The organism is Streptomyces sp. NPDC060064 (assembly GCF_042736455.1).
Lineage (GTDB): Bacteria > Actinomycetota > Actinomycetes > Streptomycetales > Streptomycetaceae > Streptomyces.
Map to the genome: position 1 here is coordinate 294,410 of NZ_JBHWWF010000002.1, position 57,671 is coordinate 352,080.

The following is a 57,671-nucleotide window of genomic DNA, read 5'->3' on the forward strand; positions in this document are numbered from 1 at the left end:
CCGGGGGGGCGTTCCCCCCTGGCTGGGTGTGTCCGGGGGTCTCTGTTTGGGGGGCGTTGGTGGTGGCCTTTTGGGGGCCCCGCCCATTCGACCGCGCCCTGGTTCACGGCCCGCATGATCGACGTCGCCGTCTGGTGGCTGTGGCCGGGCACCAGGGCGAGAAACGCGCCCAGGGCCCGCGCGTGCAGCGGGGTATAGGTGCGGTAACCGTGGGGTGTGCGACCGGCGGCCGGAAGGATGCCGGCCTCCTCGTAGTTCCTGATGGCCTGCGTGGACAGACCGTGCCCGCGCGCCAGGTCGATCGGCCTGAGCTGCCCGCCGTTTTGAAGGTTTCGTCCCACGGTACTGAGGATATCGCGGAAAAGTTTCAACCGAAGGTTCAACGATACCGTTGAAGGCATGGCTACTGACATCAAGGACACCGCCCATACCGTCGAGGCCGCCGCCGTCATGAACCTTCTTCCGGCCCGGCCGCGGCTGCTCGCCCTGGGCGAGCCCACCCACGGCGAGGACGCTCTGCTCGACCTGCGCAACGAGCTCTTCCGGCAGCTTGTCGAGCAGGAGGGCTACCGGACGATCGCGATCGAGAGCGACTGCATGATGGGCCTGGTCGTCGACGACTACGTCACCTCGGGCACGGGCACCCTCGACGAAGTCATGAAGCAGGGAATCAGCCACGGCTGGGGCACCTCCGCGGCCAACCGCGAGCTCGTGCGCTGGATGCGCGCCCACAACGTCCGTGCCGACAACGACGGCCGGCCCGCGTCCGGGTGGCTCCGCTTCGCCGGTTTCGACGGCCCGCTGGAGATCACCCACGCGGCGAGCCCCCGGCAGGCCCTCACCGCACTCCACGGCTACCTCGCGGCCCGGGTGGACGCGGACCTGCTCCCCTGCACCGCGGACACACTCGACCGCCTGCTCGGCACCGACGACCGGTGGACCAATCCCGCCGCGATGATGGACCCGTCCCAGTCCACGGGGCAGTCGGCCGAGGCCGGCCAACTGCGGCTGCTCGCCGACGATCTGGTGGCTCTGCTCGACCAGCAGACGCCGCACCTGCTCGTGACGACCTCGCGGCACGACTGGGACCGGGCGCGCCTGTACGGGCGCACCGCGACCGGCCTGCTGCGCTACCACCACTGCATGGCCGACACCTCACCGGCCCGCATGACCCGGCTGGTGGGCGTCCGGGACCAGATGATGGCCCACAACCTCCTCGCCGTCGCCGAACGGGGCCCGGCGCTGGTCCACGCCCAGAACGCCCATCTCCAACGGGCCAAGAGCTCGATGCGGATGGGCGGGATGCCGCTGGAGTGGTGGAGCGCCGGTGCGCTGGTGAGCGCGCAGCTCGGCGAGGAGTACGCCTTCGTGGCCACGGCCCTCGGCACGATCCGGCACCAGGGAGTGGACACGCCGCCGCCGGACACCGTCGAAGGACTCCTGTACGCGCTCCCGGAGGACCGCTGCGTCGTCGACGCCCCGCGGCTGGCCACCGTCTTCGGCGACACGCGGCCCGCGCCCCGCGTATCCCCCTGGTTCGGCTACGCCCCGCTCGACCCGGCCCACCTGGCGGACAGCGACGGCATCGTGTTCGTCAAGGACGTCCCGCAGAGCTAGGGCCACCATCAGCAGTCCGGCCTGTCGGGGCGCCTCGGAGGCGCGGGCGGCGTCCCGGCCGTCAACGGCGAATACGACCGCTCAGCGCCGGGCGCCCCCGGGTGCCGGCAGGCTGGTGACCTCCGCGATGGTGTCCGGTGACGGCTTGAAGTACCGCTTCACGTTTCCGGCTTGCGTGCCTCGACCTGGCCATGAGCATCAGCAGGCTCGCTCGGGCCTCCCCGAGGTGGGTCAGGCCGGAGTGCCTCCACTCGTGCGGGTCCCAGCCGATGCCCTGCCCGGCGGACGCTGATCCAGCAGCGCGGGGGCCTGCCCGTACGACAGCCGGACCGGCCCGCTGTCCGGGCACACATCGCGCGGCGAGACGACCTTGCCGGGGCCAGGGCGGCGGTGGGTGACGAACACCGGGCCGCGGCGGCGAGCCGGGCACTCTCGGCCGGCCCGCCGCCGCGAGGCAGGCCCCAGCGGCTGCTACCGCGCGACCGGCAAGGTCACGCTGCTGACCCCGGTCCGTACCGTCATCCGGGTCCCGGCCGGGTAGCGGAGCGTGTAGTCGTAGTCCGTCGAGATCAGCACCACGCCCAGCCGGTGCCCCTTCTTGAAGACGTAGTCCTGCGGCTGCATTCCCCACTCCAGCCGGTACTCGCGTCCCTCCACCACCTTGTCCTGGCGTGCGATGGAGTCGCGGTTGCGGGCGTCCAGCCAGCCGCGCGACACGATCTTGAAATCGGCGGTCTCGCTACGGTGCTTCGTCCGGTACGCGCAGCCCGTGTCGCCTGGGATCCCCTCGCCGTAACAGACCTCCTGCGACGTGTCCGTGAGCGTCCCGGCCGTAGCGCGGGTGTCGGTGCCGTAGTCGACGAGCAGCGCCGTCACATAGGGCGATGTGCCGGCCAGCGAGGCGCGCACTGACACCTCGGGCACGCCGTTGACCCGCACGTCCCTCGCCAGTGGGCCGGTGGCGTACGCGAGACGGTTCGCGTTCTTCCCGTCCGGATCGGTGACGAGTTGCTCCGCCGTGACCGTACGGCCCGCGTCCGACAACGACTGCTTCACCGGCCAACTCGGCAGCGGCGACAGGCCGTCCGCATTCAGCTGCAGGGTCACATCACGCGTGCCGCGCGCCGGCCAGTCGGACTGTTGGCGCCAGCTGAAGTCCGCCTGCTCGACGTCGACCGGCGGCGCGTCCAGCGCACCGTTGTCCAGGCCGTAGAGCCAGTAGTCGAACCACTGGTGCACCTGGCTCAGCCACTCCTCCATCCGCAGCGGCATCGGGTTGATGTGACCTCCTTGGTGCAGCCACAACTTGCGTGGCACATGGTTCTTCTTCAGTGCCTCCCACAGCTGCCCGGCGTTCTTGGTCTTCACATTCCAGTCGTTGAGGCCGTGCACGACGAAGACCCCGGCTTTGATCCTCCCGATGTCCTTGAGGTAGTCACGCTCTTGCCAGAACGGGCTCCAGTCACCGGTCACCCGGTCCTGTTCCGCCGTCAGCCGGTCCAGGACCGGCTTGCAGATTTCGCGGTCGGCGCGGCTGTACACGTACTTGGCGAGTACATCGGTGTCCTCTCCCTGGTAGCCGCCCGGCGCCACGACGCCGCCGTTGGCCCGGTAGTAGTCGTACCAGGAGGAGATCCCGGAGATCGGAACGATCGCCTTCAAACCCTCAACGCCGGTGGTCGCCACGGCCGTTGGCAGAGTGCCGTTGTACGAGATGCCCATCATCGCCGCATTGCCCGTCGACCAGGCCGCGCCGACCGGCTGTCCATTCAGGTCCCAGCCCTTCGCGCGGCCGTTCAGCCAGTCGACGGCAGCCTTCGCGCCGAGCGTCTCGTTGCGCCCGCCGGAGGTCGGGCAGCCGGTCGAGCCGCCGGTGCCGACGCTGTCGAGCTGCGCGACCGCGTAGCCGCGCGGCAGGAAGTAGTTGTCGTAGTACCCGCCCCAGGGCACCGAGGGTCCGGTCAGCGCCGGCCGGTTCCGGTGCGGCCGCAGCGCAGCGGCGACCGGCAGCCCGTCCTCGTCGAGATCGACACCGTGATTGGGTACGTCGTTGCCGCCCGCCCAGTACGGGCTCGCCTCGATGATCGTGGCGACCTTGAGCCCCGCATCGGTCTCCTTGGGCCGCAGGATCCGCATCCGGACGGTGTCGCGCCTGCCGTCACCGTCGCTGTCCGTCGCCGTCTCGATGTCCACCTGCTGTAACACCGCGTCGGCGCGGGAGAAGACGGGCTGCGTCCGGTTGTCGACGATCCTCAGAGCCGGATCGTCCGCCTGCGCGACGGGGGCGGGCAGCGCCGCCAGCAACGAGGCGGCGATGGCCGTGACGCCCAGCCTCCGTACCGCACGGACAACAGTGGGTCTCGCCATCGTGCCTCCAGGGCCCGGGAAGTGACGATCACGCGGGAAGCGCGCGCACATTCCACCGCGTGCGCGCGCCCGGCGCCAGACCCCCTCCCGTCACACGCGGCCCGAGTGTCGCGCGGCACGCGCGGTCCTGGTTTACAGATCGCAGGCGATGCTGCGCAGTGTCCGTCCACCGGGGAAGCTGACGCCGACGGCCTCGTGGGTCATCCCGGAGACTCCTCCTGCTGGGGGCCGTGCGCGTGGTGCGAGGCGGAGCCGCCGGTGAGGGTGGTGCTGACGTTGCCCTCCTCGCCCGGCTCGACGACCAGGAACTGGCCCATCATGCCCTGGTCTTCGTGCCGCAGGACATGGCAGTGGTACATGTACGGCGTCTTGTCGTCGGTGAGGGTGTCGAACCGGACCGCGAGCTTGATCGTGCCCGTGACCGGCAGGAATGCGGTGTCCTTGGGGCCCCGCATATGGGCGGGCGGTTCCCCGCCGTTCACCTCGAGTACGTTGAACGTGGCGCCGTGCAGGTGGAAGGCGTGCAGCCAGCCGTCGCCGCGCTCGATCTCCCAGATCTCGGTGGCTCCGGCCGTCACCACTTCGTCGACCCGGTTCATGTCCATGGTCTTGCCGTTGATCTGGATACCGACGAACGTGAACTTCCTCTTCTTGGCGGAGCCGGGGACCTCGATCGCCGCCGGGGCACCGGCGATCTGCGTGGGCAGCTCGGGGGAGTCCTTCAGGGTGGCGGCGGCGCGCAGCGCGATGATGTCGAAGGAGTCGTCCCCGCCCACGAAGCGCCTGTCGGGGAAGCCGATGCCCAGGTCCGGCTTGAAGCTGTGCAGCACGGCCTCCTCGCCGGGCTTGAACTCGACGACGATCTCGGCCCGTTCGCCGGGGGCGAGCCGAAGCCGGGTGAGCGCCTGCGGGCGTTTGAGTACGCCGTTGTCGGTGGCGACGAGATGGAAGCTCCGGTCGCCGGGGAAACCGAGCTGGTAGATCCGCGCATTGGAGCCGTTGAGCAGCCGGAGGCGTACGCGGCGTGTGGTGACCTCGAAGTACGGATCGTAGGTGCCGTTGACCAGGATGGTGTCCCCGAGCACGCCCATGTTGTCGACGGCGGCGATGTCGTCGCTGAGGCTGGTCTCGCTGAAGTCGAGCGATCCGTCGTCGTGGAAGTTCTTGTCCTGGATCACCAGGGGTATGTCGTCGATTCCGTACGCGGACGGCAGGCCGTTACGGTCCGACTCCTCGTCGTCAAGGATGATCATCCCGGCGACCCCGCGGTACACGTGCGAGCCGGTGGAGCCGTGCGGGTGCGGGTGGTACCAGAGGGTGGAGGCGGGCTGCCGCACGGTCCACTACGGCCGCCAGGTCGCGTCGGCGTTGATCGTCTGGTGCGGGCCGCCGTCCGTCGAGGCGGGCAGATGCATGCCGTGCCAATGCAGGGTGGTGGGCTCGGGCAGGTTGTTGCGTACGTTCATGGTCACCTTGTCGCCGCGGCGGGCGCGCAAGGTGGGGGCGAGGTAACTGCCGTTCGCTCCCCAGGTGTCGGTCTTCTTCCCGGGGAGGAGTTCGGTGCGGCCCGGGGCGAGTGTGAGGTCGTACCGCTTGCTCCCGTCGCCGGACGGGGACGGGTCGAGGAGCGGAGGGATTTTCAGCCGGCGTGTGAAGTCGAGCGTGCCGGCATTGCTGAGTTCGTGTCTGTTGTACGCCACAAGCCAGTTGGTGGCCCAGCCCGCGCCGGCCAGCAGTGCCGCACCCCCCACGCTCAGCAACAGGCGACGACGACCGAAGCGTGCAGTGGACATGGTGAGCATTCCCCCGTACGGACAGCGTGGTGTGCAGGTCGGTGGAGCTCATGGGCAGGCCGGTGGAGCCGGGGCGGCCCACTTGCCGCCCGCCATGGCGATCAGGAGTCTGCACCAGGCCGGTCGGGGCGTCCTCGTGCGCCGCCTGCTGCTCGGCGCTCACTGCTGGGCAGCGGGCACGAGCCCGGGGGCGACCCTGAACGAGATGTTCTCCATGAGCGGTTTGGACTTGGTGTTCTGGAAGGCGGCGATACGCCACTGGCCGTCTGCCTCACGGACCATGGTGTACGTCTGGACCTTGCTGAGCTTCTTCGGCTGCTTGCCCCTGTAGGTGTCGCCGCGGCCGGTGACCACGGCGGTGTCGGGCCCGAAGAAGCGGATGTCCAGGATCTCGTCGGCGAGCCGGGTGCCCTTGACGAAGCCGGAGAACAGGGTGCGGTGGCTTTCGGTGATGTCGCTGCGGCCCCGGTAGTGGGTGCCGAGGAAGGTGGTGTAGGTCGCGTCGGCGGTGAACAACTCGCCGTAGGCGTCGGCGTCGTGCAGGCGCCAGGCCTCGACGAGGGCGGCGATGACGGTGGAGATCGCGTGCCGGCCGTGGGTGGTGTCCATCAGATACTCCAGGTGGTTGCGCTCCGCTGATGATTGCACGACTGCAATATATGCGTGCATGCATGTGTATGCAACGGGGTTCCATGGACATGGGTGAATCTGCAGGTGGGCGGGGTGACCAGGGCCCCGCGAACCCTGGTGGCGGCAGGGTGAGGCTCACGCACGGCGGCCGATTACCGTGGTGGCATGACCACGAACAGCCGACCGGGCGACTGTCTGAGGGCCCGTCGCGACCTCGTGCGGCCCCAGGACATCCACGCGGCCGCCGCAGGCGCGAGCCCGGCCGAAGTCCAGCCGCAGGACGACGCGCGCGTTCTCCCGGACCCGGCCGGCCGGCCCTTCCGCCTGTTCATCCAGGGGTGACCGGAATGGGCAGCCGGGCAGTCAGAGAGGTCGTACTGATCAGGCGGGCAACCGCCCGGGACGCGAAGCGGCTTACGCGGCTGGTGCGTAACTCCCGTGCGTACGAGGGCCCGTACGCGCCGATGATCGCCGGATACCGGGTGGGACCCGACTACATCGAGACCCACCGGGTATTCCTCGCCGTCGGCGATGACGAGAGAGTGCTCGGCTTCTACGCCCTCGTACTGTCGCCGCCGGAACTCGACCTGATGTTCGTCGCCGATGCCGCACAGGGACTGGGGATCGGCAGGCAGCTGATCGAGCACATGGTCGGCGAAGCGCGCAGCGCCGGGCTCTCCAGTGTCCGTATCGTCTCGCATCCGCCGGCGGAGGGCTTCTATCGCAGTGTGGGAGCGAACCGGATCGGCACGGTGAGCGCGAATCCACCCGCGGTGATGTGGGACCGGCCTGAAATGGTCCTGCCGATCTCCTGACCGGCGCCTGCGGGAACTGCCGTCCGCGGCACGCCCGGTGGGGTCACGCGCACGGCTGCCCGTACACGGCCACTGCCTCTTTCGGCTGCGAGCCGGGTGGGTGGAAGGCGACGTGAAGCCGCCAAGGACTTCCGACGTATGAACTGCCGGTCTCCGGGCGCGGTACGTACCGGCCGGCCCCAGTCGTGCCTGAGCGGCTATCAGCTCTCGGTCGACCGACCGACTTTCGTTCTTTCAGGTGATCACGGCCTGTCACCGCATCTGATGGAGGCGGGGCTGGCCACGATGCCAGCATGATCAACGGGATGTGCCATGTCGCGCTGAAGCGCCGCGCCTCAGTTCTGCTGCCCCTGGCGGCGGCCCTGCTCGCCGCACAGCCTGCGGCCGACGCCGCTGCTGTTGACGCCGCTGCTGTTGACGCCGGCGGGTACCCGTCCTCGGTGGCCGAGCGGCGCGTGTCGGTGTATCTGGACAGCATCCGTGACCGGTCGGAGGAGCTGGCTTCGTTCTTCCGTGCACTGCCCAAGGGTGGCGATCTGCACAGCCATCTGTCCGGTGCGGTATCGACCGAGCTGCTGATGGACCTGGCCGTGGCGGATGGTCTGTGTATCGAGAACGTCACTCAGCGGGCTCTGCCCCCGCCGTGCCCGGCAAACAGTCGGCCCGCCGCCGAGATGGGTACCGATGCGGGATTCCGGCAGCAGGTCCTGCGCGCCTGGTCGATGCAGGACTTCACGCCGGGCGAGGAGTCCGGGCACGACCATTTCTTCGCCACCTTCGGCAAGTTCGGCGAGGCGACCTGGCGGCATCCCGGGAAGCTGCTGGCCGAGGTGTCCAACACGGTGGCCAAGCAGAACCAGTTCTACCAAGAGCTGATGATCACTCCGAACAGTCAGGGCGCCAGGGAGCTCGCCGACCGGGTCGGCTACGACGCAAACCTGTCGCGGCTGCACGAGAAGCTGCTGGCCGACGGCGCCATGGACCGGGTCGTGCGGCAGGCGCAGACCGAAGCCGATCAGGGCCTCGCGGAGTTCCGTGCCACCGCCCACTGCGACAGTGCGAAGCCGGATCCGGGCTGCGCGGTGCCGTTCCGATTCATCTCCCAGGTCTCGCGGAACAGCGCTCCCGAGCGGGTTTTCACGCAGATGGTGCTGGCCATGGAACTGGCCGAACGCGACCCGCGGTTCGCCGCGGTGAACCTGGTGCAGCCGGAGGACGGGGCCGTATCGCTGCGGGACTACAGCCTGCACATGCGCATGCTCGGCCATCTGCACCGTGTCTATCCCCGGGCGCACATCACCCTGCACGCAGGTGAACTGGCGCCCGGTCTGGTCAAGCCCGAAGACCTGCGCTTCCATATCGCCGAGGCGGTGAACGTCGCCCATGCGGAGCGCATCGGCCACGGTGTCGACGTCCGGCACGAGGACAGGGCCGACGAACTGCTGCAGACGATGGCCGCCCGTCGTGTCGCCGTGGAGGTCCCGCTCAGCAGCAACGACCAGATCCTCGGGGTCTCGGGTCCCGAACATCCCTTCCCGCTCTACCGGCAGCGCGGCGTCCCGGTCGTGCTGGCCACGGATGACGCGGGCGTCTCCCGGATCACCATCAGCGACGAGTACCTCCGCGCGGCCCGCTCGTACGACCTGTCCTACAGGGAACTGAAGGACCTGGCGCGCGCCTCGCTCGACTACGCGTTCCTGCCGGGCCGCAGCCTGTGGCGCACCCCGGACGGCTACCGCCCCGTGCGCGAGTGCGTCGCGGATCGTCCCGGGCTGCGCGCACCGGGACCGCGCTGTGCGGCGTTCCTCGCGGCGAACGCGAAGGCAGCGGTGGAATGGCGGCAGGAGGCGGCGTTCAAGGCCTTCGAGCGCCGGATTCTCGCGCCCGTCCGCAACTAAGTATTCCCGCCGGGCTTGGCAGCCACATTGACGCTGGAGTGTTTGATGCGCACATGCCTACCGGTCTTCACCATTGCGTTGGCTGCGGCAGCACTGATGGCATTGTCGGGGTGCGACCGCACCCCGGTCGAGACGAGCGCCGCAGCCGCCCGCGCCCCTACGCCGGCGGCCAAGGAGTTTTCCGGTCAGGTCGATGTAGGCGGCGGTCGCAATATCTATCTGCACTGCAAGGGAAGCGGAAGCCCCACGGTCATTCTGGAATCCGGAATCCACGACTCGTCGGACACCTGGAACGTGACCGATACACGGCCGCCCGTGCCGAAGTCCCCGGCCGTCTTCCCCGGTGTCGCAATGTTCACCCGTGTTTGTGAATACGACCGGCCCGGAACCATCCGGTACACGGAGCCCCCCACACTCACCGACCGCAGCACGCCCGTGACCGGGGCGCGCTCCTTGACTGGCATGGTCAGTGATCTCAACAAGCTGCTGACCGCGGCGAAAGTCCCCGGCCCGTACCTGCTCGTCGGTCATTCCTTCGGAGGAATGGTTACGCGGTTGTACGCCCAGAGCCATCCGAAGCAGACAGCCGGACTTGTCTTCGTCGACGCGTTCGGAACGAACATGAAGCCGTTCTTTGGCAAGGACTGGACTGCCTACCTGGAGTTGCTCAACCATCCAGGTACAGCCTTCGACGCAAAACGTGGCTTCGAGACCATTGACGTCGACGGCGCAATTGAAGCAGTTACCGGAGCGCAACCGATTCCGGATGTACCCCTCGCGGTTCTCAGCAAGGCGAAGCCCTTCGCTGTTCCGCCCCGCACCCCGAAGTCTCTCCTGACAAGTCTTGAGCGGGCCTGGCCGAAAGTTCAGCAGGCTCTGGTGGATCTGGGGCCGCAGACCCCTCATTTCCTGGCCACGGGAAGCGATCACTATGTGCAGATCCATGATCCTGACCTGACGATCAGCGCGATCAGGCTTGTCGTCGGCCGCGTCAAGAGCGGGTCGTAAGATCAGCATCCGTCCATGGCCTGATGATCTTGTCGGCGGGTGGTTTTTCCCTGCTGGGCCTGACGGCCGCGAAAGGCAGAGCTCTCGTGTGGGCGCCCGCGGCACTGCGGTCACTGTCGGGTGAGTCACTCGCTGTACCACGCGAGGGTGGCGTCCAGTGCCTCGCTGAGCGGTGTGTGGTGCAATCCGAAGGTCTCCTCGAAGGCCGACGAGTCCACGATCTGGGGCTCGGTGTGCTGGTAGAACATCTCGGCGTACTCGGCCATGAACACCTCGTCGAAGGGGCCGAAGGGGCGGGCCTCGTCGAGGATCATTGCACTCAAGGGCCGCTCGACGCGCTCTTCGATCATGGCGTGGATCTGGCGGGTGGTGAGGGCGGGCGCGGTGGGCAGGTGCCAGACGCGGCCGTCGCCTTCCGGGCGTTCGCCCAGTGTGGCCAGGCCCGCGGCGACGTCATCGATGTACGTGTAGCTGTGGGGCAGATCGATGTCGCCCAGGCCCAGGATCTCGCCGCTGGTCAGCGCTCCGGGGAAGACGGCGCCGCCGAGGGTGGAGTTGACCACGCCGGGGCCCACGAAGTCGGCGGAGCGGCCCAGGACCGTACGGGCGCGGCCGGCGCGGTGGGCGGCGAGGTACTTCTCGTCGAGATCGGCGCGCATACGGCCCTTGCGGGTCGTCGCCTTCCACGGAGTGTCCTCGGTCATCACCGCGCCGCCGGTCTCGCCGTACGGGTAGAGGGTGTCGAGCACGACCAGCCGCGCGCCGCCGGCTTCCACCGCGCCCAGGACAGCTTCCTGGATGCGGGGCATCACCTCGACCTGCAGGTGATAGCCGACATTGACGCAGTGGTAGACGACGGCGGCACCGGCGACGGCGGCCCTGGCTCCCTCGGCGGTGCTGACGTCGGCGGCGTACCGCTCCACACCCGTGACTGCCGGTCCGTCGGCCTTGCGGTCGACGAGGCGAACCGCGTGACCGCGGCGCACCAGCTCCTGGGCGAGTGCGGTGCCCGCAGGCCCTGAGCCGAGTACTGCGTGGAGGTCGTATGCAGCAGCAGACATGGCGTCTTCCGTCTCTTCTGTAGGTTATGGACACTTGCTCTAGTTAGAGACTGTAACTCTAATGACGGGCTCTAGCAAGGTGGTGTGTCGAGGCAGTCGGAAGGCTTGCGCCGTCACTGGGGAGAGGAAAGCCGCCGGTGGCCTACGGCGCCCGGAGCCTGAAGGGGCCGTTACCGCGGGCGGGTGTGCGCCGACGGGCGTGCACGGGCGGGCGTGCGCGGAAATCGCGGAAGGAGAGGCAGCGCGGCGTCCCGGTCGTGCCGCGCCGCGGCCTGTGGCGCACTGCCGGACGGCTACCGCCCGGCAGTGCGAGTGCGAGTGCGTCGCGGATCGTCCTGGGCTGCGCGAACCGGCCCCGACTGTGCGGGGTTTTGGTTGCGGTGAGGGCCCGTCGGGTGGTCGACGGACCCTCATTTCCGGCCGGGCGTCATAGCGCCACGGGAGGCACTCGGCGAACTTCTCGTGAGTGAACTGATCCTGGGGCTCCGCGTGCGCGCGGGCGACAGGATTCGAGGGCAGGGGTGGCGGCGACCTGCCGTTGACGGCCGCGGCCGGGCCCAGCACCGGACAACCGGCGCCGCGGTCCTGAGAGTGCGGGCCGGACCGTATCCCGACAGCCCGGGCCGGCGGCTGGGGGCAGCGGTTGGGGCTATTCGGCGTCCGGGCCCTGCGCTCGCACCTGCTGAACGTGTTCGAGGGAGTCGCGCAGGTCGCTCAGCCACGTGTCCGCGTTGCGCTGCACCAGGCGGACGCACCAGGAGAGGGCTTCACTGCGGCTTCGGGCGACGCCGCCGGCGATCAGGGTGTCGAGCGTCTGACGCTCGGGCTGGCGCAGTCGCGTCATCACCGGCGCGGACACCGTGGTGTACATGGCGCGCTTGCCACCGCACTCCACGCCCCACGAGACCTTGCGCCCGAACCGGTGCTCGGCCTCGCGCGCGACCCCGATGCGTTCATCGCGGGTGCGTTCCCGGAACTCCGAGATGCGCCCGTCCAGGGAAGCCTCGCGTTCCACCTCGGATGCCTCCGCGGCGAGGTCGGGCTCGGGGATCCGGCCGATGACCGTGATCTCCTCACGGTCCACGGTGACGTCCAGGAGTTCGGCGAAGAGTCCTTCCGGCAGCCGCCCGGCGAACCAACCGCGCAGCGCCTGTTCCTGCTCGTTTGTAATCATGTAATTCAGATTACGCCGCTGCGTCCTTGAGGGAAGAGGGTCAGCCCACGGCGTAACGAAGGTCCCGCCTCCGGTGTCCAGCGGCGGCAGACCAAGATCTCGCGCGTCGCCGGAGCCCGGTCTAGAGTTGCGTATATCAGAGCAAAACGGCAGATACTCCCTGCCCGCATCTCTGGGAGGGCAGGAGCGCGATGGAGCCGAGGGCCGTGGTCGCCACCCCGCCCACCGCGTCCAACGAATGCACCCCGTACGCATCGACCCAGGTTCCGCACATCGCGCGGGTGACGCTGTCGATGGTGACCGGAATCCCCGAGCACAGATTGCGGGTGATCGCCCCGGACGTCGGCGGAGGCTTCGGCTCCAAGCTCTCTCCGAAGGTTGGGAGCGTGGCGACCCGGCGCTGCTCGCGGCTCAGATGCGGCGGCTGCACCGACTGGCGCACCGGGTGGTGTGGGCCAACTCGCTCAAGGCACGCCCGGGATACGCGCCGCTCGCGGCCGGTATGGCGGCGGCGCTGCCCAGCGTCGACGCGTTCGTCGAGGGGCACAGCCTGGGTGCTCTGGAGCGCCTGGCAGCAGTGGTGAGAGGTGCGTGCCATGCGTGAGATCCTCCCTGCGCTCAGCCGCTGGTACGAGGCCGGAACGCCCTTCGGGCTCGCCACCGTTGTCGCGGTCAGCCGCAGTGCGCCGCGCGGCCCCGGTGCGGCAATGGCGGTGGGGCCGGACGACGAAGTCGTGGGCAGCGTCTCCGGCGGCTGTGTGGAGGGGGCCGTTTTCGAACTTGCCAAGGAGGTCGTGGAGTCCGGTCAGGCACGGCTGCAGGCCTTCGGCTACAGCGACGAGGACGCGTTCGCCGTCGGGCTCACCTGTGGCGGTGAGATCACGCTCCTCGTACGCTCCGTGTCGGCCGCCGTCGACACCTCGTTCGGCGAGGTCGCAGCGTCCGTCGCCGAGCACCGCCCGGTGGTGGTCGCAACGGTGATCGACGGTCCTGCCCAGCGCGGCGCCACGCTCGCCGTGTGGCCCGAGTCGGTGTCCGGCTCGCTGGGATCGAGCGGCCTCGACGCGGCGGTCACCGCCGACGCGCGCGGAGAGCTGGCGCAAGGAGCGACGGGCCGGCGGCACTACGGCCCGCACGGCGAGCGGCGCGAGGACGACGTCACCGTGTTCCTGCAGTCCTTCGCGCCGCCACCGAGGATGCTGGTCTTCGGCGCGATCGACTTCGCCGCCGCGGTGGCCCGGATCGGCGCGTTCCTCGGCTACCGGGTCACGGTGTGCGACGCGCGCCCGGTCTTCGCCGACCCCCGCCGATTCCCGGACGGGGTGGAGGTGGTGGTCGACTGGCCGCACCGGTATCTGCGCGACACGGATGTCGACGGGCGGACCGTGATCTGTGTGCTCACCCACGACCCGAAGTTCGACGTTCCACTGCTCGAGGTCGCTCTGGACTCGCCGGCCGCCTACATCGGCGTGATGGGCAGCCGTCGCACGCACGAGGACCGACTGGCGCGGTTGCGGGAGAGGGGACTCGTCGAGATGGAGCTGGCGCGGCTGCGCTCGCCCATCGGCCTCGACCTCGGCGCCCGTACGCCCGCGGAAGTGGCCGTCTCGATCGCGGCGGAGATCGTTGCTCTGCGCTGGGGCGGCAGCGGCAGCCCGCTGGCGGAGACAGCCGGAGCTATCCACCGTCCGCGTCTGAGGCCGGTGTGAGGAGGAGACCATGGAACTGCAGAACTCGTTCACCGTCCCTGTCCCCCTCGACGCGGCGTGGCGGGTGCTCCTCGACATCGAGCGGGTCGCCCCGTGCATGCCGGGTGCCACCGTGGACAGCGTCGACGGCGAGACCGTCAACGGAGCAGCCGTGAAGGTGAGGGTCGGCCCGATCACCGTGACCTACCGCGGCACCGCGACCTTCCAGGAGAAGGACGAGTCGGCACACCGGATCGTCCTTGCCGCTCAAGGCAAGGAAGTCCGGGGCCAGGGCACGGCACGGGCCACCACCACCGGAACGCTGGCCGATCGTGACGGGGGGACGGCGGTCAATGTCGTCACCGATCTGACGATCACCGGACGGCCCGCGCAGTTCGGCCGCGGAGTCCCGGTACGGGCCTCCGCACCGGTCAGCGGGCGCAGCCGCAGTGTGTACGCGTACTCCTGGTCGGGCTGCACCTGGTACTGGGGCAGCACGGTGTGGAAGGTTTCGCTGACCCCGCTGACCCCGCTGACGGCCTGGTTCAGGTGCAGCGTGTTGCCCTTCGGGTTCTTCCGCAGGGCGAACGGATAGGCGGCCCGGTCGATGCCGGTGTACGGAGTCACTCCGCGGAGAGTTCTGCGTCCCCGAGACCAGCAGGCCTCCTGTGCCGTCGGACGAAGGTGTCGTAGCGGTCCGAAGCGTCAGGGCCAGGCCGATGCGGGGAAGGTAGGGCACCGTTCGGGCTTTGCCCTGGGCGTCGACGCGGTGGTCGATGCGTATCTCTCCGGTGCCCGTGACCGTGTAGCGCAGGGTCTGTGTGAAGGAGGAGCCCTTGACGCCGGGGGCGGCGGCCGTGCTGGGGACGGTGACGGTGACCGCCCCGTCCCGTTCGGCGACCGTGACCTTCCCCGGCGCGGTGTTGAGCCGGTCCAGTCCGGCCTCGCGCCAGGGGCCCTCCTCCGAGCCGATCTCATTGCTGACCGGCGGCCGCCAGGCGTCCAACTCCGGTCCCGTGCCCAGCAGTTCGCGCCCTGCTGCCTTCATGGAGATCAGCTCACCGCTTGTGCGGTCGAAGAGGTAGGAGAAGCCCTTCCCGGTGATCGTGATCCGGGTGCCGGTCTCGCTCTCGCTGATGTCGAACTCGGCGGGTGCGCAGCCGCCTTGGTCGTATCCCGCGTACGCGCCGTTGACCCAGACCAGATAGCCGCTGGTGACACCCTCGAACCGCAGGAACGTCCGGCGCTTCTGCCAGCTGCCCGGCAACTCGAAGTTACGGACGTACGCCCCGGTCGGGTTGACGTCGTGCGGGACCTTAGGCGGGTCGTCCGGATACATCTCGGTGGGGATGTTGCGGAAGACGGGGTGGTCGAGACCGTCTGTCTGCCAGGTGTGCGGGACCTCGACGCTCTTCCAGCCGCTCCCGGCCGTGTCGTACCCGGGCGGGAAGAAGCCCGTGGGGACATCCTCGGGACGCTGGGACATGTGCAGCTTCCAGGTTCCGTCGAGCGAGGCGGTCCACGGGCTGTCGGAGCCGCCTTCGAGCGCGCTCGCCGTGTTTGCGTACGGAGTCAACTCGGCGTGCGCCGGCTCCTGTCCGATTCCGGTCGCTTCCGGATCCTCGAGCAGTCGGTAGACGTCGGCGGGAGGGTCCGCGGCACCGGCTGCCGCGGCAGTCGCGGACGGCACGGGCGCGGAGAGCGCCCCGGCGAGGGCCAGCACGGCCAGTCCTCGGAACGTACGGCGGAGTCGGAGCATCAAGGGGACCACCCTCCCGGTGAGGTGTAAATCGCTTCAGAACCAACAGGACCGCACATCAGCGAACGCGAACACATGCGCCTAGAGGTCCGATGCGACAACTTCACGCCCGGGAGAGAGCGGCGAAATGACTGTGCCGACGCGTGGCGATGGTCGCCGACCGGCACCTGGCGGGGCGTGTAGCGTCCTTCACTACTTCTGGTTCGGGGTGGGTGGTGGAGGGTTGCATGGCAACGTATGTGCTCATCCCCGGTGCTGACGGCCGTGCTTGGTACTGGCATCGCCTTGTGCCGGAGTTGCGTCGGCGGGGACACGACGTGGTGGCTGTCGACCTGCCTCGGGAAAGTTCCGCCGGGCTCGCCGAACACGCGGACGCTGTGGTGCGGGCGATCGGCGACCGAGCCGGCGTGGTGCTCGTGGCGCAGTCACTCGCCGGGTTCACCGCGCCTCTGGTCTGCGAACGGGTGGCGGTCGACCAGCTGATTCTCGTCAATGCCATGGTGCCGGCCTACGGCGAGACGGCAGGGCAGTGGTGGGAGAACACGGGCCAGGCCGCCGCGCGTTCGGCGTACGCGGTTGGGCAAGGACGCGGGCCGGCCCCCGAGTTCGATGTGCTGATCGACTTCTTCCACGACGTTCCGCAGGAAGTGACCGAGGAGGCGATGGCTCAGGGAGACTCCGAGCCGTCCGCGGCCCTGTTCACCCAGCCGTGGCCGCTGCGGGAGTGGCCGCATGTGCCGACACGGTTTGTGCAGGGCCGCGAGGACCGGTTCTTCCCGATCGAGTTCCAGCGCCGGATCGTCGGGGAACGGCTCGGCATCGCCGTCGAGGACATGCCCGGGGGACACCTCAGCGCGCTCAGTCGGCCGGCGGAACTCGCCGACATGATCTGTCGCTCATGAACCGTCGGGCGCACAACGGTTGCCGCTCTGCTCGGGCGTCTCTCAGGGAGCGTCCGCACCTCGCCCTGGCTCGTCGGGGGCGACGAGCGACTGGGTGAGCGGGATCCGGGAGAGCGTGAAGACTCCCGTGGCGATCATGAGGACGCCGAGCAGCTGCGGCAGCAGCCACCAGCCGGAGCGGACATGTTCCTCGTAGATGATGATGCCGAGGGCCATGCTCACCGTCGCGTCGCCGAGGGTGATCGCAGGCTGGGAGGCGACCAGGGGGCCGGCCTGCATCGCGTTCTCCAGCAGGAAGAGCGCCCCCGCGCCCACCGCCGCGAAGGCATAGGTCTGCCAGGCGGTGAAGAAGGCCGCGACCCCCTCGTCGTCCAGGATGTGCATCGCCGCCTTCATCAGCGCCGCGGTCACCGCGTAACTGATGGCGGTGGCCGTGCCCAGACAGGCCGCGCGCGCACGGCCCTCGGGGCGTCTGAGCGCCGCCAGGGCGAGCACGACAACCGCTCCGATGCACACCGCGAGCGCGGGGACCCAGCGGTCCAGCGGTACATGGGTGCGGTTGCCCGTGGGTGACGAGGCGGCAAGGGCGACGCCGAGACCCGCCACCACACAGGTCACGGCGACCCAGCCGACGCGGGGGAGGTGCCGGCGCAGCAGGAGTGAGGCGACGATCAGGGTGAGCGGCAGTTCGAGGACGAAGAGGGGCTGGACCACCGTCAGCGGCCCCGTCGCCAGGGCCACCGCCTGGCAGACGGCGGCGGCGATGACGGCGAGGATGCCGGCCAGCCAGACGGGGCGCCGCAGCAGATCGAGCATCAGCCTCGCGCGGAAGCCGTCGGAGCGTGGCACGCTGAGGGCCGCCCGGCGCTGCAGCACGGTGGCGACGGCGTTGCTGAGCGCCGCGCCGAGCGCGAAGGAGACCGGCAGCAGGGTGTGCACCGTGGTCGGCCTCCGGTGGTCAGCGGTCGTCGAGGTTCAGACCGGAGACGGGCTGTGAGAAGAGCCGTCGTGCGTTGGCGTCGAGGGCGGCGAGGCCCTCGACCAGCTGCGCCGCGACCCGCCGGCCGCCGTCCGTCCCGTCACCTGATCGCCCGTCACCCGGAGCGTCGTCCGGCGCCTCGGCCGACCGTCCGTCACCCGGTGCATCGGCGGGCTCCCGCGGTGGAGCGAACTCCCAGACGTGGAACGCCTTTCCGGTAAATGTGTCGCTCACCGGCGATCCGTCGAGCCGGTGTCGCAGAAAGAATTCCAGCCGGGTGTGGGCGCGCCAGCGGCCGTCGGGCAGCCGCTCGGGCCGGGACATCTGCTCCACGGTGTGGGATTCGTCGAAGAACTCGGCACGCGCGTCGAGGAAGTCCCGCAGTCCCTGCTCGCCCTGCCGGATCAGGCCGTCGACGAAGCCCGTACGGAAGTCGTCGGTGAGCACTGCCTCCCGCATCCGCTCCGCCGGCGCATGGGCCTGCAGCAGAGCGAAGTACCGCTCGATCGTGTCCCGGATCAGCGGGGCAGCGCGGTCGGAAGACATGCGACCTCCCACATTCCGGCTCGGTCCGGCGGCCCGTACCGCCGCCGGACCGAGCCCGTGCACTTCCTGCCATGGTGGCCCCGGACCGCCTTCCCCCGCGATCGGGACCGGCCGGGCTGCGGACCGGCGACCGTGCGCCGACAATGGGACAAGGGCGCCCGCCCGACCCACTCGCGACGTCGCGACGGAGTCGGCTGAGAGGAACGTGCGCATGCGCGCAAAGTCGTCATCGGCCGTGCGGGAAGGGGCCTTCACCGCGGTGGCGGTCGCGCTGTTCTGCATTCAGGTCGACTTCTTCGCGCTGAACCTGGCCATCCCCGGAATCGCGGACGAGTTCGGCGTATCGCCTTCGGCCGCCCAGTGGACGCTCTCCGCGTACATGCTCGCTCTCGGCTGCTTCTTCATCGTGGGCGGCAGACTGGGGGACGTCTTCGGGCGGCGGGGCATCCTGCTCGTCGGTATCGCGTTGTTCGCGGCCGGTTCCGTGGGGTGCGCGCTGGCTCCCCAACTGGCGCTGCTGGTGGCCGCCCGGATCGTCCAGGGCATTGGTGCCGCTCTTGTCTTCCCGGTGTCCGTCGCCGTGATCAGCAATGCCTTCCCTCAGGAGATCCGGGCCCGTGCGCTGGGCGCTGCCTTCGGTATCGCCAACATCGGCACCGCACTGGGCCCGTTCGTGGGCGGCGGCTTCACCGAAGGCCCTGGCTGGCGCTGGATCTTCTGGCTGCTCGCGCTGCTCAGCACCCTGGGGCTCCTCATCGCGGTCGTGTACGTCCCCGACTCACGGGACACCTCGGCGCCCCGCCAGCTCGATCTGATCGGCTGCTGCACCGTCGTGTGCTGTCTGGCCGCTCTCACACTGGCCGTGGAACGCGGCAGCGCCTGGGGCTGGGACAGCGCTCGCACCCTCACGCTCTTCGGGGTTGCGGTGCTGGCGGGCGGGCTCTTTCTGCTGCGCGAACGGCTGGCCCGGCATCCGCTGGTCGACCTGCGCCTGTTCCGCAACATCCCGTACGTCCTGGTGACCGGCATGGGTACGGTCGCCAACATGGGCTACGCCGTCACGGTCTTCCTGGCGACCCTCTATCTCCAGGGCGTGCGTGGTCTGTCCCCGCTCGTGGCGGGCTTCGTGTTCCTGGCCCCTGCCGTGCTCGTGGCTCTTTCCGGGCCGCTGGGAGCGCGGCTGGCACCGCGGATGCGTCCCACGGCGGTCATGGCCCTCGCCGGAGCGATCGCCGGGACGGGGATGATCGCGCTCAGCAACGTCACGGCATGGTGGCTGTACGTACCCGTGTTCGCCTGGTGCGGGCTCGGCCTCGGGCTGGGCTGGACCTTCTCCAGCGTCGCCACCCAGCAGGTCGTACCGCCCGCCCGAGCGGGCGAGGCGTCCGGTGTTCTGCTGACCTTCCTGGTCACCCTGGGTGCCGTCGCCCTCGCCGGCGCGGCGGCCACGATCACGGCGATGACCCCGGAGCGGCCGCCCGAGGACGCCTACGACGCGATCCTGAGCGTGGGCGGAGCCGTGATCCTGCTGACGTCCGTCGTCGTCATGGTCGTACGCCATCGGCTCGTCGTCCACGGAAAGGTCCCGGCGCTGTCCATGCACGCGCCCTGGCCGCCCGTGGACGCGGGCGGCAGTACCCGTGAGGCCCGGCCGTGACCGGCACACGCACCACAGAACCGCAGAAGGCGCGCCTGCGCTCCGCCTGGCGCAATCCAAAGCGGGCGTCGATCGTGCACCGGGCCGTCCGGGTGACCACTGCTGCCAGTGCCGGGTTCTATCCGTTCGTGTACGGGGTGGACTGGCCGGCGACGGCGCTGTACGCCCTGTTCGGGCCGGTGGCGCTCGGGATCCTTTCACCGATCCCCGGGTCGGGGCGGCAGCGGGCCACCGTGATGCTGCGCGCGCTGCCGGTCGGCCTGGTGCTGGTCGCGCTGGGGACGGTGCTGGCCGTAAGCACCTGGGCGGCGGTTTTCGGGATGCTGGTCGTCGGATTCGTCCTCTCGTTCGCCGCGGTGGCGGGGCCCCGCCCGGCCGGAGCGGCACCCGGGCTTCAGCTCTTCTACATCCTGGCCTGCTTCCCGCCCTACGATCCGGACGCTCTCGGGGCGCGGCTGGCGGGCCTCACCCTGGGTGTGCTGCTGCTCGTCGCCTGCGAGCGCTTTCTGCTGCCCGAGCCGCCGACCGTCTCCTACCGGGAGAGCCTCGCGGACGCTGTCGCGATCGCGGGCCGTGCTGCCGCCGCGGCAGCCACGGCCCAGCCTCCTGAGGCGGGCGCCGTTGCGGCGGACCGGCTGCGGGCGACCGGCCGACAGCTGCGGCTTTCCCATCTTCCGCCCGCCGAACGGCCCGCCGGTGCCGGGCGTGTGGACCGGGCCCTGGCACATGCGGGTGCCGCCGCCCGTCGACTGCTGGACCAACTGGCGCACTTGGGCGACACCCCAGCGACCGGCGGCACCGCCAACACCACCGCCACGACCGGCCGGGGCGCGGGCGCCGAATCGGGCGCCGACGCGGACGCTGCGTCGGCCGATCTCCTCGGCCGCATCGCGGCACTCTGCGCCGACACCGCGACAGCCCTGCGCGCCGGCCGGTCGCCTCCACAGCCCGGGCCCCCGGCCCTGGACACGGCGATACGGGACTTCCAGGCGCTGCGGATCACGCAGGCGACCGGACCGCCGGAGGCCGTGCCCCCCGTGCCGCTGCTGCGACACCAGGCCTCGGTCCTGGCCACTGCCGAGTCGGCGCGGGTTCTCGAGGCCGCCGTACGGGTCGGCCTGGACGGCAGGCGCACGCCGCCGATCCAGCCGCGCGAACTCTTCTGGTACGCCGACGCGCGTACCCCCCTCCTGTGGTGGCGGCGCCTCGCCGGCAATATGACGCTGCGTTCGGTCCAGTTCCAGAACGCCGCCCGGACCGCGATCGGGCTGGGCGCTGCCCGGCTGGTGGCAGGCTCCCTGGATCTGTCCCACGGCTTCTGGGTGCTGCTCGCCGTGCTCACTCTCAGCCGCACCACTGCCGCGGGCACGTGGAAGGCCGTGCGGCCGGCGCTGATCGGCACCCTCACCGGCGCGGTCGCAGCGGGGACCCTGCTGCTCGTCGTCGGTCGGCACACCGATGCGTACGCGCCGGTCCTCGCCCCCGCCATGCTGGCCGCGTTCGCGGTCGGGCCGCTGCTCGGGATCGCCTGGTCGCAGGGCCTGTTCACGCTGGTGGTCGCAGCGGCGTTCGCCCAGATCGCCCCCGCCTCCTGGCATCTGGCCGAGAACAGGATCGTGGATGTCGTCACGGGCAGTGCGATCGGTCTGCTGTGCGGTCTGCTCGCCTGGCCGGCCGGGGCCCGGCGCGAGGTGCGAAAAACCATGGCCGCCCTGCTGCACTCCTCCGGCCCGCTGATCACCGGGACCGTCGGGGTGCTCCTGGCCACGCCGCCGGGAGCGGCGCCGCAGCCGCCCACGCTCCCCGTCCTGCACCGAATGCGCCTCGCCGAGTCCGCGTACCTCCAGTACCGGAGCGAACCGAGTGATCCGTCGGCCGTGCCCATGGACTGGCAGGCCGTGCTCATCACGGCGAGCCACATCCTGCTCGGTGCCCAATGGATGCCCCGCTTCGATATGCCTGCGGTCACTGTCACACCGGAGGCCGCCGCATGGGCCCGTACGGCGGCCGACCGGCTCGTCCTGGCCGTCGACCGGGTCGCGGCGCTCAGCGCCGGGGAGAGACCGGCGCCTGCGCTCCCGGCGTACCGCCCGCCTCCGGAGGTGACGGGCGGCCCACCCCTGCCGATGCTGATCGACCTCGAGCGCTGGCTCAGCAGCCTCACCGCACAACTCGCCCGCATCGAGAGCTCGATGGGGCCCCCTGGCGAAAGCTGCGGTCAGACGAAAAGGGGCGGTCAGTGACATGCGGCGGTCAGACGAAGTTGACCTTGGCGCGCCGCAGCAATCCGACGGCCCGGTCAACGGCAAGTTCACCGAGGTCCTGCTGAAGGTATGGGACAACGGGTCGTTCAGCGGCGGATACCGCGCGTTCCACCGCGACATCCTGTGTCGTATGCCGGCGGACCGGAGCCCGAACTTCCACCTGGCCGGCCGGGCGGGCGACGAGTTCGTCGAGCGGCGGCCCTGCACGGTGCGAGCCTCAAGGCTGGGGCCGGGCGGCGCTGAAGTGGGCGCCTCAATCGGGGTATTCGGAAGGGTGACAGCTGAAGCGACTCATTGACTTCGCCCGCCGACGCTGGTTCAGTGGCTCATCCACTGAGCCACTGAACCGCGAAGGAGGGACGACATGGAGGCGCTGCCCCGCGAGACCATCGTCGATGTCCTCGAGACCAGGCTGCGCGAGGACATCCTCGCCGGGCGGCATCCGGCCGGCAGCTATCTGCCGCCGGAGCGCCAACTCGCCGACGGATACGGCGTCACCCGCACCACCCTCAAGCACGCCTTCGGCCGCCTCGTCCAGGCCGGACTGCTGGAGACGCGCCACGGAGTGGGCACACGGGTACGCGACTATGCGCGGCTCGGCGGGGCCGATCTGCTGCCCATGCTGGTACGGCACAGTCCCGACTGGATAGACGAGATCTTCGAAGTGCGGCGCAGTATCGGTGCGTTGATCGCCGAGCGGGCAGCGGTCCGCGCCACCGAAGAGCACCGGGCCGAGCTGCGCGCCCTGCTGGCGGCGGTACGGATGGCCGACGGCGGGGACGCGGTGCAGCTCGCCGACGTCGAGGTACACCGCGCGCTGGCCCGCGCCACCGGGAATCGCGTGTACGTGCTGTTGACCAACACTCTCTTCAACGCCTATCTGCCGGTGCGGGCCGCCCTCGTGGGCCCTTTCACCAGCCCCGATGCCGCACACGCCAGGCTGGAACCCGTGGTCGAAGCCGTGGCGGCGGGTGACGAGAGCACCGCGCGGCGAGCCGCGGAGACCTATCTGACAGCAACGGAGCGGATCATGCTGGAGGGCCTCGTATGAGTACACGTACGCGCAGGGCAACCAGGGGCACCGCGTTCCGGGAGACCATGCTCGGCACGGTCAGGCTCGAGGGGGAGGAGCGGGCCCGCGCCGTCCGCCTCGACCTGAGCGCCGAGGCGGATCGCGTGCTGCGCCCCCGTGGCACGACCGAGGCGCGGATCACCGGTCGGATACGCATCGCCGGATGGGCCGACGACCCGTGTGCCGAGGGCGAGTTGGAGATATCACCGCTGGCCGGACGGCGCATCCGCTACCGGATCTCCTTCACGGCCGGCGATCGCCGACTCACCTTCGACGGCTGGAAGTCCGTGACGCCACGCAGGCCGCTGAGGTCGATGACCGTGCTGCCGTTCACGCTGTACGAGGAGGGAGAACAGGCCGGCGAAGGCACCCTGCGCTTCCCCGTGACGACGGGGCTCGTGCCCTTCCTCGCGAGCTTCCGTTTCCCGCGGCAAGAGGACGCGGGTGCGTACCTGGCGCCGCGCTGGAACGGCGAGTCGGGCCGCACCGAAGTCTGGTACACGACCTTGACCGATCCGGCGACCGGCACCGGGCTGTGGCTGCACCATGAGCTCACCGCGCCCGCGGACGGATCCGAGGCGTTCGCCCACGGCTGGGCCGCGGTGTTCCCCAAGGACGGTCCGGTACGGCACGCCCGCTTCGGCCCCGCGAAATGGACCGGGACCGGGGACGGGTTCACCGCGGACGGCGTGTCTGCCGGGCCCGGACGGCTCTCCGGCTCGGCGGGCGCGTTGCGCTGGGATCTGACCGAACAGGCCAAGGGGGCGCCATTGTTCACCTTCCCCCGCTGGTCCTGGCGCCGACCTCTGCTGCCGGCCGCACAGATGCTGCCGGCCGCGCGGGCCTCGTACGGCGGGACATTCTCGTACGAGAACACGACGCTGACCCCCGTCGGCGCGCCCGGGGCCTCCGCCCGGATCTACGGCCACGGCAACGCGCGCCGCTGGGCCTGGCTGCACGCGGATCTCGGCGCGGGCGATGTGCTGGAGATCGTGGCAGCGGTCTCCATGCGGCCCGGACTGCGCAGGCTGCCACCGCTGGTCTTTCTGCGTCTGCGCAGGGGCGGCCGTACCTGGCCGCGGCGGGCCGAGCGCACGGCGGTCGGCTGGGCCGGATTCGGGCGGTTCCGCTCCGCCATCGGGTTGCCCACCTGGACGGTGACCGGACGCGCGGGCCTGCGCCGCATCCGCGTCGAGGTCACCCAGCCCGAGGACCGCACACTCGCGCTCGACTACACCGACCCCGACGGCTCTCACGCGATCTGCCGCAACAGTGAAAGCGCCGACGCGCACATCCTGTTGCAGCGCTGGTGGGGCGGCTGGCGCACCGAGGCCGAGTGGACCTTGGCGGGCACGGCGCACGCGGAGGTGGGCACGCGATGAGGCTCGACGGTCTCGTGGCCGCGCTCATCGCCGACGACGGCACCGCGGACTGGCCCGCCCGGGTCCCCGGCAGGCTGGAAGCTGTCATCGGCTCGATGCCCTCGCCGGCCCGTGCCGGGGTACGGGCGGCGGCGGGCGCCGTCGACGCGTATGCCGTGGTACGGACCGGACGCAGGCTCGCCACTCTCACCGCCGCGGAGCGAGAGACCGTGCTCGGCTCCCTCGGTGCGCGCCCCGCACTCCTGCCCCTCCTCGACGTACTCAAGGTGCCGGTCCTGCTTGCTGCCGGAACCGAGCGCATGCTCGAACACGGCCCACGCGCACCTGCGTTGGCGCGCGAGGATCCACCGCTCGACTGCACACCGTCCCTCGACTGGCCGGCGCGCTCCACCGCCGACGCCGTGGTCATCGGCTCCGGCGCGGGCGGCGCCATGGCCGCACGGACCCTGGCCCGGGCGGGTCTCCGCGTCGTCGTACTCGAAGAAGGGCAGCACCACTCCACGGCGTCCTTCGGGCGGCGCACCCCGCTCGACCGATTCGCCGAGCTCTACCGGGACGGCGGGGCCACTGTCGCCGTGGGCAGTCCACCGCTGCTGCTTCCGGTGGGCCGGGCGGTCGGCGGTACGACGGTCGTCAACTCCGGGACCTGCTACCGCACTCCGGACCATGTCCTGGCGCGCTGGACGGGCGACTTCGGGTTCGCGCTCGCCGAGCGCTTCGGCCCGTACCTCGGCGAGGTCGAACGCACGCTGCGGGTGGCCACCCAGCCGCTGGACGTCCTCGGCAACAACGGCCGGCTCGCGCTCGCCGGGGCCGAGCGCCTCGGCTGGCGGGCCGCGCCCCTGCGTCGCAACGCGACCGGCTGCAAGGGATCCTGCCAGTGCGTGGTGGGCTGTCCGACCGGCGCCAAACAGAGCGTGCAGCCTTCGGTCCTGCCCGATGCCTGCGCCGCAGGAGCCCGCATCGTCACCGGCGCGCAGGCCCGGCGCGTCCTGGTCGACGCCGGCCGTTCTGGCGGCCCGCGCGCGGCGGGCGTCCTCGTACGACGGGAGAACGGCAGCGAATTCGAGATCCTTGCCCCGCTGATCGTCGTCGCCGCAGGTGCCCTGCAGTCCCCGCCCCTGCTGCGCCGCTCGGGCCTCGGCCGGCATCCGAGGCTCGGCCGCAACCTCAGCGTCCACCCGGCGACCAGCGTCGCCGGCCGGTTCGCCGAGCCGGTTACCGCCTGGGAGGGAGTGCTGCAGAGCGTCGGTGTGGAGGAGCTGCACGGCGACGGTGTACTGATCGAGGCCACCGCGACCCCGCCGGGTATGGGCTCCTTCGTACTGCCGGGTCTGGGCAGCGAGTTGCGGCGCGAACTGGAGAGCGCCGACCGGCTCGCCACGCTCGGAGCGATGATCGCCGACCATCCGTCCGGGCGCGTACTGGGCCGGGAGCGAACACTGCTCCGCTACGACCTGGACCGGCGCGACGGGGGCCGTTTGATGCGTGCCGTACGCGCCATGGGGCAACTCCTCTTCGCGGCGGGCGCGGAAGAGGTCCTCACCGGCATCCCCACCGCGCCTCGCGTCCGCACCCTGTCCGAACTGGACGAGACCCTCGCACAGGTGGGCCCGCGCCGGCTGCACCTGTCCGCGTACCACCCCACGGGCACAGTGTCCGCAGGCGCCGACGCGCAGCGCTTCCCGGCCGACCCCGCCGGGCGGCTGCGCGGCGTGCACGGAGTGCTGATCGCGGACGGCGCGGTGCTGCCGGGCTGCCCCGAGGTCAATCCGCAGCTGAGCATCATGGCCGCGGCGCTGGCGGTCGCCGAGGGCCACCTGGAGGGGTGACGGGCCCACCCGTTGTGCGGCTGCTCGGGTCGCTTCCGCGAGCGTCGTGCGCCCCGACGGTTGCCCACCGCCGGCCTGCCTCCCGCAGCAAGGGGTGGGACGGATGCCTGGAGATGCCCCTCTGCCGGGCCCACTGCGCTTGTGCCGGTGCCGGTCAGGGCGGATTCTGGAGGCAATGAACCGGGCTTGTGTGGCGCCATGAGCGCGTGGAGCGCGGCAAAAACTGCCGATTTCCGTGGCCCGCTCGACGTCGCGAGGGCTGCCACGGTGGTACTCGATGCCCAGGACACGGTCATCGGATGGAGCCGCGCAGCCGAGGTTCTCCTCGGCTACCCGCAGAACGAGATCGTCGGACGGCCGCTGGCCACGTTCCTGTCGCCACGGCAGGCCTCCGAAAGCACTGCGGATCAGGAGTCCGCCCTGGCCTCGGGCACGCCGCTGAGCGGGAGTGAGATCCGCGTCGCCAAGCACCGGGACGGCCGTAGCCTGCTGGTCGCAACCTTGGTGTGTCCCCTGCCCGGCGCCGGCGCGGCGGCTCGTGTGCTCGTCGCGGCCGAACTGGAGCAGCTACGGCTGTGGGAATCCCGGCTGGCCCTGCTGCACGGCCTGGCCACCCAGTCGCCCGTCGGGCTGGGCATCTATGACACCGATCTGCGCCTGACGTGGTGCAACGCCGCATACGAACGGGAGATCGGGCTGCCGTTCGCCGAGTTTCGCGGCCTGCGGGCCGATGAGATGTACTCCGAGGGGAGGTTTGTTACCAAGGGGTACCCGGACACTCTCGACGCCGTCATGCACCACGTACTCGACACCGGCGAGCCGATCGTCGACCTGCACTTTCGCGGTGAGCCACCCAGCGACCCCGGAAAAGTCCACCTCTGGTCATGCTCCTACTACAGGTTGCAGGACGCCGACGGGCATGTATTCGGATTGTGCGAGGACGCATTCGACATCACTGAGCGCTACGAGGCCCAGCGGCGGCTGGCCCTGCTTGTCGAGGCCGGGCGCGCAGTCGGCACGGCCCTCGATGTGATTGTCACTGCCGAGGAGATCACCGAGGTGGCGGTCCCGGAGTTCGCCGACAGCGTCACGGTCGACCTGGTGAGGGAGGTACTGGAGGGCGAGGTGCCGGCCGCCGACAGCCGGGGGGCACCTGCTCTCGTACGGGCCGCCTCCCGCTCCGCCCCGGCGACGAGCGGGCCGGGCGGTTCCGGCGATCGGGGCGATCCGGAGGAGCCGCGTCAGTCTTCGCCTGTCGCCTACCCGCCTGGTTCGCCGCAGTACCGCGCCCTCTCCTCCGGCGGGCTCACGCTGGTGGACGACACCTTGGTTGTGCCGTTGCGGGCAGGCGGCGACACGCTGGGACTCATCACTTTCCTCCGCAGTGCCCCGTTGGCCACGTTCGAGAGCGGCGAGGTCGCACTCGCCGACGAGCTGGCGGCCCGTACGGCGGTGTGCATCGACAACGCCCGGCGCTTCACCCGTGAACGCACGGCCTCACTCGCCCTGCAGCGCCACCTTCTGCCGCAACATCTGCCGCAGCCGTCGGCGGTCGACCTGGCGCATCGCTATCTGCCTACGGACAACCTGACAGGGGTCGGCGGCGACTGGTTCGACGTCATCGCGCTTTCCGGAACCCGGGTGGGACTCGTCGTCGGGGATGTGGTCGGCCACGGCCTGCAGGCCGCGGCCACCATGGGACGGCTGCGCACCACCGTACGCGCGCTCGCACAGCTGGACCTGGCCCCGGACGAACTGCTCATGAGACTCGACAATCTGGTGGGCACGGCGGCGGAGGAACAGTCGGAAGCACTCGGCACGCTCGCCGCTCATGAGGACGACGCCACCGGGGCGACCTGTCTCTACGTGGTCTACGATCCGGTCTCGCGACGCTGCAGCATGGCCCGGGCGGGGCACCTGCCGCCGGTGGTGGTGGACCCCGACGGCCGCGTGTCCTTCCCGGATCTGCCGGCCGGGCCGCCGCTGGGGCTCGGCGGCCTGCCGTTCGAGTCCATGGAGATCGAGCTGCCGGTGGGCAGCCTGTTGGCCCTCTTCACCGACGGCCTGGTCGAAACCCGCGACCGCGACGTCGATCAGGGGCTCGACAGCCTGGGACGGGTGCTCGGCGACCTCGGCGGGTCACTGGATGAACTGTGCGACCGCGTAATGTCGGGACTCCTGCCGGACGGTACGACAGAAGACGACGCGGCACTGCTGATCGTCCGTACCCGTGAACTCGACGCCGGGCAGGTGGCCGAATGGGAGCTGCCCGCCGAACCGGTCGCAGTGGGCCATGCCCGGGAGCTTGCCACCGGACAGCTTCACGAATGGGGCCTGGAAGAGCTGTCGTTCTCGACCGAGCTCGTCGTCAGCGAGCTGGTCACCAATGCGATCCGGCATGCGGACGGCCCGTTGCGTCTGCGTCTCATCCGTGATCGCACGCTCGTATGCGAGGTCGCGGACACCGGCCACACCTCGCCACACCTGCGCCACAGCGCGGAGGACGACGAGGGCGGGCGGGGGCTGTTCATCGTCGCGCAGCTTGTTCACCGATGGGGCACGCGTTACACCGAGTCCGGGAAGACCATCTGGACGGAACAGACGTTTCCTTCGGAGGGATGAGGGGCCGGGCGGGGCTGTTGCACCGTACAGTCGCCCCGCCCGAGAAGGGGCGGGGCGACTGCTGTGTGGTTGCGCGGCCGGGCACCACGCCCGGCGGACATCGGCGGGCGGGCAGCCCTGTCAGGCATGTCAGCCCAGCGCCACCGTGAACACATGGATGTTCTGGTTCTCCGGCAGTGTCACGCTCCTGATGGTCTTGCCGGAGGGCGCGTGGAAGGACTTGGTGGCGAAGATGTAGGCGTCCACCACGTCCTTGTCGCCGCCGCTGACATTGCGGTACGGGGTCCTGGCGACGGTCTCGTTCCCGTACTGGACCGTGCCGCCCCCGCCGCCGACCGTCCAGTCGGTGAAGGAGAGATCGGCTGTGCCCGAACTGCCGTCGGTGTACGTCACCTTCGCCGTCGCCGCCTGGTTGCCGTTGACGGCGCTGCCGAGGAAGGAGAGCGCGGCAGGCGTGCCGGCGAGGTCGATCGTCTGGCCGGTGGCCGAGGCGTTGTCGGGGCGGGCCACTGGTGATGCGGGCCACGTGAACTCAAGGCCCTGGGTGGTGCCCTTGGCGCCCGGCGCGAGTCCGGCGCCGGTGAGTGCCTGGCGCGAGTAGCTCCAGCCGCCGCCGTCGTAGTCGGCTTCGTCGTGCTCGCCCGCATCGTCGGAGGCGCCGGCGTTGTTGTACGCGGCGAGCAGACTGCCGGGCTTCGCGACAGTGAGCGTGACGGGCTGCTTCACGGCCGGGCCACCGTGACTTGTGACGGCCACCTCGGCATCGTAGAAGCCTTCCGCCGTCCGCTCTCCTGCCGTCAGCTCGATCTCGGCCGTTCCTTCCGGCCCGACCGTGCCGGAGGCGGGCGAGGCGGTGAGTCCGGCCGGCGCGGTCACCTTGAAGCCCACCTCTGGTCCCTCGCCTGAACTCACCTGTACAGCCGCGACCTTGATGGTCAGTGAGCCGCCGGGAGCGATGGTCCCGGTGGTCGGTCCGACGCCGATCTGGTAGGGCTGCTCGCCGGTGCGGAACGACGGCGGGGCGCTGTCGGCGGCCGAACCCCAGGAGCGGTTGGGCTCCTTGCCGAGGGTGTAGTCGAGGCTCCCGCCACGAGCGACGAGAGAGGCGGGCAGCCACGGCCTGTCGCTCGTCGCGCCGTTGAGCTTCAGCGACTGGACATACGGGGCGTCGGCGGCCGCGCCCGGTGCCCTCACGGTGATGTCACGATGGCCGCGCTCGATCTGGATGCGCGGGAACAGCGGTGACGACAGGACGAGTTCGGCGCGCGATGGCACCTGCGGGTACATGCCCATCGCGGAGAAGACGTACCAGGAGGACATGGCGCCGAGATCGTCGTTGCCCGGAATGCCCTCGGGCGCCGTGGACCACAGTTTCCGCATCGCGGCCCGTACGGTCTCCTGCGTCTTGTACGGCTGGCCTGCGTACGCGTACAGGTAGGGCACGTTGATGGACGGTTCGTTGTCCATCTCGGACTTGTCGCCGCCGCTGCCGGTGAAGGCCCAGCTGCCGTCGGAGTTGTGGAAGAAGGAGTCCAGGCGCTTTACGGCCCGGTCCTTGCCGCCCATCGCCGCGAAGAGACCCGCGGCATTGTGCGGGACCATCCAGGTGTACTGGGCCGCGGTGCCCTCGACGAAGCCATTGCCGGTGGCCGGTGTGAAGCCGGTGACCCAGCTGCCGTCGGACTTGCGGTTGGCGATGTATCCGCCGGTCGGGTCGGCGGCGGCGTTGAAGTTGTTCTGCCACCACTGGGCACGCTCGGCGAACGTCGTCGCCGTCTTCTTCCTGCCTGCCGCGGTGGCGAGCTGGGAGAGGGCGAAGTCGGCGCCGGAGATCTCCAGGGTCTCGGCCGCGCCGCCCCAGGCATTCGAGACGGACGGCATGTAGTGGCCGGCCAGGTACTTGTCGAGGGACGGCCGCTGGCCCACCGACAGGATCGGCTTTCCGGCCGGGCTGAGGTCCTTCTCGGTCGGAACGGTCGCTGCCTTGACCAGCGAGTCCAGTGCTCCTCCCAGGTCGAAGCCGTCGCCGCCGAAGGCGTGGATGCCGGCGAGGGCGGCGGGCGACGGGTCTCCGTTCATGACGTGCGTACCGCCGGAGTTGTGGATCCACCGGTCCCACAGGCCGCCGTTCTGGCGGGCGAGGTTGTACAGCGACTGGGCGATGTCCGAGCCGGTGTGCGGCTTGATGAGCGTCAGCAGCTGGAGCTGCGAGCGGTAGACGTCCCAGCCCGAGAAGGTGCCGTACTGGGCCTTCTGCCTGCCTCCTACCGTGTGGACCTTGCCGTCGCTGCCCGCGTACCGCCCGTCGGAGTCGTTGACGACGTTGGGGTGCAGGAGGGCGTGGTAGAGCGCGGTGTAGAAGGTCGTGCGGTCGGTGTCGGCGCCGCCACCGACGCGGATGGCGGAGAGTTCGCGACGCCAGGCGTCGCGCGCGGCCCGCCGTACGTCGTCGAAGGAGCGGGCCGGCGGGTTCTCGGCGGCGAGATTGGCCTCGGCACCCTTCTGGTCGACATAGGAGATCGCCACCTTCACGCCGACGGGGTCCTTGCCGGGCGCGAACTGAACGTATCCGCCCGAGCCCTTGCCCGCGACAGGGCGGCCGTCGGTGCCGAAGCCGCCCGTCCCGCCGTCGGCCGTGGTGACGCCCGGCTTCAACTCGCCGTCCTTCCAGGTCCCGTGGGACGTGAAGGCGCGGTCGAAGGTGGCGGTGAAGTGGACTGTGTAGTAGCTGCGGCGCCCCTCGGGATCGAGGTATCCGCAGAAGTTGCCGCTGGTGACCGAGCCGGAGACGGTGCGGCGCTGCGGATCGATGTCGATCCGCGCGTCCGTGGAGCCGACCTCGGAGTTGGCGCTGCGGATGAGGAGCGAGGCCGCCTTGTCCTCGGGGAAGGTGAAGCGGCCGGAGCCGGTACGGGTGGTGGCGGTCAGGTCGGCGGTGACGCCGGACTTCAGCGCGACCTTGTAGTGGCCGGGTTCGGCGGTTTCGTCGGCGTGGCTGAAGTCGGACGCGTACACCGCGTCCTTGGTGTCCGCGGCGGGGGAGGAGGTGACCTCGCCCGCGTACGGGAAGAACGGGATGTCGCCGGAGCCGCCCGCGCAGCCGGTGCCGGACATATGGGTCAGGCTGAAGCCGCGGATGCGAGTGGCGTCGTACTGATAACCGCCCGGAGCGGCAGTGCGGGTGGCGTTTCCGCGGGTGTTCTCGGGACTCCAGGAGAGCATCCCCTGCGGGAGAACGGCGCCGGGAAAGGTGTTGCCGCCGTTCCTGCTGCCGATCAGCGGGTTGACGTAGGCGGTCGGATCACTGACGAGGGGCAATGCCGTGTCCGCCGCCGCGGGAGCGGCGAGCGCGGGCACGGTGAGCCCCACGGTCAGCGCCACGGCCGCGAAGGCGGCCGGGAGCTTCAAGGGCATGGCGGTCCTGCCTTGTCGGAAGGGCCACGCACGACGGGTCGAACAAGCCGGAGGGGACCGTACCGCACATCCCACGCATCCCGTAAGGGCACCCTCGCCCCGTGTACTCAACACGCTGAGCCCCCGCTTCCGAACACCCTTGACGACACTGTGCGGTTGGCGCTCTACTGATCGGCATCTCCCGATTGACAACGTTGTCGCGCTGCGGCGGGTCGAACAAGCCCAAGCCCGTCCAAGGTCGGCAACACAGAGGGGCGCGTCATGAAGTGGCCCTCACCCGCCACGACGCCGAGCGCTGACCGGGCGCTCGGCCGGTTGCTTGTGCCGTCGCTGGAAGCGGAATCGCGATGGAGCAGAGAGCCCCTGCCGAATTCCTCGGCAGGGGCTCCCGGTTGCTGGTGCCGGACGTCAGGCCACTGCGCCCCCGCCGTGTGCCAGCGGCCACTCCCGGTGCAGGCTGCCCAGGGGGATGCGGTGCTGGAACACGGGCGTACCGAAGATGGACAACTGCAGTTGCAGCCATCCCGTCAGATCCACCCCGCCGTAGATCTTCCAGCTTCCCGCGACGGTTCCCGGTGTCGCGACAGCGGTGGCCTCGCCTCGCAGATAGGGGGCGAGATCGGCGGTGACGCCGACCGCGCCGTACAGGCCGACCGTGGCCTCGGCGCCGAGGGCGGCCTTCACATTGCCGGCCGCGGTCACCTTCGCCCGTACCGGGGTACCGGTCATGTCGGAGGTACTGACAGGCTTCCATCCGCCCGACTTCGAGTAGCTGCCGCCGATCCGGAAGCCACCCTTGAGGTCCTGCTTGATGTCGACGGTGACGGTGCCGTCCGCGGCCACCTGGGCGTACGCCGTGAGGTCGAGATTCACCACCACCGGCACGGGCCCGACCTGGATCACGGGATCGGCGTGCAGCTTGGCGAACGGAATCCGTACCGGCTTGCCGCCGGCGACGGCTTTGCCCTTCAGCTGCCACTGCGACGTCCAGTCACCGCTCAGTCCCAGGAAGGCGGCGTCCGGTGTGAGGACGGAGGACCCGTCGTACGAGAACTCGACCGCGGGTGCCAGCTGCACATAGCCGGCGACCGACGCCGCCCCCGCCACGGGAGCGCCCTCGGTGACCGGCAGCGGAACCGACGCTCCGACATCGATCCGCAGGCTTCCGAGCGGCAACTTCGCACCCTGGGGGCCGACATGGATGTTCCCGGCCTTCGCCCAGGAGACCTTTACTCCCTGGACCAGCGGCTCGACGTCGACGGTCGCCGGATCGACCGGGACCGTGCCCTGTGCCTTGTCGTCACCGAGCAGCGCGCTGAGCTTCGCGGGCTCAGTCCTGACTTCGGTGCCCTTGTCGGTCTTCCCGGCCACGTCGGTGACCTTGGCGAGCAGCCCGTCGGGCGCTCCCGGTGCGGGACCGCTGGCGATGACGTCGCCGATGGCGGGAGTGTTCTTGGCGGGTTTGGCCCCTGAAGGGGCTTTCTCCGCGCTGGATATGACAGCCCGTCGACTGGCGCGGTCGTAGGAGGCGACCTTCAGCGGCGACTTCTTCGCCTTCCCGCCGCCGCCTGCCCGCGCGACGGCGGTCGGCTTCCCCTCGGGCACCCCGGCCACGGCAAGCTGCCGCGAGGGGCTGGGGGCCGGGTTCGGGATGCTGGTGGGGTGCTGGGCGCCGGCGGCCGCGGCGGGTGGTGTCCCGGTCCCGGCCGAACAGCCGGTTGCGAGCAGGGAAATGGAGGCCAGAGTCAGTAAAACGACATGTCTGGCAGGGAGCTTACGCACGTAGGAATCCTCGGAGCGTGTGTTGGGGGAGACGCGCAACAGGGGAAGGACTCACCTGTACCAGTGAGTAACAACTGGCCGTACGATCCCACACGCATCAGGGCCACAGCGGAGATTCCTGGGAATCCAGGGGATGACCTGGATCACATCGCCGCCCCGCGAACTGCCGTGCGCACGAAGGCCACTTCGGGCGGTGCGGGAACACGGCATCCCGCTCGATCGGCCGGAGCGGCGAATGGAATCGCGTCAACTGCGGTCGCGAGAGTGGACAGGGTACATCCGTATCCCTCAACGACCCTTGATGCAAGGGCGGTTGTGTGCTTGGCGCTTGCCGATGAGGTGTCGCCCGGGCTGACCGAAGCGCCGGAAAACCTGTGGCGGACCCCGCCCGATCTCGATGGCACCGGTACCAACGGCCAGGAGTCGATCTCGCCCCGCGAGGTCCTGGTGCACATGAGCGAGGAGTACGCCCGGCACAACGGCCACGCCGACTTTCTGCCTGGGCGGATCGACGGAAGCGTGGGTCAGTGGGCGTCGGGCCGGTTCGGCGCCCCCGACGGGAACCAGCCACATCACGGAGACCGCCGCACCGTTCCCGAGCACGCTCGAGGCGCAGTCGTCGTCGAAGCGGACCGGGACCGCCGCCGGCGCCCGCTTCGCGCCGGTCTGCCACAAACCTGCTGCGGCCCTGGCGTCGGCCGGACCGCCGTGGAACAGGGCGGGCGCCCGGTCGCACGAGACCAGAGCTGCGGAACACACGTAGAAGCCCGCACGCGGCGCCCGCCTTCCCTAGGCTGGAAGTGACAGGTCCCAGATGCGTGACGAGGTGGGTGTGCCTCCTCGGAGGGCGGCTCGCTCTGCGAAGACCGGTCGGATGCGAGGGAAGATGAGACGTCCGGCGATGGAGCCACCGAGCCCACGGGTTCACCTCGTGGGCCGGGCGAAGCGTGTCCGCGCCCGGCGACCGGGGCGCTGGGGACTGTGAGAGAGCGGATCCGGGTCTTCGGTGGGGCGGTGCTGGCCGCTGTCTATGTGCTGGGCAAGAGGAACGACAGTCTGGAGCTTGCGGAGTCGGCGGGAGGGTCCGGCGCCCTGTACGGGCTGTCGCCCAGCTATCCTCTCTCCGGTCGTTCTCCGGTGGCGGACGCCTTCCACACCGGCCGCCCCCTGTGGCTGAACGCGGCGGGGATCGCCGCCTACGGCGAGAACCCCCCGGAGATCCTGCCCGCCAACATCTCGCTGGGCGCACTGCCGCTCGGTGCGAACGGCATTCCGCTGGGCTGTCTGGTTGTCGTGGACGACGTCGCGGACGGCTTCGACGCCGACCGGCGCAACTTTCTGGAGCTCTACGCCGACCAGGTCACCGCATGGCTCGAAGCAGGCGGTGAACCTGACTCCCGCACCGGCCGCACGGGGCCCCGGCCGATGCTGGGCCCCGCCCTGGACCGCTTCTGCGTCGGCTCGTTCACCCTGCTCCTGAGCACGGGGCGGATCGACGTGGACGCCCGGGTGCTCAACCTGGTCGACATCGCGCGGGACGACTTCGACGGACGTCTGGAGACACTGCTGGCGCACACCGTCCCCGACGATCTGCCCGCGCTGATGTCCGTCGTCGAGCCGGGCCACATAACCGCCGGTGGCCGGGAACTCGAGTTCCGCATCCGCCGCCCCAACGGCGAGCTGCGCTGGCTGCGCCTGCGGTACCGGGTGCTGGCGGACAGCGAAGGCAGACCGGAGCGGGTGCTCGGAGTGGTCGCCGACGCCTCGCATCTGCGGCCCACCGCCGACGAGGTCTCCAGGGTGCAGCGACTGTCCGTCGCGCTGGCCGGTGCGATGACTGTCCGGGACGTCAGCAGGGCGGTGGTCGTCGCCCTGCGTGACCCGCTGGAAGCAGATCGGGTGGCTCTTGCCGAGCTGGAGGGCGACCGGTTGGTGGTCACAGTCCTCGATCCACCGGAACCCGATGCCTGGCCGGGGCTCTGGCGGTCCGAATGGCGGTCCGAGTGGCCCGATGCGCCCGCGGGCGCGCTGCCCACTCTGGAGGCCGCGGTGCGCGAGGGCCGCATGAGCCTGTGGACGGCGGGTTCCACCCTTGAACCGGGCCTCAGGGGCGTGGGCCCCGGTGGTCTCGCCGTTCTGCCGCTCCCGGCCGAAGGCCGGGTGGTCGGCGCGTGCCTGGTCGGATGGGACGAGCCGCACGCGTTCGGCCCCGAGGAGCGGTACCTGCTCACCGCGACCGCGGGCCTGGTGGGACAGGCCCTGGTGCGCGCCCGTGCGCTCGACGCCGAGCACGAGCTCGCCACCATGCTCCAGCGCAGCCTGCTGCCCCGTAAGCTCCCGCAGCTGTCCGGCGCGGTGGCCGTCGCCCGCTATCTGCCGGCGACGGTGGGACTGGCGGTGGGCGGCGACTGGTACGACGTGATCCCGCTCTCCGAGAACCATGTGGCGCTGGTCGTCGGGGATGTGCAGGGGCACAACGCGGGTGCCGCGACGATCATGGGCCAGATGCGTACGGCGATCAGGGCCTATGCCGTGGAGGGCCATCCGCCCGACGTGGTCGTCTCCCGCGCCAATCGCCTGCTTGTCGGCATGGAGACCGACCTCTTCGCCACCTGCTGCTATGTCGCCATCGACATGGAGGAGGGCACCGCCTGGTGCGTCCGGGCGGGGCATCTCCCGCCGTTGCTTCGTATCCCGGGCGGCGGTACCGGGGAGGTGGAGATCGAGGGTGGGCCGCCGCTGGGCGTGGTGGCGGAGGCAGAGTTCCCGATGACCACGGTCGCACTGGTCCCGGGCGCGGTTCTCGCGCTGCTGACGGACGGCCTGGTCGAGTCGTCGAGCCTTCACCTGGACGACGGCATGCGCCGCGTGTGCGACGCACTCTCCACCGCCGATCCGTCCGATGCCGGGCGGATGGCCGACGAACTGCTCGGCGGCGTCAACCGGCGCGACGACGATGTGGCCCTGATGCTCCTGCGCTACGACGGGATAGGGGTTCGGCCGCTCCGGGCGACCTGGACGGTGTGGAGGCTGCCCGACGCGGTCGCGCACGCGCGCCGCTTCACCTCCCGCACACTGCGCTCCTGGAACGTGACGGAAGAGCGCGACGCGATCCTGCTGATCGCCTCCGAGCTGGTCACCAATGCTCTGGTGCACACCCAGGGTCAGGTGCGCCTCGATCTCACATTCACGGGGGAGCGGCTGAGGGTGGCGGTGAACGACTCGTCGCCGCGCGCGCCCGTCAAACCGGCGAGTATGGACTGGGAGGCGACCGGTGGCCGGGGGATCCTGCTTGTCGAGGCGGTGTCGGCGTCGTACGGCTCCGTGCCGCTCGGCGGCGGGAAGCAGGTGTGGGCGGAGGCCGTCCTGCCACGGCGCGAGCTCTGACCGGGGTGTGCGGGTAGGCCAGGGCCCTGTCGAGAGGGGTGCGGTCACGAGATATCTTGATGTCGAGCAATGTTGCAGACGTGGAGCGGAGCACCCGGTGACTGACTCGACCATCATCTATACGCACACTGACGAGGCCCCGGCCCTGGCGACCCATTCGTTCTTGCCTGTGGTCCAGGCCTACGCCTCGACGGCCGGGGTCACTGTGGAGACGCGTGACATCTCGCTCGCGGGGCGCATTGTCGCCAGCTTCCCCGAGCGCCTGGAAGAGGGCCAGCGGGTCGACGACGCCCTCGCCGAGCTCGGCGAGCTGGCCAAGACGCCCGGCGCGAACATCATCAAGCTGCCGAACATCTCGGCTTCGATCCCGCAGCTGAAGGCGGCGATCGCTGAGCTGCAGCAGCAGGGCTACGCGCTGCCGGACTACCCGGACGACCCGAAGTCCGACGAGGACCGTGACGTCCGCGCGCGTTACGACAAGGTCAAGGGCAGTGCCGTCAACCCGGTGCTGCGTGAGGGCAACTCCGACCGCCGTGCCCCGGCGTCGGTGAAGAACTACGCCAAGGCGCACCCGCACAGGATGGGTGCGTGGGTCTCCGACTCGAAGACGAACGTCGCGCACATGGACGCCGACGACTTCCGCTCCACCGAGAAGTCCGCGGTCATCGCCGAGGACGGCTCACTGCGCATCGAGCTGGCGGGGGACGACGGCAGCACCACCGTCCTGCGCGAGTCGGTGCCCGTGCTGGCGGGCGAGGTCGTGGACGCGTCGGTGATGCGGGTGGCGGCGCTGCGTGAGTTCTTCACCGCGCAGGTCGCGCGTGCCAAGGCCGAGGGCGTCCTGTTCTCGGTGCACCTGAAGGCCACGATGATGAAGGTCTCCGACCCGATCATCTTCGGTCACGTAGTACGGGCCTTCTTCCCGAAGACGTTCGCCGAGCACGGCGCGGCGCTCGCCGCGGCCGGACTGAGCCCGAACGACGGGCTCGGTGGCATCCTCAAGGGCCTGGAGTCGCTGCCCGAGGGCGCGGCGATCAAGGCGTCCTTCGAGGCCGAGCTCGCTGAGGGCCCGGCCCTGGCGATGGTCGACTCCGACCGGGGCATCACCAATCTGCACGTACCGAGCGATGTCATCGTCGACGCCTCCATGCCGGCCATGATCCGCACCTCCGGTCACATGTGGGGCCCGGACGGCCAGGAGGCCGACACCCTCGCGGTTCTCCCCGACAGCAGCTACGCAGGCATCTACCAGGTCGTCATCGACGACTGCCGCGCGAACGGCGCCTTCGACCCGTCGACGATGGGCTCGGTGCCCAACGTCGGCCTCATGGCGCAGAAGGCCGAGGAGTACGGCAGCCACGACAAGACCTTCGAGATCCCTGCCACGGGAACGGTGCGGGTCGTCGACGGTGGTGGCAACGTCGTGCTCGAGCAGGCCGTGGGCGCCGGCGACATCTTCCGCATGTGCCAGACCAAGGACCTGCCGATCCAGGACTGGGTCAAGCTCGCCGTCACCCGCGCCCGCGCGACCGGCGCCCCGGCGGTGTTCTGGCTCGACGAGGGCCGCGCGCACGACGCGGTCCTCATTGAGAAGGTCAGGACCTACCTCGCCGAGCACGACACCGACGGGCTGCGGATCGAGATCTTGTCGCCGGTCGACGCGACCGCGTTCTCCCTGGAGCGCATCCGCCGCGGCGAGGACACGATCTCGGTCACCGGCAACGTGCTGCGCGACTACCTGACCGACCTGTTCCCGATCCTTGAGCTCGGCACGAGCGCGAAGATGCTCTCCGTCGTCCCGCTCATGAACGGTGGCGGACTGTTCGAGACCGGCGCCGGCGGCTCCGCGCCCAAGCACGTCCAGCAGCTCGTCAAGGAGAACTACCTGCGCTGGGACAGCCTGGGCGAGTTCCTCGCGCTCGCGGTCAGCTTCGAGCACCTCGCGCAGACGACGGGCAATGCGCGCGCTCAGGTGCTCGCCGACACACTGGACCGGGCGACCGGCGCCTTCCTCAACGAGAACAAGTCGCCCAGCCGCCGGCTTGGTGGCATCGACAACCGTGGGAGCCACTTCTACCTGGCGCTCTACTGGGCGCAGGAGCTGGCGAAGCAGACCGACGACGCCCAGCTCGCGGAGGCGTTCGCCGCCCTCGCCAAGACGCTGAGCGAGCAGGAGCAGACCATCGTCGACGAGCTGATCGCGGTGCAGGGCTCGCCGGTCGACATCGGTGGCTACTACCAGCCGGACGCCTCTAAGGCCTCGGCGGTCATGCGTCCGTCGGCGACCTTCAACCAGGCCCTCGCGATCCTCGGCTGACGCGATGGCTGCGGACGGGTGAGGGGTCCCGGGGCTTGCCACTGCCCATGCGGCGATCGTTGGGCTGAAGCCCGACAAGAGCCTTCGCCACGGAGGCACCCGTCCTTCGCCCGCACCTGTTCCGCCCCGGCCGGCACTTCTGTCCGGCCGGGGCGGTCCCGTCTCTCCGGCCCGTCGTCCGCATCGCGCCCTTCGGCTTCCTCATCCGTGGGCCGCGCTCAACGAGCTCGCGCTGCCGGTCACCAGAACACCCACTGCCGGCCGCCGAGTTGCTGATCCCCACGACCACCAGGTCGCGGACAGGGCATCACTGCACCGAGGTCTGGGGCGGCAGACACGGAACGGTGGCAGCGTCACCGTCCCGCACGGCTTGCACCACGGCGTCATGGAGTGTGCGGCTGTCGCTCTCGGAAGGGCAGGACGTTGGACTGCCCGACATCGTGAACCAGTCCGATGCCCCGCTGAACTGCACAGCGACCCGTGCTTCACCATCCGCCCAGGTGGTATGCACGGTGAGGTCCCCGGTCACCACGCCGACCTCGTCCGTGAGCACCCCTCCGCGCCCTGAGAACACTCCGGTAGTCGTCCACGATGCCCAGCTCATCCTCCCAGCGTCACACTGCCGCCTCGCATGCGCGACTCGTTGCCCCGCCGGGCTGTGAGGGCGCGACGGCCCGGCAGCCGACCAATTCCGGAAACTCCCGCAACTGCGGGTCCTTCGTCGGGCGCGGTCAGCGGCCGGCGGTGATGGCCGCCACGATGGCCTTGACGAGGCGTGCGACGTAGCCGTCGTCCGTCGGCCCGCCGGCGGCCAGCATGCGGAAGTACAGCGGGGCACCGAAGAGGTCGATGGCGAGGCTCGTGTCGATGTCGGGCGGCAGTTCGCCACGCTCCGTCGCCCGGCGCAGGAGCGTCGCGACGGCTGCGCGACGGGGCTCGAGGACCGCCTGATGAAGGGCCTCGTGCAGGGTATTTTTGCGAGCCGACTCGGCCAGCAGATCAGGGATGATCCGGCCCACCAGCGGATGCCGCAGCGCGTCCATGGTCTCCCTGATGAACCTCTCGACATCGCCACTCAGCGACCCCGAGTCCGTCGTGGTGGGGATGTGTTCGGCGGCCATCTCGGACACAAGGTCCACCACCATCGCCTCTTTGGAAGGCCAGCGGCGGTAGAGCGCGGCCTTGCCGACGCCCGCGCGGCGGGTCACGGCTTCCATGGACATACGGGCATACCCGGTCTCCGCCAGCTCCTCGAACATGGCCCGTCGGATCGTCTGCGTCACGGACTCCCGGAGGAGGGCGGCGCCGGTGGCAGGGCGGACGAGATCGCCGGCAGGGCTTGTGTCCATGATCGGAGATTAGCACGGAACGGAACGGTTGCGTTCCGTCAATTCCCGGTGTACGTTCCGCGCAATGCTCCGGAACGGTGCCGTTCCGTTCCGCTGGGAGGGGTTCTGATGAAGTTCCTTTTCGACGACAAGGCGTTGTCCGACCGGCTGGACGAGCGACTGGCCGTGTGATGGGACTCGAAACCGAAGTGCACCCCGGCAGCACGGCCGACGGCACCCGCCGACGCGCCCGCACCGTCCTGGTCGTGCTGGCGCTCTTCATCGTGATCAACGCCGCGGACAAGGCCGTACTCGGCCTCACCGCGGACCCCATCAGGGACGATCTCGGTCTCACTGCAACCGAGTTCGGTACCGTCGCCAGCAGCTTCTACCTGCTGTTCAGTGTCTCGGCCGGCGCGGTCGGCTTCCTTGGCGACCGGATCCGTGCCCGGCCGCTGCTCGCCGCACTCGCGCTGGTCTGGGCCGCGGCGCAGCTCCCGATCCTGCTGCCCGCGGCGGGCTTCGGTGCACTCGTCGCCACCCGTGTGGTGCTCGGCGCGGGCGAGGGGCCGGGGTATCCGCTGGCCAACTACACAGCGTTCACCTGGTTTCCGGGCAAGGAGCGGTCGCTGCCCTCCGCCGTGGTCGTCGCCGGGGGCGCGGGCGGCACCATTGTGGCCGCCCCCCTTGTCATCCTGGTCAGCAACACCCTCGGGTGGCGCGCCTCCTTCGGTCTGCTGGGCGGGATCGGGATCCTCTGGGTGATCGCCTGGTTGCGGCTCGGCGGAAGCGGACCGTACGCCGCACGGGTGGACGCCACCGCCCCGGTCGGGGATGTCTTGTCCGTTGCTGTACCGGGCGCGGCCGCCGGCGAGGCGCCCTTCCGGCGCATCGTCACCACCGGCACCTGGCTCGGGGCCACGTTCTCCGCCTTCACGGTGATGTGGACCCTGGCCCTCGGATTCGCCTGGCTGCCGCTGTTCCTGGAGGAACAGGCGGGATTCAGCGACGCGGAGATCAGCGGGATCCTCGGGCTGCCCGCACTGTTGATGGCCGTCCTTGTCCTCACAGCCGGAATCGCCGCCCAGCGGCTGCTGCGCCGGGGCACCACCGCCCGGGTCGCCCAGGGCCTGCTCGGCGCACTGCTGCCACTGCTCGCCGGGGCCTGCCTGCTGCTGACCACCCGCGTGGGGCCCGGCGCCCTCCTGCTGCCGCTGGTGGTGGCCTTCTCCGCCGGCAACGGGCAGACACCGCTGACCAACTCGGCCATCGCGGACATCTCCCCGCCCGGACGGCGCAGCGCCGCCCTGGGGCTGTCGTACGCGCTCGCCGCCCTCTCCAGTCTGCTCGCGCCGTATGTCACCGGCCGGATCATCGATGCGGCGCCGAGTGAAGCGCTGGGGTATGGCCGGGCCTTCGATGTCGCGGCCTGGCTGCTGATCGCCGGCGGTGTGATCTCGATGCTTCTGGTACGGCCCGACCGGGACGCCCTGTTGCTGGGTACCCAGCGAAGGAGTGACATCTGATGCTGTCCGACATCGCCGTTGTCCAGGGGGCCCGTACGCCGGTGGGGCGGTACCGGGGCGCGCTGCGTTCGGTCCCCGCGCACCGGCTCGGTGCCGTGGTGATCCAGGAAGCGATCGTGCGCGCCGGCGTCGAGTTGTACGCCGTCGACGAAGTGGTCCTGGGCTGTGTGGGACAGGTGGGGCCGGACGCGTTCAACGCCCGGCGCGCGGCACTCGCCGCCGGACTGCCGGTCCACGTCCGCGCGTACAACGTCAACCGGCTGTGCGGGTCCGGCATGCAGGCCGTCTGGTCCGCCGCACAGAATCTTGCCCTCGGCGAGGCCGAGATCATGGTGGCCGGTGGCAACGAGTCGATGACCCGCCAGCCGCTGCTCGACTACGGCGAGCGGGCCCCCGACGAACTCTTCGGGCAGCACCGGATCGACGGCACCGTCTCGCTGGTCACCGACCCGTTCGCGCACGCTCCGATGGGTATGACGGGTGAGCGCGTGGCGGGACTGTTCTCCATCTCCCGGGAGCGCCAGGACCGTTGGGCCGCCGAGAGTCAGCGCCGCGCCGCCGCGGCCCTTGCGGACGGGCGGTTCGCCGACCAGATCGTGCCCGTGATCACTCCGGACGGCGCTGTCGAGCAGGACGAACACCCGCGCCCCGGCACCACCCTGCAGAAACTCGCGGCGCTCGCTCCCGCGTTCACCGATGACGGCACGGTCACTGCGGGGAACTCGGCGGGGCTCAACGACGGTGCCGCCGCCGTGGTGCTGATGCGCGGTGCCGATCTCCCCCACGGAACCGCCCCCTTGTGCTGGCTGCGCGACACGGTCGTCACTGCGCTCGAACCGGAGATCATGGGATTCGCGCCCGCCGAGGCCATCAGGAAACTGCTGCAGCGCACCGGCCTCCTCCTCGACGACGTCCAGGTGATCGAGCTCAACGAGGCCTTCGCCGCCCAGGTCCTTGCAGTGATGGACGACCTCAAGCTCGAGCCCGACCGGGTCAATCCGAACGGCGGAGCGATCGCGCTGGGACACCCCATCGGCGCCACGGGCACGATCCTGCTGCTCAAGGCCGCGCACGAACTGCGCCGAACCGGCGGGCGGTTCGCCGTGATCGCCATGTGCATCGGAGGTGGCCAGGGCATCGCCGCGCTGATCGAGAATCCGGGGAGTGTCTGATGGGCGAGTATGTCTGGTTCCCGGGCCGCGAGTTGACCGAGCACAGCAATGTTGCCGCGTTCTGCCGCGCCCACCGCATCGACGGATACCGTGAGCTGCACGGCCGTTCCGTCGCCGATCCGGAGTGGTACTGGTCCCACGCCGCTCGTGACATCGGCATTGTCTGGCACGAACCGCCGCTGCGCACCTGCGACGACCGCGGTGGTATCGCCGCCACCCGCTGGTTCCCGGGCGGCCGCACGAATCTCGTCGACTCCTGCCTCGAACGCCATGTGCGGGAGGGCCGTGGTGACGCCGTCGCGTTGCGCTGGGAGCGCGAGGACGGGTCCGGCGGCCGGCTCGGCTACGGCGAGGTGGCGCAGCTGAGCGCCCGGGTCGCCACCGGGCTGCGCGGTCTCGGGGTGGGGGTGGGGGACCGGGTGGCGGCATTTCTGCCACCCGGTCCCGAGGCCTTCGTGCTGCTCTTCGCCTGCGCCCGCATCGGAGCCGTACTGGCGCCGATGTTCTCCGGCTTCGGCTCCGAGGCGCTCGCCGTACGGCTGGCGGACGCCGAGGCACAGGTGCTCGTCACTGCTGCTGCCACGACCCGGCGCGGCACTCGGCACGACATGGAGTCGGTCGCCCGTGCAGCGGCGGAGAAGGTGCCCGCAGTACATCATCTCGTCGTCGTCACCGAGGAGTTGACGCGCGGGTCGATGGACGACACGTCGTCGGCTCGTCCGGCGGCCACGAGCTGGGACCGGCTGGTCGAGGCGGAGCCCGCCGCGACCGTCTCGCTCCCCGGCAGCGCCCCCTTCCTTCTCATGCACACCTCCGGCACCACCGGACGGCCCAAGGGCACGGTCCATACCCACGGCGGCTTTCCGTTGCAGGTCGGCTCGGAAGTCCGCTACAACCTCGACGTCCGCCCGGACGATGTGGCCTTCTGGGTCACCGACCCCGGCTGGATCATGTTTCCGCTTGTCGCCGTCGGCTGCACCCTCGCGGGTGCCTGCGTCCTGGCGTACGAAGGCGCGATCGACCATCCGGACCCTGCCCGGCTGTGGCGACTGCTGGACGACCACCGGGTCACGGTCTTCGGGAGCTCGCCCAGCCTGTCGCGGACGCTGATGACGCGAGACCCCGCCCCGGCCGCCCCGCCCGCCTCCACCCGGCTGAGGATTCTGGGCTCCACCGGGGAACCCTGGACCGAGGATGCCTGGCAGTGGTATTTCGCGGAATTCGGCGGCCGGCGCTGCCCCGTGATCAATATCAGCGGAGGTACGGAGGTCGGTGGGTCGCTCCTGGGATCCTCGCCCACCGTGCCGCAGTCGCCCTGCAGCTTCGCAGGCCCCTGCCTGGGCATCGATGCCGCCGTCGTCGACGCCGACGGCACCGAGGTCGCCGCGGGAGAACTGGGCGAGCTGGTGGTCCGGCGAGCCTGGCCGGGGATGACCCGCGGACTGTGGCGGGCGCCGGAGCGTTTCGCCCATACGTACTTCAGCCGGCGGCCGGGCCTCTGGTCCCACGGCGACCTCGCCTCCTGCGTCGGCGAGGAGTGGTTCCTGCACGGCCGGCTGGACGACGTCATCAAGGTGGCAGGCAAGCGGCTCGGGCCGGCCGAGGTCGAAGAGGCCGTCCTCGGGGACCCGGCAGTGGCCGAGGCCGCAGCTGTCGGGGTGCCGCACCGCATCAAGGGGGAAGTCCTCTGGTGCTTCGTGGTCCCCTCGCGCGGCCGGCTTGCCGCGTCGGACGCAGACCGGATCCGTGAGCGCGTGGCCGACGCGCTCGGGCACGCCTTCCGGCCCGGCCGAGTGATTGCACTTCCCGCTCTGCCCAGGACCCGTAGCGGAAAGGTGATGCGGCGCCTGATCCGCGACTGTGTCACCGGCGATCCGCCCGGCGACCTGTCCACCCTCGTGAATCCCCGGAGCCTCGAAGCGCTGCGCTCCGTCGTCCCCGACGCGCCGGACCAGTGACCCGGACCGCTGCCCCGACCACAGCCCGCAGACCATCAACAGCAGCCAGCGACAAGGGAGTTCCATGCCGACGATCGACATTCTCCTGCCCGGCTTCGCCATCGACACCGACCAGGGCTATCCCGCCTTCTGCGGAGTCTTCCTGGTCCGCGGAACCGACGCCGCGGGGCGGAACCGGAACATCCTCGTCGACGCCGCGCACGTCGGACGGCGCCCCCACCTGTGGGACGCGCTCGCCGCCCGCGGGCTCACGGCGGCGGACATCGACACCGTGGTGCTCACGCACGCCCACTGGGACCACGTACAGAACATCGATCTGTTCCCACAGGCGACCCTGCTGATCCACAGCGACGAGCGGCGGTACGCCCACACGCCGCATACCAACGACTGGGCCACCCCCGCGTGGACCGGACTGCTGCTCGAACAACTACCCGTCCGCGAGGTCGCGGACGGGGAGGACATCATCCCCGGCGTCACCGCTGTCGGGCTGCCGGGGCATTCGCCCGGCAGCATCGGGGTGCTGGTGGACACCGATGCCGGGCGGAGCGCGATCACCGGCGACGCACTGCACTTCGCCTACGTTGCCCGGACACGCCGCAACCCCCTCGTCTTCTGGGACGCCGAGCAGGCATCACGCAGCATCGACCGGGTCATCGATCTGGCGGATGTCATCTACCCCGGCCACGACCGCCCCTTCCGCCTCACCGCCGACAATGAGATCGACTACCTCGAGCCGTTCGCGCTGACGGTGACGGGGCTGAGGCCCGACGCCGACGGGCTCGTCTTCGCGGACGGCTCGGCACGCCCACTGTGGGTCATGCCCGGCATCCACGACCAGCGCCCGAGGTACGAGAAGAACGCCGAGGAGATAACACGCCGGATTACACAGGTTCCCCGTGTCGTCCGCCCGGATCCGCGATGAGCTCGGTCAGCGAGCGGTTGAGTACGTCGAAGAACGGTCCTGGCTCCTCGCGCGGGAAGAAGTGGCCGCCCGGCACAGTGGACATCCGGAAGCGCCGGGCGTACCGCTCCCACAACCACACGGCGCCCGGGTCCACGAGCCGGTCGCCCTCACCCGCGAAGGCATGGATGTCGAGCGGCAGCCGCGCCTCCTCGTCGTCCGGATCAGGCAGCCCCGCCCGCCGGTGACTGGCACAGATCCGCAAGTCGTCCCGGATGATGGGCAGCAGGGCCCGCAGCCAGTCGTCCCGGCCGAGGAACTGTGGGCTGAGCCCTCCGATGTCCACCAGGAAACGGGCGAGTTCCACGTCCGCGTACCGGTCGGCCGGCGGCAGCGGCGGAGTGAGGTGCGGGGCACCGTAGGCGCCGACGAACAGCATCAGCGGCGCCCGGCCCCCGCCCCGCATCCGGGCTGCCGCCAGCGCGAAGGCCACCAGGGCGCCCATGCTGTGCCCGTAGACGGCGTACGGCCGGTCCAGCCAGGGGGCGAGTTCGCGCTCGAGGGCCTCGGCCAGCGTCCCGGCATCGCGGAAGCGGGGCTCGCGGAAGCGTGACTCGCGCCCGGGCAACTGCACCGGCAGGACGTCGATTTCGGGCGCCACCCGGGCAGGCCACGGGGCGAAGAACGAGGCCCCGCCACCCGCGTGGTGGAAGCAGAACAGCCGCAGCCGGGCGTTCTCCCGGGGCGCCCGGACCAGGCAGGCCGTCGGCGTCGCGACGGTGGTCGTCATGCGCGGACCACTACGTCGTACATCTCCCGGAAGGTGATGGCCTCCAACAGCCCGGCCACCGGGACAGGCCGGCCCGTGAGGCTCTCCACGACGGTGACCAGGCGCAGCAGGTGCACCGAGTCCCATTCGGGGACGTCGTCCAAGGGGCGGTCGAGGTCCTCGGGCGTGATGTGCAGGCCGAGCTCCTCCTCCAGGAGGGTGCAGAACGCCGCGGTGTCCGCGATGGCGGTGGTCATGTCCGGTCTCCCTCGAAGGCGGTGTGCAGGCGCAGATGGGCGGGTGCGGGGGCGATGTCGCGCAGGTCGTGGTGGAAGAAGGCGACGGTGGGGTCGTACGGGTCCGGCCCGGCGGGGGTGAAGCCGTGGTCGGTGTAGAAGGAGGCGAAGGCGGCGTTCCTGGGCGTGGGCAGAAAGCGGCCCGTCGTGACGCGGGCACCGATGGCGCGGGCATGATCGAGCACCACACTCAGGCATCCGCTCTCGATGCCCCGGGAGAAGACCCTGCAACTCAGCACGAAGTTGTCGATGCGCAGCTGCTCCGCGTCGCGGCGCAGGAACACCGCACCGACGAGCCCGTGGTCGCCGAACCGGTCGCGGGCGGACACCACGAGCGCGCTGTGGCCCGGGAGTCCGGCCCACTGAAGCACCTGCGGAACCTGCATGCGCGCGGCTGCGAGGTGGAACTGGTTGGTGCGCAGGGTGAGTTGGGAAACCCGCGGTGCCTCCGACGGGTCCGCCGGCCGCACGGCGACCTCGATTCCGAGCCCGTCCAGGTAGTCCTGGTAGGAGCCGATGTCCTCGCGGAACTCCTGCCGCCGGGCCTCGGTACGATAGCGGCCCGTCCGTTCGCGGTCCTCCTCGGTGAGCTGGGGCAGGTCGAACCAGCCGTCGGCGAGCAGCGCGGACGGATGCAGGGCCGGCTCCTGGTCGACGTGGACCACGGCGACCTCGGGCAGCTGCTCCCTGACCAGTCCGCACTCGAAGAGGCTGTCGTCGACGAAGACGAAGCTGTCAAGGCCAAGGCCCAGCCGCTCGGAGATGTCCCGCAGGTTGTCGTGCTTGGCCGACCAGTTGGCGTTGACACAGACGAAGTCGTCCTCGCGCAGCAGCATCGAAGGATGGTCGCGCAGCACTTCGCGCACCGCGCCCGCGTCGTTCTTGCTGCTCACGGCGAGCAGCACGCCCTGCGAGCCGAGCTGGGCGAGCACCCGCTGGAACTCCAGGAAGGCCTCCCCGCGGAACCCGGCGCCGAGCTCGATGCCGTCCGGGCCCTCCTCACCGAGCACTCCGCCCCACAGTGTGCCGTCCAGGTCCAGCACCAGGCATTTACGAGTCCTGCCCAGGCGGCCCAGGACGAGATGGCCGACCTCCCTCGCGTAGCCGGAGAGCAGCCCCTCGGCCAGCCTGGCCTTGGCGTACAGGCCGGTGCGTGGCTCGTACGCGGGCGTGCCCAGGCTCACCAGCGGGTCGAGGTCGACGACGACCACGCCGGGATGCTGCTGGGCGAGGGCGAGCAGCCCGCTGTTGAACTCGCGCCACACGGCGCCCAGCCGGGCTCGGGAGCGCAGATCGACCAGTTGGTGGGCGTGGTGGTGCAGCAGCGGCACGGTGTTGAGTACCAAGAGCCCCCGGCCGCCGTCCTGGTGGGTGTTCGCTGCCTTGCCGAGGAGAGCCAGTCTGTCCCGGGCCGCGGCCTCGACGTCCTCGACCCGCCAGGGCACGGGCACCTGCTCGAAGACCGTATGCGGGTCGAGGAGGCACAGGGTGACCAGGGGCTGCCGGGCGCCGTCGCCGGACCGTGCGGGCCCCAGCAGGTCCTGCAGATACGAGCCGTAGGGGGAGACCACCGGGTCGAGCAGCAGCCCGTGCCGGGCGAGTTGAGCGGTGAGCGGGCCGACGAGCGGTGCGACCGTGGACTGGCCGGTGACGGCGACGGTGACCACCGGCAGGTCCGGGTGGAGCCGTGCGACCGCCTCGCGGTCGAGACGGGCCAGCAGCTGGCCCGCCGCAGGCAGATCGCTCTCCGGCAAGCGGGTGAGCAGGGCACGGACCGATCCGTACTCGGCCTCCAGCCGGCCGGCGGCGTACGCGCTGCGCAGGGTGCGCAGCGCCCCGGGATCCCGCCAGGTGCCGCTGTCGCCCGCGGCGGTGACCGCGGTGCGGGGCGTGGTGTGGGTCGTGGTGCGTTCCGTGTTGTCTGCCGCGGTGCGTTGCGTGGTGGTCATGTGCGCTCCAGGGCGATGCCGGACTTGATCCACTTGCTGGACTCGACAGCGACCGCGACGGCGCGTCCGGGGCCCTGCCACTGCTCGGTCAGCTCGGCGAGCTGGAGGAACGGCAGGGCGTTGCCGTTGTTGCCCACGGTGCGTACGACGTTGATGCGCCGGGCGTCCGGGGCGGGCATCTCCGCGGAGATACGGTCGCTCATCCGGCCGGAGAGCTGGGGCGGGAGCAGGTAGTCCACCTGGTCGGCCGCCCAGCCCAGGTCGTCGAGGAGTTCCCAGAACATCTGCGATGCCAGGCCGGGCACAGCCGCTTCGATGGCCTTGTAGTCCTCGGAGATCACCGTCCGGTCGCTGTGCCGGTCTCCGAGGCCGAACCAGTCGATGACCTGACCCGGCTTCTTGCCGAGGCCCACCAGCCGATTGAGCACCTGGCGGATCTCGATGCCGTGGCCGAGGGGCTCTGCGCTGAGCACCGCGGCACCTGCTCCGTCGCCGAAGAGCACATAGTTGACGAGTTCGGCGGAGGTACGGGAGCCGGGGTCGAAGTCCGTCTCCAGGTGTTTGGCGCACACATCGCCGCCGATCACCAGCACGGTCGCGCAGCGCCCGGCGAGCAGCAGGGTGCGGGCCACGTCGAGTGCCTGAACGGCCCCGGCGCAGCCGGACTGGAGCTGGTAGGTGGGAACGTTGTCGATACCGAGACGGTCCGCCACGAGGTTCACGGTGGCGGGCATCAACTGGTCCGGGGTGGCCGTGCCCATGACGATGCAGTCGACGTCCCCCGGTTCCAGGCCCGCTTCCGTCAGGGCCCGGTCCCCGGCGGTCGCCGCGATATCGGCGAGGCTGTGCCGGACGTGACCGGTCGCCAGGTCGACGGCGAAGTACCTGCTGGTGTTGCCGATGAACATCTCGGCCCACTGCTCGTCGACGCCGACGAGCTTTGCCAGTGTCGCGTTGTCCACCGGTTCGCCCGGCAGACAGGTGCCGACCGAGACCAGGTGCGCGGTGGGGACGGTCATGAGTGCCTTCCTTCCGGTATGGACGGTGTCAGCAGACGGTCGTGCAGATAGCGGGTGAGGTCGCCCACGGTCTCCAGACTGGCGAGCAGCTCCTCGATCGGGAGACTGCCGAGCCGGGGCAGCTCGTTCTCGATACGGGTCTTGAGCTCCATCACCTGGATCGAGTCGAAGCCGAGGTCTTCGTGCAGGCGTGAACGGCCGTGCACCTGGGGCGGTTCGTGCCCGCCGACCTGGCAGATCAGACGGTGCGTCACCTCGGAGACGAGGTGCGGGGGTTCACCGGAACGGGTCGGCGGGCACGATTCTCCACGGTCCGCCGTCGGCGGTGCCGCGGCTGCCGCGTCCGTGGCGAGGGAAGTGGACACGGGCAGTTCTGGTGCGTCGGCGGAGCGCCAGGCGCGGAAGGTGTCGTCGAAGAGATACGGCGGCAGCCGGCGCGGCACCCGGTCCGCCTCCTGGTACAGCGCGTCCCAGTCGGGGGTGAGCCCGGCGCACCACAGTTCCCCGAGCAGCTGGTACAGCCGGTGCCCCGGCGCGCGGTGCCCGGGGTGGGCGGCGTGGCAGCTCACCGGGCGGCCGGTGTCCGGCTTGAGGCGCGCGAGCAGCGGAGTGAGGGCGGCGCGCGGGCCGATCTCCACGATGTGGGTGGCTCCGGCGGCGAACAACCCGGTCGCGGCCTCGGCGAACCGTACCGGCGCGGTGATCTGTTCCGTCCAGTAGTCCGCGTCCAGGGTCTCGTCATCGGCCGTGCGGCGCCCGTACACCGTGGAGAAGTACGGCACTGTGGGCCGGCGCACCGGCACGTCTGCCGCGCGGCGGAACTCCGCCACGACGGGCCGCATCAGCGGCGAGTGGAAGGCGTGTGAGACGGCCAGCGGACGCGAGGCCATACCCCGGTCGGCCAACGCGGCGCGCAGTGCGTCCAGTTCGGCCACATCGCCGGCGACGACCGTGCTGTCCGGGCCGTTGAGCGCGGCAACACACAGCCGCGTATCCTCGCCCAGCAGCGCCTCTACGCCGGTCGCGCCCAGCGGCACCGAGAGCATGCCGCCCCCGTCGGGGAGTGCTTCCATCAGGGCGCCCCGGCGCGCGACCAGCCTGGCGGCGTCCCCGGGATCGAGCGCGCCGGCCGTGCACGCGGCGGCGAACTCGCCGACGCTGTGTCCGATGACGAACGAGGGTCTGATCCCGGCCTCGACGAGGGTGCCGGCCATCGCGTACTCCACCGCGAACAGCGCGGGCTGGGCCAGGCCCGTACAGTCGATGCCCGGGTCGCCGTCGAGTACGGCGTCGCGCACCGACAGCCCGAGATGGCCGGCGAGAATCTTGTCGATCTCGTCCAACAGCCGCGCGTAGACGGGGGACTCGGTGTACCAGGAGGCGGCCATACGGGGGTGCTGCGCGCCCTGACCGGTGAAGGCGAACGCCACCGCGGGTACCGTCCGCCGCGCGCCGCCGGCCGGCCCGCCGCCCTCGGAGCGCTCCGCCGCGTCGCGCAGCCCCGCCACCAGTTCGGTCAGGCCCGCGGCGGCGACGGCCACCCGGTGCGGCAGCCGGGACTTGACCCGGTTGCTGGTCCAGCACAGTTGCGCCAGCCGGTCCTCGGGCAGGCGGGCCAGGGCCTCGGCCTGGGCCAGCAGGTTGGGGCGCAGTTGCCGTGCGGAACGGGCGGACACGGTGAACACTCCCGGCGCCCTGTCGCCGGACCGGTGTACCGCTCGAGGCGCGGAGGACAGCACCGCGTGCGCGTTGGTGCCGCCGATGCCGAAGCTGCTGACGGCGGCGTGCACGGTGCCGGACGGAAGCCGCAGCGGGGACTTGAGCAGCGAAAGCCGCCGCTGGGCCAGCTGGAGTTCGGGGTTCTCGTCGTCGGCGAAGCGGCTGGGGGGCACGGTCCGGTGATGCAGAGCGAGCGCGGTCTTGACGATCCCGGCGATCCCGGCCGCCCCCTCGGCATGCCCGAAGTTGCTCTTGACCGAACCCAGCGCGATGCTCCCGGCGCGGCGGTCACCGGCAAAGTGACCGAGCGCCTGCGCCTCCATCATGTCGCCGAGCAGGGTGCCGGTGCCGTGCGCCTCGATGAAGCGGATGTCGTCCGCGGTGACCCCGGCCGACTGCCAGACGCCCTCGATGAGTTGCTGCTGGGCCCAGCGATTGGGGGCGGTGATCCCATTGCTGCGCCCGTCCTGGTTGACCCCGCTCCCACTCAGCACGGCGTACACCGGCTGGCGCTCGGCCAGGGCGTCGCTGAGCCGGCGCAGCACCAGCACCGCGATGCCCTCGGCCCGTCCGATTCCGTCGGCCGACGCGCTGAAGGGCTTGCATCGTCCGTCCGGCGCGGAGAGGCCGGCCTGGGCGTAGAAGATGTTGATGACGGGCGTCATGATCAGATTGGTGCCCGCTGCCAGGGCGTAGTCGCAGTCGCCCGCGCGCAGTGCGCCTGCCGCGAGATGGACGGCGACGAGCGACGAGGAGCAGGCCGTGTCCACCGCCAGGCTGGGGCCCTTGAGGTCGAGGTGGTACGAGACCCGGTTGGCGCCCATGAAGTAGCCGTTGCCGGAACCGTAGCGGGCGGTGATCCTGTCGTAGTCCGACAGTTGCAGATACGCCCATTCGTTGGCCATGACTCCGACGAACACTCCGGTTCCGGTGCCGGCCAGGTCCTCGGGGGCCACCGCCGCATCCTCGATGGCGCGCCAGGAGCACTGCAGCAGCAGCCGCTGCTGCGGGTCCATGGCGGCCGCCTCGCGTGGTGAGATCCCGAAGAACTGTGGGTCGAAGGCGTCCGGATCGTCGATGAAGCCACCGCGTACGGTGTTGCTGCGGCCGGGCGGCCGGGCCTCGGACGTACTGGCAGGACTGGTCGGGGGCGCCATGTGGTAGCGGTCGGCGTCCCAGCGCTGTTCCGGGACGCGGCGGGTACCGTCCCGGCCTCCCATCAGGAGCTCCCAGAACTCCTTCGGGTCGCGGGCACCCGGAAAGCGGCAGTCGAGGCCGACGACCGCGACCGGTTCGCGCTCGGTCATGACGCCCCTCCGCCGCTAGGGTCGGCGAGGCGTTCGGCGAGATGCGTACTGATCGCGCGGACCGTGGGGAAGTCATAGGCGATCGTCGGGGAGACCGGTAGCCGATGCCGCTCCTCGATCTCGCCGCAGATGCCGATCGCCGCGACCGAGTCGATGCCGTAGTCGGCGAGCGGCGTGGTCGGGTCGATCTCATCGGCGGACCGGTGCAGATGGAAGGCAACGCGGTCGGTGAGCCACTGCTCGAGGTCCGGAGCGGTCAGGCCGGACAACGCGATGTCCAGATTCTCGGGGCGGGTTTCGGGGGCGATGTGCATGGCGTACCTCTCCCTTGGGGGTCCGGGTGGTCTCAGCGACCGGGGGCGGCCAGCGGGGCGGACTCCGGGTTGTTGTCGGCGCCGCCGTCGATCAGGGCCATGACCGGTCGTTCCAGGCGTTGGTGCAGGACGGGCAGGGCACCGTCGAGGAAGAGCTGCCGCATGAGGGTGCGCTGTGTCTTGCCGCTGGTGGTCTTGCGGATCACACCGGGTCGCACCAGCACCACGCTCGCGGCGGGCAGCTGGAACTCGCGGCTCACCAACTCCCGTACCGACGCGGCGAGTCCCGGCAGGTCCGGCTCGTCGTAGGTGCGCGGACGGATCTCCTGCACCACCACCACATGGGCGCGCTCGGCCTCTTCGTCCAAGACGGTGAACACGGCGCCGCCGCCGCGGCGGAACGCGGGCCCCGAGTCCTGCACGGCATGCTCGATGTCCTGCGGGTAGAGGTTGCGGCCGTGGTGGATGAGCATCTCCTTGATCCGCCCGGTGACGTACAACTCCCCGCCGAGCAGGGCGCCGAGGTCGCCGGTGCGGAAGTACCCCGAGCGGCCGTCCGCGGTCGACGCCCGGAAGGACTCGGCGGTCTCCTGGGGGCGGTTCCAGTAGCCGGCGGCCACCGAGGGGCCGTGCAGCCAGATCTCGCCGACCCGGCCGTCCGGCAGTACCTCGAGGGTCATCGGGTCCACGATGAGGACCTCCGTGCCCTTCGGGCGGCCGCAGCCGACCAGGGTTCTGGTCGCCCGGCCGGGTTGCGCGGGCTGCAGCTCGTCCTTCTCCAGACCCTGGGCGTCCACGCTCAGTTCGATGTGCGGCCCGGCGGTGTCGCCGCCGGAGACCAGCAGTGTGTTCTCTGCCAGCCCGTAGCAGGGGAGCATGGCCTGCGGGCGCAGTCTGTTGGGGGCGAAGCGCGCGCTGAAGGCGCGGATGGTGGCGGCGCGCACCGGCTCGGCCCCGTTGAGTGCCACGCGCAGGGTGGACAGGTCGAGCCCGGCGGACTGTTCCTCGGTGACCCGGCGGGTGCACAGCTCGTAGCCGAAGTCGGGTGAGGCGGTGCCCTCGACCCGGTAGTCGTGAATCATGCGCAGCCAGCGGTGCGGCTGCTTGATGAACGAGATGGGTGACATCTGGACGCTCGTGCCGCCCATCCACAGGGGGTGCAGGGTCATCCCGATGAGGCCCATGTCGTGGTAGAGCGGCAGCCAGCTGCCGGTGACGACGCCCTTTCTGGTGTCCATGGCCCGCTGGATGGCCTCCTGGTTGGCAGCCAGATTGGCGTGCGTGACCATGACTCCCTTGGGCTCGCTGGTGGAGCCCGAGCTGTACTGCAGGAAGGCCACGTCCTCGTCCCGTACGTGCGGCGAGAACCAGGCGTCGGGCTCTGTGGCGTCGCCGCCGCCGGCCGCGAGGCACACCACATCGCGTTCTTCGGAGGCGGCCAGCCAGGCGGCGAGGGCCTGCCGGTGCTCGGGAAGCGTCAGTACCGCGCCCGCCGAGGCGTCCCGCAGGATGCCCCTCACCCGGGCGAGCCGCTCACCCGGCTCGTCGGGGAGCGGTGCGGGGATGGCCGTGCGCCCGGCATAGAAGCAGCCGAGGAACGCGGTGACGAAGTCCAGTGTGGGCGGGTAGAGCAGCAGTACCGGGCGTGAGTCGTCGCCCTGGGAAGCTTCGCGCAGCCGGGTGGCCACCAGGCGGGCCCGGCGGTCCAGTTCCCTGTATGTGAGCCGCTCGGGCCGCATCTTCCGGCCGTCTTCGTGCAGGTACACGAACGCGGCCCGCTCGGGGTGTTGTTCCACGCCGGCGCGTACGGCGTCCGTCAAGGTCCTGCGCATCTCTTCCCCTGTCGCTCGCCGGCGGTTGCTCCGCCGGTACGGGATACGGGCCAGGCGGCACCAAGTGCCACCCTGGTTCCTCCATCTTTGGTGGGCGGTGAAAAGGAGTCGTAAAGGCGCGCTTGATGTGCACGTCGCAGGTCCGGCGTTTCCGGGACTGCGTCGCCCGGAGGCGCTAGAACAGTGGGTATGCGCTTGTGTACGTCGTGTGGTGGCACGCGGTGCCGTCCGGGCGTGATGCGGCCGAGGCGGAGACCGTGGGGGAACGACGGGGAACGACAGGAGGACGCGGCTGTGGTGGAACCAGGTACGGTGTCCTTCTCGGTCGGCCCTCTCCTCCCCGATTCAGGGCCCTGGGGTGCCGTCAGCGAGAACGTGCGGCGCGAGGGGTACGCGGTGTGTCACGGACGGCTGGCCGACTGGGCGTCCGCCCCGTGCACACCGGCACGCGAACTGCTCGGTGCGGACTGGCCGAGGTATCAGGCGACGCGTGAACCCACGTTACGGGCACGGCTGTTCGGGTCCCGGTTGCTGCTGCGTCAGGCGGTCGCCGCTGCGGGGGGCGTCGATCCTGCGGGTGTGGTGCTGGGGCGGGGCGCACGCGGGCGCCCCGGCGTCATCGAGCCGGCGGGCTTCGACGGGGGCATCAGCCACACCGCCGGTCTCCTGGTGGTCGGTGTCTCAGGCACGTTCCGGATCGGCGTGGACGTGGAGGCCCAGGACCGGTTGTTGCTCACGCCGGGGCTGCCGGAGAAGGTCTGCCACCCGGAGGAGCTCGCCGCGCTGCGGCTGCTCCCGTACGCCGAGCGCAATCGCATGCTCGTACGGCTCTGGACGCTCAAAGAGGCGTATGCGAAGGCCCTGGGCATCGGGTTGGGGCTGGACTTCTCGCGTGTGCATTTTCAGCCGCGCCGGGTCGGCCGGGAAACAACTCTCTGGCGCTCTCGGGCAGCACCGGACTGGCACTTCCAAAGCGGCGTCGTCGCACGGCACTTCGTTGTCGCATGTGCGGTCGGACCGGGGGCCGGTCTTTGACGGCCAGATACGAGTCAACGTTGTTTCGATACGGCATTGACTCGATGGAGAGTCGGGCCTAGCGTCGAACTGCACGGCATCAGACGGCAGTTCACGCAGCACCCTCTTCTTGCGAGGAGCGGAAACCGTGACAACACAGCCCCGACTCCGTACCGCCGAGCAGGTCCCCGCCCCTGACGCCCGCCGCTGGTGGGTCCTGGGCGTGCTGCTCGTCAGCCTCCTGCTCGTGGTCCTCGACACATCAATACTGAGCGTGGCGCTGAAGACGCTGGCTCAGCCCGAACCCGTCGGCCTGGGCGCCTCCCAGAGCGAGCTGCAGTGGTCGGTCGACTCCTACACGCTCGTCTTCGCCGCGCTGCTCTTCACCACCGGTGTGCTCGCCGACCGCTGGGGCCGCAAGCGCACGCTGGTGGCCGGGCTCGTCGTCTTCGGTGCCTGCTCGCTGTGGTCCGCCTACGCGGGCAGCGCCGACGAGCTGATCGTCGCCCGGGCCGGACTCGGTGTAGGCGGCGCGCTGGCGATGCCCGCGACGCTGGCGATCATCATGAACGTCTTCCCACCCGCGGAGCACGCCAAGGCC

The 57,671-nt window shown here is 70.4% G+C and carries 42 protein-coding genes and 6 pseudogenes (1 of these 48 cut by a window edge); 26 read left to right on the forward strand and 22 right to left on the reverse strand.

The window, feature by feature from the left end:
• Nucleotides 1–341 (reverse strand): MerR family DNA-binding transcriptional regulator (locus ACFWDI_RS03565; protein WP_385301075.1); only part of this gene is annotated, 341 nt, incomplete at its 3' end.
• Between the two features lie 58 nt (nt 342–399).
• Between ACFWDI_RS03565 and ACFWDI_RS03570 the strand changes: the two genes are divergently transcribed.
• Nucleotides 400–1,617, forward strand: a complete 1,218-nt coding sequence (locus ACFWDI_RS03570; protein ID WP_385301076.1) for an erythromycin esterase family protein — start codon at nt 400–402, stop codon at nt 1,615–1,617.
• A gap of 81 nt (nt 1,618–1,698) precedes the next feature.
• Here the strand turns inward: ACFWDI_RS03570 and ACFWDI_RS03575 are convergent.
• From ACFWDI_RS03575 to ACFWDI_RS03595, 5 genes and pseudogenes are all read right to left on the reverse strand, one after another.
• Nucleotides 1,699–2,037 (reverse strand): annotated as a pseudogene (locus ACFWDI_RS03575) (site-specific integrase); the annotation flags it as partial.
• A 51-nt stretch (nt 2,038–2,088) separates the two neighbouring features.
• Nucleotides 2,089–3,984: a Xaa-Pro dipeptidyl-peptidase gene (locus tag ACFWDI_RS03580; RefSeq protein WP_385301077.1), complete on the reverse strand. Its 1,896-nt coding sequence runs from the start codon at nt 3,982–3,984 to the stop codon at nt 2,089–2,091.
• A gap of 200 nt (nt 3,985–4,184) precedes the next feature.
• Entirely contained in the window at nt 4,185–5,237 is a 1,053-nt protein-coding gene (locus ACFWDI_RS03585) for a multicopper oxidase family protein (RefSeq protein WP_385301231.1), read from the reverse strand.
• Nucleotides 5,226–5,786, reverse strand: a pseudogene (locus tag ACFWDI_RS03590) (multicopper oxidase domain-containing protein); the annotation flags it as partial. The gene ACFWDI_RS03585 and the pseudogene ACFWDI_RS03590, both read right to left, overlap by 12 nt.
• Nucleotides 5,787–5,936: 150 nt before the next feature.
• The gene (locus tag ACFWDI_RS03595) at nt 5,937–6,425 is read right to left on the reverse strand and encodes an SgcJ/EcaC family oxidoreductase (protein WP_385301078.1); all 489 of its coding nucleotides are present in this window, start codon (nt 6,423–6,425) and stop codon (nt 5,937–5,939) included.
• Nucleotides 6,426–6,572: 147 nt separating this feature from the next.
• On the opposite strand from ACFWDI_RS03595, the gene ACFWDI_RS03600 reads away from it, so the two are divergent.
• The 4 genes from ACFWDI_RS03600 to ACFWDI_RS03615 all read left to right on the forward strand — a co-directional run bounded on the left by ACFWDI_RS03600 (nt 6,573) and on the right by ACFWDI_RS03615 (nt 10,128).
• Nucleotides 6,573–6,749: a hypothetical protein gene (locus ACFWDI_RS03600; protein ID WP_385301080.1), complete on the forward strand. Its 177-nt coding sequence runs from the start codon at nt 6,573–6,575 to the stop codon at nt 6,747–6,749.
• Nucleotides 6,750–6,754: 5 nt separating this feature from the next.
• Nucleotides 6,755–7,222 (forward strand): GNAT family N-acetyltransferase, encoded by a 468-nt coding sequence (locus tag ACFWDI_RS03605; RefSeq protein ID WP_385301081.1) that lies wholly within the window; start codon nt 6,755–6,757, stop codon nt 7,220–7,222.
• Between the two features lie 293 nt (nt 7,223–7,515).
• Nucleotides 7,516–9,120 carry an adenosine deaminase gene (locus ACFWDI_RS03610; protein ID WP_385301082.1) on the forward strand — a complete coding sequence of 535 codons (1,605 nt, stop codon included), beginning with the start codon at nt 7,516–7,518 and terminating at the stop codon, nt 9,118–9,120.
• 15 nt (nt 9,121–9,135) lie between these two features.
• Nucleotides 9,136–10,128 (forward strand): alpha/beta fold hydrolase, encoded by a 993-nt coding sequence (locus ACFWDI_RS03615; protein ID WP_385301083.1) that lies wholly within the window; start codon nt 9,136–9,138, stop codon nt 10,126–10,128.
• A gap of 125 nt (nt 10,129–10,253) precedes the next feature.
• On the opposite strand, the gene ACFWDI_RS03620 is transcribed toward ACFWDI_RS03615, so the two are convergent.
• Together ACFWDI_RS03620 and ACFWDI_RS03625 are read right to left on the reverse strand one after the other, a co-directional pair.
• Nucleotides 10,254–11,189 (reverse strand): NAD-dependent epimerase/dehydratase family protein, encoded by a 936-nt coding sequence (locus ACFWDI_RS03620; RefSeq protein WP_385301085.1) that lies wholly within the window; start codon nt 11,187–11,189, stop codon nt 10,254–10,256.
• A 649-nt stretch (nt 11,190–11,838) separates the two neighbouring features.
• Nucleotides 11,839–12,363, reverse strand: a complete 525-nt coding sequence (locus ACFWDI_RS03625; protein ID WP_385301087.1) for a hypothetical protein — start codon at nt 12,361–12,363, stop codon at nt 11,839–11,841.
• Nucleotides 12,364–12,548: 185 nt separating this feature from the next.
• Between ACFWDI_RS03625 and ACFWDI_RS03630 the strand changes: the two are divergent.
• The 4 genes and pseudogenes from ACFWDI_RS03630 to ACFWDI_RS03645 form a co-directional block, all read left to right on the forward strand.
• Nucleotides 12,549–12,731, forward strand: a pseudogene (locus ACFWDI_RS03630) (molybdopterin cofactor-binding domain-containing protein); the annotation flags it as partial.
• A pseudogene (locus ACFWDI_RS03635) lies at nt 12,731–12,967 on the forward strand (VWA domain-containing protein); the annotation flags it as partial. The pseudogenes ACFWDI_RS03630 and ACFWDI_RS03635, both read left to right, overlap by 1 nt.
• Nucleotides 12,960–14,072, forward strand: coding sequence for an XdhC family protein (locus tag ACFWDI_RS03640; protein ID WP_385301088.1), 1,113 nt, complete (start codon nt 12,960–12,962; stop codon nt 14,070–14,072). The pseudogene ACFWDI_RS03635 and the gene ACFWDI_RS03640, both read left to right, overlap by 8 nt.
• 10 nt (nt 14,073–14,082) lie before the next feature.
• The gene (locus ACFWDI_RS03645; RefSeq protein WP_385301232.1) at nt 14,083–14,646 is read left to right on the forward strand and encodes an SRPBCC family protein; all 564 of its coding nucleotides are present in this window, start codon (nt 14,083–14,085) and stop codon (nt 14,644–14,646) included.
• A gap of 156 nt (nt 14,647–14,802) precedes the next feature.
• Here the strand turns inward: ACFWDI_RS03645 and ACFWDI_RS03650 are convergent.
• A pseudogene (locus tag ACFWDI_RS03650) lies at nt 14,803–15,810 on the reverse strand (sugar-binding domain-containing protein); the annotation flags it as partial.
• 227 nt (nt 15,811–16,037) lie between these two features.
• Between ACFWDI_RS03650 and ACFWDI_RS03655 the strand changes: the two are divergent.
• Nucleotides 16,038–16,712 carry an alpha/beta fold hydrolase gene (locus ACFWDI_RS03655; RefSeq protein WP_385301089.1) on the forward strand — a complete coding sequence of 225 codons (675 nt, stop codon included), beginning with the start codon at nt 16,038–16,040 and terminating at the stop codon, nt 16,710–16,712.
• Between the two features lie 42 nt (nt 16,713–16,754).
• On the opposite strand, the gene ACFWDI_RS03660 is transcribed toward ACFWDI_RS03655, so the two are convergent.
• Together ACFWDI_RS03660 and ACFWDI_RS03665 are read right to left on the reverse strand one after the other, a co-directional pair.
• The gene (locus ACFWDI_RS03660; RefSeq protein WP_385301090.1) at nt 16,755–17,651 is read right to left on the reverse strand and encodes a DMT family transporter; all 897 of its coding nucleotides are present in this window, start codon (nt 17,649–17,651) and stop codon (nt 16,755–16,757) included.
• A 19-nt stretch (nt 17,652–17,670) separates the two neighbouring features.
• Entirely contained in the window at nt 17,671–18,237 is a 567-nt protein-coding gene (locus ACFWDI_RS03665; protein ID WP_385301091.1) for a hypothetical protein, read from the reverse strand.
• Between the two features lie 211 nt (nt 18,238–18,448).
• Between ACFWDI_RS03665 and ACFWDI_RS03670 the strand changes: the two genes are divergently transcribed.
• From ACFWDI_RS03670 to ACFWDI_RS03700, 7 genes are all read left to right on the forward strand, one after another.
• Nucleotides 18,449–19,894 (forward strand): MFS transporter, encoded by a 1,446-nt coding sequence (locus ACFWDI_RS03670; protein ID WP_385301092.1) that lies wholly within the window; start codon nt 18,449–18,451, stop codon nt 19,892–19,894.
• 92 nt (nt 19,895–19,986) lie between these two features.
• On the forward strand, nt 19,987–22,137 hold the full coding sequence (locus ACFWDI_RS03675; protein ID WP_385301233.1) for an FUSC family protein: 2,151 nt from the start codon (nt 19,987–19,989) through the stop codon (nt 22,135–22,137).
• 1 nt (nt 22,138) lies between these two features.
• Nucleotides 22,139–22,456: a hypothetical protein gene (locus tag ACFWDI_RS03680; RefSeq protein ID WP_385301093.1), complete on the forward strand. Its 318-nt coding sequence runs from the start codon at nt 22,139–22,141 to the stop codon at nt 22,454–22,456.
• A gap of 66 nt (nt 22,457–22,522) precedes the next feature.
• Nucleotides 22,523–23,209, forward strand: a complete 687-nt coding sequence (locus tag ACFWDI_RS03685; protein WP_385301095.1) for a FadR/GntR family transcriptional regulator — start codon at nt 22,523–22,525, stop codon at nt 23,207–23,209.
• Entirely contained in the window at nt 23,206–24,612 is a 1,407-nt protein-coding gene (locus ACFWDI_RS03690; RefSeq protein WP_385301096.1) for a hypothetical protein, read from the forward strand. Before ACFWDI_RS03685 ends, ACFWDI_RS03690 begins: the two co-directional genes overlap by 4 nt.
• Nucleotides 24,609–26,444: a GMC family oxidoreductase N-terminal domain-containing protein gene (locus ACFWDI_RS03695; protein ID WP_385301097.1), complete on the forward strand. Its 1,836-nt coding sequence runs from the start codon at nt 24,609–24,611 to the stop codon at nt 26,442–26,444. Before ACFWDI_RS03690 ends, ACFWDI_RS03695 begins: the two co-directional genes overlap by 4 nt.
• Before the next feature lie 198 nt (nt 26,445–26,642).
• The gene (locus ACFWDI_RS03700) at nt 26,643–29,066 is read left to right on the forward strand and encodes a SpoIIE family protein phosphatase (protein WP_385301098.1); all 2,424 of its coding nucleotides are present in this window, start codon (nt 26,643–26,645) and stop codon (nt 29,064–29,066) included.
• A 129-nt stretch (nt 29,067–29,195) separates the two neighbouring features.
• On the opposite strand, the gene ACFWDI_RS03705 is transcribed toward ACFWDI_RS03700, so the two are convergent.
• Together ACFWDI_RS03705 and ACFWDI_RS03710 are read right to left on the reverse strand one after the other, a co-directional pair.
• Nucleotides 29,196–32,480, reverse strand: coding sequence for a GH92 family glycosyl hydrolase (locus tag ACFWDI_RS03705; RefSeq protein ID WP_385301100.1), 3,285 nt, complete (start codon nt 32,478–32,480; stop codon nt 29,196–29,198).
• Between the two features lie 408 nt (nt 32,481–32,888).
• Nucleotides 32,889–34,262 carry a hypothetical protein gene (locus ACFWDI_RS03710; RefSeq protein WP_385301102.1) on the reverse strand — a complete coding sequence of 458 codons (1,374 nt, stop codon included), beginning with the start codon at nt 34,260–34,262 and terminating at the stop codon, nt 32,889–32,891.
• Between the two features lie 387 nt (nt 34,263–34,649).
• Here ACFWDI_RS03710 and ACFWDI_RS03715 point away from each other — a divergent pair.
• The 3 genes and pseudogenes from ACFWDI_RS03715 to ACFWDI_RS03725 all read left to right on the forward strand — a co-directional run.
• A pseudogene (locus ACFWDI_RS03715) lies at nt 34,650–34,790 on the forward strand (DUF664 domain-containing protein); the annotation flags it as partial.
• A gap of 453 nt (nt 34,791–35,243) precedes the next feature.
• Nucleotides 35,244–37,649 carry a SpoIIE family protein phosphatase gene (locus ACFWDI_RS03720; RefSeq protein ID WP_385301103.1) on the forward strand — a complete coding sequence of 802 codons (2,406 nt, stop codon included), beginning with the start codon at nt 35,244–35,246 and terminating at the stop codon, nt 37,647–37,649.
• Between the two features lie 97 nt (nt 37,650–37,746).
• On the forward strand, nt 37,747–39,966 hold the full coding sequence (locus ACFWDI_RS03725; RefSeq protein ID WP_385301104.1) for an NADP-dependent isocitrate dehydrogenase: 2,220 nt from the start codon (nt 37,747–37,749) through the stop codon (nt 39,964–39,966).
• 307 nt (nt 39,967–40,273) lie between these two features.
• Here the strand turns inward: ACFWDI_RS03725 and ACFWDI_RS03730 are convergent, their stop codons facing one another.
• Nucleotides 40,274–40,570 (reverse strand): hypothetical protein, encoded by a 297-nt coding sequence (locus ACFWDI_RS03730; RefSeq protein WP_385301105.1) that lies wholly within the window; start codon nt 40,568–40,570, stop codon nt 40,274–40,276.
• A gap of 127 nt (nt 40,571–40,697) precedes the next feature.
• Nucleotides 40,698–41,315, reverse strand: a complete 618-nt coding sequence (locus ACFWDI_RS03735; RefSeq protein ID WP_385301106.1) for a TetR/AcrR family transcriptional regulator — start codon at nt 41,313–41,315, stop codon at nt 40,698–40,700.
• A gap of 170 nt (nt 41,316–41,485) precedes the next feature.
• On the opposite strand from ACFWDI_RS03735, the gene ACFWDI_RS03740 reads away from it, so the two are divergent.
• The 4 genes from ACFWDI_RS03740 (at nt 41,486) to ACFWDI_RS03755 (ending at nt 46,872) form a co-directional block, all read left to right on the forward strand.
• Complete coding sequence (locus ACFWDI_RS03740) at nt 41,486–42,820, forward strand: MFS transporter (RefSeq protein WP_385301107.1); 1,335 nt, start codon at nt 41,486–41,488, stop codon at nt 42,818–42,820.
• Nucleotides 42,820–43,992 carry a thiolase family protein gene (locus tag ACFWDI_RS03745; RefSeq protein WP_385301109.1) on the forward strand — a complete coding sequence of 391 codons (1,173 nt, stop codon included), beginning with the start codon at nt 42,820–42,822 and terminating at the stop codon, nt 43,990–43,992. Before ACFWDI_RS03740 ends, ACFWDI_RS03745 begins: the two co-directional genes overlap by 1 nt.
• Nucleotides 43,992–45,950 (forward strand): AMP-binding protein, encoded by a 1,959-nt coding sequence (locus ACFWDI_RS03750; protein ID WP_385301110.1) that lies wholly within the window; start codon nt 43,992–43,994, stop codon nt 45,948–45,950. The genes ACFWDI_RS03745 and ACFWDI_RS03750 overlap by 1 nt, the downstream gene beginning before the upstream one ends.
• A 64-nt stretch (nt 45,951–46,014) precedes the next feature.
• Entirely contained in the window at nt 46,015–46,872 is an 858-nt protein-coding gene (locus ACFWDI_RS03755) for an MBL fold metallo-hydrolase (RefSeq protein ID WP_385301111.1), read from the forward strand.
• Here the strand turns inward: ACFWDI_RS03755 and ACFWDI_RS03760 are convergent.
• From ACFWDI_RS03760 to ACFWDI_RS03790, 7 genes are read right to left on the reverse strand one after another with little or no spacing between them, the layout of a single operon-like run.
• A complete protein-coding gene (locus tag ACFWDI_RS03760) occupies nt 46,832–47,641 on the reverse strand; it encodes a thioesterase II family protein (protein WP_385301112.1) in 810 nt (269 codons plus the stop codon). The two genes, ACFWDI_RS03755 and ACFWDI_RS03760, sit on opposite strands and share 41 nt — an antisense overlap.
• Complete coding sequence (locus tag ACFWDI_RS03765; RefSeq protein WP_327321520.1) at nt 47,638–47,877, reverse strand: acyl carrier protein; 240 nt, start codon at nt 47,875–47,877, stop codon at nt 47,638–47,640. The genes ACFWDI_RS03760 and ACFWDI_RS03765 overlap by 4 nt, the downstream gene beginning before the upstream one ends.
• Nucleotides 47,874–49,865, reverse strand: coding sequence for an HAD-IIIC family phosphatase (locus ACFWDI_RS03770; RefSeq protein ID WP_385301113.1), 1,992 nt, complete (start codon nt 49,863–49,865; stop codon nt 47,874–47,876). The genes ACFWDI_RS03765 and ACFWDI_RS03770 overlap by 4 nt, the downstream gene beginning before the upstream one ends.
• Complete coding sequence (locus ACFWDI_RS03775) at nt 49,862–50,884, reverse strand: 3-oxoacyl-ACP synthase III family protein (RefSeq protein WP_385301114.1); 1,023 nt, start codon at nt 50,882–50,884, stop codon at nt 49,862–49,864. The genes ACFWDI_RS03770 and ACFWDI_RS03775 overlap by 4 nt, the downstream gene beginning before the upstream one ends.
• Entirely contained in the window at nt 50,881–53,910 is a 3,030-nt protein-coding gene (locus ACFWDI_RS03780) for a type I polyketide synthase (RefSeq protein ID WP_385301115.1), read from the reverse strand. The genes ACFWDI_RS03775 and ACFWDI_RS03780 overlap by 4 nt, the downstream gene beginning before the upstream one ends.
• Nucleotides 53,907–54,224, reverse strand: a complete 318-nt coding sequence (locus ACFWDI_RS03785) for an acyl carrier protein (protein WP_385301116.1) — start codon at nt 54,222–54,224, stop codon at nt 53,907–53,909. Before ACFWDI_RS03785 ends, ACFWDI_RS03780 begins: the two co-directional genes overlap by 4 nt.
• Before the next feature lie 32 nt (nt 54,225–54,256).
• Nucleotides 54,257–56,056 carry a fatty acyl-AMP ligase gene (locus tag ACFWDI_RS03790; protein WP_385301117.1) on the reverse strand — a complete coding sequence of 600 codons (1,800 nt, stop codon included), beginning with the start codon at nt 56,054–56,056 and terminating at the stop codon, nt 54,257–54,259.
• Between the two features lie 294 nt (nt 56,057–56,350).
• Between ACFWDI_RS03790 and ACFWDI_RS03795 the strand changes: the two genes are divergently transcribed.
• Nucleotides 56,351–57,091 (forward strand): 4'-phosphopantetheinyl transferase family protein, encoded by a 741-nt coding sequence (locus ACFWDI_RS03795; protein WP_385301118.1) that lies wholly within the window; start codon nt 56,351–56,353, stop codon nt 57,089–57,091.
• Nucleotides 57,092–57,218: 127 nt separating this feature from the next.
• Nucleotides 57,219–57,671, forward strand: partial view of an MFS transporter gene (locus ACFWDI_RS03800; protein ID WP_385301119.1) — the 5' portion only. The gene runs 1,146 nt beyond the window's last position; 453 of the gene's 1,599 nt are visible here — the first part of the coding sequence; its start codon is at nt 57,219–57,221; its stop codon lies off the right edge, out of view.

Excerpts from the sequence above, each read along its gene's own strand:
- ACFWDI_RS03570 (WP_385301076.1), top strand. The coding sequence starts at position 400 with ATGGCTACTGACATCAAGGACACCGCCCATACCGTCGAGGCCGCCGCC.
- ACFWDI_RS03580 (WP_385301077.1), bottom strand. The coding sequence starts at position 3,984 with ATGGCGAGACCCACTGTTGTCCGTGCGGTACGGAGGCTGGGCGTCACG.
- ACFWDI_RS03585 (WP_385301231.1), bottom strand. The coding sequence starts at position 5,237 with ATGATCATCCTTGACGACGAGGAGTCGGACCGTAACGGCCTGCCGTCC.
- ACFWDI_RS03600 (WP_385301080.1), top strand. The coding sequence starts at position 6,573 with ATGACCACGAACAGCCGACCGGGCGACTGTCTGAGGGCCCGTCGCGAC.
- ACFWDI_RS03605 (WP_385301081.1), top strand. The coding sequence starts at position 6,755 with ATGGGCAGCCGGGCAGTCAGAGAGGTCGTACTGATCAGGCGGGCAACC.
- ACFWDI_RS03610 (WP_385301082.1), top strand. The coding sequence starts at position 7,516 with ATGATCAACGGGATGTGCCATGTCGCGCTGAAGCGCCGCGCCTCAGTT.
- ACFWDI_RS03620 (WP_385301085.1), bottom strand. The coding sequence starts at position 11,189 with ATGTCTGCTGCTGCATACGACCTCCACGCAGTACTCGGCTCAGGGCCT.
- ACFWDI_RS03625 (WP_385301087.1), bottom strand. The coding sequence starts at position 12,363 with ATGATTACAAACGAGCAGGAACAGGCGCTGCGCGGTTGGTTCGCCGGG.
- ACFWDI_RS03640 (WP_385301088.1), top strand. The coding sequence starts at position 12,960 with ATGCGTGAGATCCTCCCTGCGCTCAGCCGCTGGTACGAGGCCGGAACG.
- ACFWDI_RS03645 (WP_385301232.1), top strand. The coding sequence starts at position 14,083 with ATGGAACTGCAGAACTCGTTCACCGTCCCTGTCCCCCTCGACGCGGCG.
- ACFWDI_RS03655 (WP_385301089.1), top strand. The coding sequence starts at position 16,038 with ATGGCAACGTATGTGCTCATCCCCGGTGCTGACGGCCGTGCTTGGTAC.
- ACFWDI_RS03665 (WP_385301091.1), bottom strand. The coding sequence starts at position 18,237 with ATGTCTTCCGACCGCGCTGCCCCGCTGATCCGGGACACGATCGAGCGG.
- ACFWDI_RS03670 (WP_385301092.1), top strand. The coding sequence starts at position 18,449 with ATGCGCGCAAAGTCGTCATCGGCCGTGCGGGAAGGGGCCTTCACCGCG.
- ACFWDI_RS03680 (WP_385301093.1), top strand. The coding sequence starts at position 22,139 with ATGCGGCGGTCAGACGAAGTTGACCTTGGCGCGCCGCAGCAATCCGAC.
- ACFWDI_RS03685 (WP_385301095.1), top strand. The coding sequence starts at position 22,523 with ATGGAGGCGCTGCCCCGCGAGACCATCGTCGATGTCCTCGAGACCAGG.
- ACFWDI_RS03690 (WP_385301096.1), top strand. The coding sequence starts at position 23,206 with ATGAGTACACGTACGCGCAGGGCAACCAGGGGCACCGCGTTCCGGGAG.
- ACFWDI_RS03695 (WP_385301097.1), top strand. The coding sequence starts at position 24,609 with ATGAGGCTCGACGGTCTCGTGGCCGCGCTCATCGCCGACGACGGCACC.
- ACFWDI_RS03700 (WP_385301098.1), top strand. The coding sequence starts at position 26,643 with ATGAGCGCGTGGAGCGCGGCAAAAACTGCCGATTTCCGTGGCCCGCTC.
- ACFWDI_RS03705 (WP_385301100.1), bottom strand. The coding sequence starts at position 32,480 with ATGCCCTTGAAGCTCCCGGCCGCCTTCGCGGCCGTGGCGCTGACCGTG.
- ACFWDI_RS03730 (WP_385301105.1), bottom strand. The coding sequence starts at position 40,570 with ATGAGCTGGGCATCGTGGACGACTACCGGAGTGTTCTCAGGGCGCGGA.
- ACFWDI_RS03735 (WP_385301106.1), bottom strand. The coding sequence starts at position 41,315 with ATGGACACAAGCCCTGCCGGCGATCTCGTCCGCCCTGCCACCGGCGCC.
- ACFWDI_RS03740 (WP_385301107.1), top strand. The coding sequence starts at position 41,486 with ATGGGACTCGAAACCGAAGTGCACCCCGGCAGCACGGCCGACGGCACC.
- ACFWDI_RS03745 (WP_385301109.1), top strand. The coding sequence starts at position 42,820 with ATGCTGTCCGACATCGCCGTTGTCCAGGGGGCCCGTACGCCGGTGGGG.
- ACFWDI_RS03750 (WP_385301110.1), top strand. The coding sequence starts at position 43,992 with ATGGGCGAGTATGTCTGGTTCCCGGGCCGCGAGTTGACCGAGCACAGC.
- ACFWDI_RS03755 (WP_385301111.1), top strand. The coding sequence starts at position 46,015 with ATGCCGACGATCGACATTCTCCTGCCCGGCTTCGCCATCGACACCGAC.
- ACFWDI_RS03760 (WP_385301112.1), bottom strand. The coding sequence starts at position 47,641 with ATGACGACCACCGTCGCGACGCCGACGGCCTGCCTGGTCCGGGCGCCC.
- ACFWDI_RS03765 (WP_327321520.1), bottom strand. The coding sequence starts at position 47,877 with ATGACCACCGCCATCGCGGACACCGCGGCGTTCTGCACCCTCCTGGAG.
- ACFWDI_RS03770 (WP_385301113.1), bottom strand. The coding sequence starts at position 49,865 with ATGACCACCACGCAACGCACCGCGGCAGACAACACGGAACGCACCACG.
- ACFWDI_RS03775 (WP_385301114.1), bottom strand. The coding sequence starts at position 50,884 with ATGACCGTCCCCACCGCGCACCTGGTCTCGGTCGGCACCTGTCTGCCG.
- ACFWDI_RS03780 (WP_385301115.1), bottom strand. The coding sequence starts at position 53,910 with ATGACCGAGCGCGAACCGGTCGCGGTCGTCGGCCTCGACTGCCGCTTT.
- ACFWDI_RS03785 (WP_385301116.1), bottom strand. The coding sequence starts at position 54,224 with ATGCACATCGCCCCCGAAACCCGCCCCGAGAATCTGGACATCGCGTTG.
- ACFWDI_RS03790 (WP_385301117.1), bottom strand. The coding sequence starts at position 56,056 with ATGCGCAGGACCTTGACGGACGCCGTACGCGCCGGCGTGGAACAACAC.